This window comes from Frigoribacterium salinisoli (genome assembly GCF_054781095.1).
Genome location: NZ_BAAGVB010000006.1, coordinates 53,984 through 109,777 on the forward strand (window position 1 = coordinate 53,984; position 55,794 = coordinate 109,777).

48 protein-coding genes and 1 tRNA gene (2 of these 49 only partly in view) are annotated in these 55,794 nt (G+C 75.4%); 24 read left to right on the plus strand and 25 right to left on the minus strand.

Translation table 11 applies throughout. The features are described 5' to 3' along the window. Together ACYVHQ_RS12995 and ACYVHQ_RS13000 are read left to right on the plus strand one after the other, a co-directional pair. A protein-coding gene (locus ACYVHQ_RS12995; protein WP_460513703.1) for a glycosyltransferase crosses the window boundary here: on the plus strand, nucleotides 1-842 show its 3' portion. Its footprint begins 196 nt before the window's first position; 842 of the gene's 1,038 nt are visible here — the last part of the coding sequence; the start codon falls outside the window, past its left edge; the stop codon is at nucleotides 840-842. A 167-nt stretch (nucleotides 843-1,009) separates the two neighbouring features. Continuing rightward, the gene (locus ACYVHQ_RS13000) at nucleotides 1,010-2,395 is read left to right on the plus strand and encodes a glycosyltransferase family 2 protein (RefSeq protein ID WP_460513704.1); all 1,386 of its coding nucleotides are present in this window, start codon (nucleotides 1,010-1,012) and stop codon (nucleotides 2,393-2,395) included. A gap of 484 nt (nucleotides 2,396-2,879) precedes the next feature. On the opposite strand, the gene ACYVHQ_RS13005 is transcribed toward ACYVHQ_RS13000, so the two are convergent. Next, nucleotides 2,880-4,346 (minus strand): MFS transporter, encoded by a 1,467-nt coding sequence (locus ACYVHQ_RS13005; protein ID WP_460513706.1) that lies wholly within the window; start codon nucleotides 4,344-4,346, stop codon nucleotides 2,880-2,882. A 188-nt stretch (nucleotides 4,347-4,534) separates the two neighbouring features. On the opposite strand from ACYVHQ_RS13005, the gene ACYVHQ_RS13010 reads away from it, so the two are divergent. After that, complete coding sequence (locus tag ACYVHQ_RS13010) at nucleotides 4,535-5,860, plus strand: LLM class flavin-dependent oxidoreductase (RefSeq protein WP_460513903.1); 1,326 nt, start codon at nucleotides 4,535-4,537, stop codon at nucleotides 5,858-5,860. 300 nt (nucleotides 5,861-6,160) lie between these two features. Next, nucleotides 6,161-8,827, plus strand: a complete 2,667-nt coding sequence (locus ACYVHQ_RS13015) for a phosphoenolpyruvate carboxylase (RefSeq protein ID WP_460513708.1) — start codon at nucleotides 6,161-6,163, stop codon at nucleotides 8,825-8,827. A gap of 71 nt (nucleotides 8,828-8,898) precedes the next feature. Here ACYVHQ_RS13015 and ACYVHQ_RS13020 read toward each other — a convergent pair whose 3' ends face one another. After that, a complete protein-coding gene (locus tag ACYVHQ_RS13020) occupies nucleotides 8,899-9,870 on the minus strand; it encodes an epimerase (protein ID WP_460513711.1) in 972 nt (323 codons plus the stop codon). A 100-nt stretch (nucleotides 9,871-9,970) separates the two neighbouring features. Here ACYVHQ_RS13020 and ACYVHQ_RS13025 point away from each other — a divergent pair, with 100 nt between their 5' ends. Together ACYVHQ_RS13025 and ACYVHQ_RS13030 are read left to right on the plus strand one after the other, a co-directional pair. Continuing rightward, nucleotides 9,971-13,735 (plus strand): AAA family ATPase, encoded by a 3,765-nt coding sequence (locus ACYVHQ_RS13025; protein WP_460513713.1) that lies wholly within the window; start codon nucleotides 9,971-9,973, stop codon nucleotides 13,733-13,735. A 557-nt stretch (nucleotides 13,736-14,292) separates the two neighbouring features. Next, complete coding sequence (locus ACYVHQ_RS13030; RefSeq protein WP_460513715.1) at nucleotides 14,293-15,051, plus strand: alpha/beta hydrolase; 759 nt, start codon at nucleotides 14,293-14,295, stop codon at nucleotides 15,049-15,051. 13 nt (nucleotides 15,052-15,064) lie between these two features. Here the strand turns inward: ACYVHQ_RS13030 and mscL are convergent, their stop codons facing one another. From mscL to ACYVHQ_RS13045, 3 genes are all read right to left on the minus strand, one after another. After that, nucleotides 15,065-15,568: a large conductance mechanosensitive channel protein MscL gene (gene mscL, locus ACYVHQ_RS13035; RefSeq protein WP_460513717.1), complete on the minus strand. Its 504-nt coding sequence runs from the start codon at nucleotides 15,566-15,568 to the stop codon at nucleotides 15,065-15,067. 86 nt (nucleotides 15,569-15,654) lie between these two features. Beyond that, nucleotides 15,655-16,080, minus strand: a complete 426-nt coding sequence (locus ACYVHQ_RS13040; RefSeq protein ID WP_460513719.1) for an FmdB family zinc ribbon protein — start codon at nucleotides 16,078-16,080, stop codon at nucleotides 15,655-15,657. A gap of 59 nt (nucleotides 16,081-16,139) precedes the next feature. After that, nucleotides 16,140-16,718: a 5-formyltetrahydrofolate cyclo-ligase gene (locus ACYVHQ_RS13045; RefSeq protein ID WP_460513721.1), complete on the minus strand. Its 579-nt coding sequence runs from the start codon at nucleotides 16,716-16,718 to the stop codon at nucleotides 16,140-16,142. Nucleotides 16,719-16,783: 65 nt separating this feature from the next. On the opposite strand from ACYVHQ_RS13045, the gene galU reads away from it, so the two are divergent. The 7 genes from galU to ACYVHQ_RS13080 all read left to right on the plus strand — a co-directional run bounded on the left by galU (nucleotide 16,784) and on the right by ACYVHQ_RS13080 (nucleotide 23,527). Beyond that, nucleotides 16,784-17,692, plus strand: a complete 909-nt coding sequence (gene galU, locus ACYVHQ_RS13050) for a UTP--glucose-1-phosphate uridylyltransferase GalU (protein WP_460513723.1) — start codon at nucleotides 16,784-16,786, stop codon at nucleotides 17,690-17,692. A gap of 13 nt (nucleotides 17,693-17,705) precedes the next feature. Then, entirely contained in the window at nucleotides 17,706-18,353 is a 648-nt protein-coding gene (locus ACYVHQ_RS13055) for a GNAT family N-acetyltransferase (protein WP_460513725.1), read from the plus strand. A 64-nt stretch (nucleotides 18,354-18,417) separates the two neighbouring features. Continuing rightward, a complete protein-coding gene (locus ACYVHQ_RS13060; RefSeq protein ID WP_460513727.1) occupies nucleotides 18,418-19,557 on the plus strand; it encodes a hypothetical protein in 1,140 nt (379 codons plus the stop codon). A 66-nt stretch (nucleotides 19,558-19,623) separates the two neighbouring features. Then, nucleotides 19,624-19,699: transfer RNA gene (locus ACYVHQ_RS13065), tRNA-Ala, on the plus strand. A 124-nt stretch (nucleotides 19,700-19,823) separates the two neighbouring features. Continuing rightward, entirely contained in the window at nucleotides 19,824-21,032 is a 1,209-nt protein-coding gene (locus ACYVHQ_RS13070; protein ID WP_460513729.1) for a hypothetical protein, read from the plus strand. 129 nt (nucleotides 21,033-21,161) lie between these two features. Beyond that, entirely contained in the window at nucleotides 21,162-22,745 is a 1,584-nt protein-coding gene (locus ACYVHQ_RS13075) for a DUF7059 domain-containing protein (protein WP_460513731.1), read from the plus strand. A gap of 38 nt (nucleotides 22,746-22,783) precedes the next feature. Next, complete coding sequence (locus tag ACYVHQ_RS13080; RefSeq protein WP_460513733.1) at nucleotides 22,784-23,527, plus strand: hypothetical protein; 744 nt, start codon at nucleotides 22,784-22,786, stop codon at nucleotides 23,525-23,527. Nucleotides 23,528-23,629: 102 nt separating this feature from the next. On the opposite strand, the gene ACYVHQ_RS13085 is transcribed toward ACYVHQ_RS13080, so the two are convergent. Continuing rightward, nucleotides 23,630-24,538, minus strand: coding sequence for an NAD-dependent epimerase/dehydratase family protein (locus ACYVHQ_RS13085; RefSeq protein ID WP_460513735.1), 909 nt, complete (start codon nucleotides 24,536-24,538; stop codon nucleotides 23,630-23,632). A 125-nt stretch (nucleotides 24,539-24,663) separates the two neighbouring features. On the opposite strand from ACYVHQ_RS13085, the gene ACYVHQ_RS13090 reads away from it, so the two are divergent. Further along, entirely contained in the window at nucleotides 24,664-24,855 is a 192-nt protein-coding gene (locus ACYVHQ_RS13090) for a hypothetical protein (RefSeq protein ID WP_460513738.1), read from the plus strand. 65 nt (nucleotides 24,856-24,920) lie between these two features. On the opposite strand, the gene ACYVHQ_RS13095 is transcribed toward ACYVHQ_RS13090, so the two are convergent. From ACYVHQ_RS13095 to ACYVHQ_RS13110, 4 genes are all read right to left on the minus strand, one after another. Further along, entirely contained in the window at nucleotides 24,921-25,115 is a 195-nt protein-coding gene (locus ACYVHQ_RS13095) for a DUF2795 domain-containing protein (RefSeq protein ID WP_460513740.1), read from the minus strand. 107 nt (nucleotides 25,116-25,222) lie between these two features. Next, nucleotides 25,223-26,110: a glycosyltransferase family 2 protein gene (locus ACYVHQ_RS13100; RefSeq protein WP_460513742.1), complete on the minus strand. Its 888-nt coding sequence runs from the start codon at nucleotides 26,108-26,110 to the stop codon at nucleotides 25,223-25,225. Further along, nucleotides 26,107-27,711: a D-glycero-beta-D-manno-heptose 1-phosphate adenylyltransferase gene (gene rfaE2, locus ACYVHQ_RS13105; RefSeq protein ID WP_460513744.1), complete on the minus strand. Its 1,605-nt coding sequence runs from the start codon at nucleotides 27,709-27,711 to the stop codon at nucleotides 26,107-26,109. The genes ACYVHQ_RS13100 and rfaE2 overlap by 4 nt, the downstream gene beginning before the upstream one ends. A gap of 1 nt (nucleotide 27,712) precedes the next feature. Then, nucleotides 27,713-29,368: an aldehyde dehydrogenase family protein gene (locus tag ACYVHQ_RS13110; protein ID WP_460513746.1), complete on the minus strand. Its 1,656-nt coding sequence runs from the start codon at nucleotides 29,366-29,368 to the stop codon at nucleotides 27,713-27,715. Between the two features lie 207 nt (nucleotides 29,369-29,575). Here ACYVHQ_RS13110 and ACYVHQ_RS13115 point away from each other — a divergent pair, with 207 nt between their 5' ends. From ACYVHQ_RS13115 to ACYVHQ_RS13125, 3 genes are all read left to right on the plus strand, one after another. After that, entirely contained in the window at nucleotides 29,576-30,115 is a 540-nt protein-coding gene (locus tag ACYVHQ_RS13115) for a hypothetical protein (RefSeq protein WP_460513747.1), read from the plus strand. A gap of 326 nt (nucleotides 30,116-30,441) precedes the next feature. Beyond that, on the plus strand, nucleotides 30,442-31,728 hold the full coding sequence (locus tag ACYVHQ_RS13120) for an LPXTG cell wall anchor domain-containing protein (protein ID WP_460513749.1): 1,287 nt from the start codon (nucleotides 30,442-30,444) through the stop codon (nucleotides 31,726-31,728). A gap of 124 nt (nucleotides 31,729-31,852) precedes the next feature. Then, nucleotides 31,853-32,308: an SRPBCC family protein gene (locus ACYVHQ_RS13125; RefSeq protein WP_460513751.1), complete on the plus strand. Its 456-nt coding sequence runs from the start codon at nucleotides 31,853-31,855 to the stop codon at nucleotides 32,306-32,308. 135 nt (nucleotides 32,309-32,443) lie between these two features. Here the strand turns inward: ACYVHQ_RS13125 and ACYVHQ_RS13130 are convergent, their stop codons facing one another. After that, nucleotides 32,444-33,271, minus strand: a complete 828-nt coding sequence (locus tag ACYVHQ_RS13130) for a GDSL-type esterase/lipase family protein (RefSeq protein ID WP_460513753.1) — start codon at nucleotides 33,269-33,271, stop codon at nucleotides 32,444-32,446. A 276-nt stretch (nucleotides 33,272-33,547) separates the two neighbouring features. Here ACYVHQ_RS13130 and ACYVHQ_RS13135 point away from each other — a divergent pair, with 276 nt between their 5' ends. Both ACYVHQ_RS13135 and ACYVHQ_RS13140 read left to right on the plus strand, forming a co-directional pair. Next, a complete protein-coding gene (locus ACYVHQ_RS13135) occupies nucleotides 33,548-36,085 on the plus strand; it encodes a lamin tail domain-containing protein (RefSeq protein WP_460513755.1) in 2,538 nt (845 codons plus the stop codon). Nucleotides 36,086-36,279: 194 nt separating this feature from the next. Further along, nucleotides 36,280-37,284, plus strand: a complete 1,005-nt coding sequence (locus ACYVHQ_RS13140; protein ID WP_460513757.1) for an aldo/keto reductase family protein — start codon at nucleotides 36,280-36,282, stop codon at nucleotides 37,282-37,284. A gap of 42 nt (nucleotides 37,285-37,326) precedes the next feature. Here ACYVHQ_RS13140 and ACYVHQ_RS13145 read toward each other — a convergent pair whose 3' ends face one another. From ACYVHQ_RS13145 to ACYVHQ_RS13155, 3 genes are all read right to left on the minus strand, one after another. Then, entirely contained in the window at nucleotides 37,327-38,832 is a 1,506-nt protein-coding gene (locus tag ACYVHQ_RS13145; protein WP_460513759.1) for a cryptochrome/photolyase family protein, read from the minus strand. Between the two features lie 10 nt (nucleotides 38,833-38,842). Next, nucleotides 38,843-39,694: a formate/nitrite transporter family protein gene (locus ACYVHQ_RS13150; RefSeq protein WP_460513761.1), complete on the minus strand. Its 852-nt coding sequence runs from the start codon at nucleotides 39,692-39,694 to the stop codon at nucleotides 38,843-38,845. 137 nt (nucleotides 39,695-39,831) lie between these two features. Then, a complete protein-coding gene (locus ACYVHQ_RS13155; RefSeq protein WP_460513763.1) occupies nucleotides 39,832-41,223 on the minus strand; it encodes a protein kinase domain-containing protein in 1,392 nt (463 codons plus the stop codon). A gap of 187 nt (nucleotides 41,224-41,410) precedes the next feature. Here ACYVHQ_RS13155 and ACYVHQ_RS13160 point away from each other — a divergent pair, with 187 nt between their 5' ends. Then, nucleotides 41,411-41,617 carry a hypothetical protein gene (locus tag ACYVHQ_RS13160; RefSeq protein ID WP_460513764.1) on the plus strand — a complete coding sequence of 69 codons (207 nt, stop codon included), beginning with the start codon at nucleotides 41,411-41,413 and terminating at the stop codon, nucleotides 41,615-41,617. Nucleotides 41,618-41,723: 106 nt separating this feature from the next. On the opposite strand, the gene ACYVHQ_RS13165 is transcribed toward ACYVHQ_RS13160, so the two are convergent. The 3 genes from ACYVHQ_RS13165 to ACYVHQ_RS13175 are packed head-to-tail and all read right to left on the minus strand — an operon-like array spanning nucleotide 41,724 to nucleotide 45,617. Further along, entirely contained in the window at nucleotides 41,724-42,623 is a 900-nt protein-coding gene (locus tag ACYVHQ_RS13165) for an SDR family oxidoreductase (protein WP_460513766.1), read from the minus strand. 46 nt (nucleotides 42,624-42,669) lie between these two features. Then, nucleotides 42,670-44,214 carry a GMC family oxidoreductase gene (locus ACYVHQ_RS13170; protein ID WP_460513768.1) on the minus strand — a complete coding sequence of 515 codons (1,545 nt, stop codon included), beginning with the start codon at nucleotides 44,212-44,214 and terminating at the stop codon, nucleotides 42,670-42,672. Beyond that, nucleotides 44,211-45,617: an alpha/beta hydrolase gene (locus ACYVHQ_RS13175; RefSeq protein ID WP_460513770.1), complete on the minus strand. Its 1,407-nt coding sequence runs from the start codon at nucleotides 45,615-45,617 to the stop codon at nucleotides 44,211-44,213. The genes ACYVHQ_RS13170 and ACYVHQ_RS13175 overlap by 4 nt, the downstream gene beginning before the upstream one ends. A gap of 195 nt (nucleotides 45,618-45,812) precedes the next feature. On the opposite strand from ACYVHQ_RS13175, the gene ACYVHQ_RS13180 reads away from it, so the two are divergent. Beyond that, a complete protein-coding gene (locus tag ACYVHQ_RS13180) occupies nucleotides 45,813-46,217 on the plus strand; it encodes a PLDc N-terminal domain-containing protein (protein ID WP_460513773.1) in 405 nt (134 codons plus the stop codon). A 134-nt stretch (nucleotides 46,218-46,351) separates the two neighbouring features. Here ACYVHQ_RS13180 and ACYVHQ_RS13185 read toward each other — a convergent pair whose 3' ends face one another. Next, the gene (locus ACYVHQ_RS13185; RefSeq protein WP_460513906.1) at nucleotides 46,352-46,807 is read right to left on the minus strand and encodes an ASCH domain-containing protein; all 456 of its coding nucleotides are present in this window, start codon (nucleotides 46,805-46,807) and stop codon (nucleotides 46,352-46,354) included. A 223-nt stretch (nucleotides 46,808-47,030) separates the two neighbouring features. Between ACYVHQ_RS13185 and ACYVHQ_RS13190 the strand changes: the two genes are divergently transcribed. Further along, a complete protein-coding gene (locus ACYVHQ_RS13190; protein ID WP_460513775.1) occupies nucleotides 47,031-47,849 on the plus strand; it encodes a DNA-formamidopyrimidine glycosylase family protein in 819 nt (272 codons plus the stop codon). A gap of 115 nt (nucleotides 47,850-47,964) precedes the next feature. Here the strand turns inward: ACYVHQ_RS13190 and ACYVHQ_RS13195 are convergent, their stop codons facing one another. Beyond that, nucleotides 47,965-48,558, minus strand: coding sequence for a hypothetical protein (locus tag ACYVHQ_RS13195; RefSeq protein WP_460513777.1), 594 nt, complete (start codon nucleotides 48,556-48,558; stop codon nucleotides 47,965-47,967). 106 nt (nucleotides 48,559-48,664) lie between these two features. Here ACYVHQ_RS13195 and ACYVHQ_RS13200 point away from each other — a divergent pair, with 106 nt between their 5' ends. Beyond that, nucleotides 48,665-48,853 (plus strand): hypothetical protein, encoded by a 189-nt coding sequence (locus tag ACYVHQ_RS13200; RefSeq protein ID WP_460513779.1) that lies wholly within the window; start codon nucleotides 48,665-48,667, stop codon nucleotides 48,851-48,853. Between the two features lie 44 nt (nucleotides 48,854-48,897). Here the strand turns inward: ACYVHQ_RS13200 and ACYVHQ_RS13205 are convergent, their stop codons facing one another. Then, nucleotides 48,898-49,326, minus strand: a complete 429-nt coding sequence (locus ACYVHQ_RS13205; RefSeq protein ID WP_460513781.1) for a hypothetical protein — start codon at nucleotides 49,324-49,326, stop codon at nucleotides 48,898-48,900. A 124-nt stretch (nucleotides 49,327-49,450) separates the two neighbouring features. Here ACYVHQ_RS13205 and ACYVHQ_RS13210 point away from each other — a divergent pair, with 124 nt between their 5' ends. Next, nucleotides 49,451-50,614, plus strand: a complete 1,164-nt coding sequence (locus tag ACYVHQ_RS13210) for a glycosyltransferase family 9 protein (protein WP_460513783.1) — start codon at nucleotides 49,451-49,453, stop codon at nucleotides 50,612-50,614. Between the two features lie 230 nt (nucleotides 50,615-50,844). Here the strand turns inward: ACYVHQ_RS13210 and ACYVHQ_RS13215 are convergent, their stop codons facing one another. The 5 genes from ACYVHQ_RS13215 to ACYVHQ_RS13235 form a co-directional block, all read right to left on the minus strand. Continuing rightward, nucleotides 50,845-51,300, minus strand: a complete 456-nt coding sequence (locus ACYVHQ_RS13215) for a GNAT family N-acetyltransferase (protein WP_460513785.1) — start codon at nucleotides 51,298-51,300, stop codon at nucleotides 50,845-50,847. Nucleotides 51,301-51,574: 274 nt separating this feature from the next. Beyond that, the gene (locus ACYVHQ_RS13220) at nucleotides 51,575-52,276 is read right to left on the minus strand and encodes an SDR family oxidoreductase (protein ID WP_460513787.1); all 702 of its coding nucleotides are present in this window, start codon (nucleotides 52,274-52,276) and stop codon (nucleotides 51,575-51,577) included. 76 nt (nucleotides 52,277-52,352) lie between these two features. Beyond that, complete coding sequence (locus tag ACYVHQ_RS13225; protein WP_460513788.1) at nucleotides 52,353-53,849, minus strand: PfkB family carbohydrate kinase; 1,497 nt, start codon at nucleotides 53,847-53,849, stop codon at nucleotides 52,353-52,355. Then, complete coding sequence (locus tag ACYVHQ_RS13230) at nucleotides 53,846-54,571, minus strand: D-sedoheptulose-7-phosphate isomerase (protein ID WP_460513790.1); 726 nt, start codon at nucleotides 54,569-54,571, stop codon at nucleotides 53,846-53,848. The genes ACYVHQ_RS13225 and ACYVHQ_RS13230 overlap by 4 nt, the downstream gene beginning before the upstream one ends. Beyond that, nucleotides 54,568-55,794 carry the 3' portion of a glycosyltransferase gene (locus ACYVHQ_RS13235; RefSeq protein WP_460513792.1) on the minus strand. Its footprint extends 45 nt past the window's final position, so only the last 1,227 of its 1,272 coding nucleotides appear in the window; its start codon lies beyond the right edge, outside the window; it ends in the stop codon at nucleotides 54,568-54,570. The genes ACYVHQ_RS13230 and ACYVHQ_RS13235 overlap by 4 nt, the downstream gene beginning before the upstream one ends.

Sequence of the window (55,794 nt, forward strand, 5' to 3'; positions counted from 1 at the left end):
GGGCGTCGTCGCCCGAGGCCGCGGCCGAGCGGATCGTCGCCCTCGCCGACCGCGTGCCGCTCACGGTGACCCTGCACGACCTGCCCCAGCCGTCCGACGGCGAGCGCAACCTGCCCCGACGCAGCGCCTGCTACCGGGCCGTCGTCGAGGCCGCGCGGGGCGTCGTCGTCAACAGCGAGCACGAGGCGGCCCTGCTCGCCGAGCACACCGTCACCGGGCACGCGCCCCGGGTGGTGCCGCTGCCCGTCGACCTCGAGCCCGCCCCGGCCGTGCGGCCCGACCCCGACGGCACCGCCGCCGTCATCGGCTTCGTCTACCCGGGCAAGGGGCACGCCGAGCTCGTCGAGGCCGTCGCCACCCTCCGGCACCGGGGCGCGCCCGGACCCGCGGGGAGCCTCGGCGTCGTCGCCCTCGGGCGCGCCAGCGCCGGCCACGAGGCCGAGACGGACGCCCTCGCCGCCGAGGCCGCCGCCCGGGGCGTGGACCTCGCCGTCACCGGCTACCTCTCCGACGCCGTGCTGCTCGACCGCTGTCGCCGCGCCTCGGTGCCCGTCGCGGCGCACCGGCACGTGTCGGCGTCCGGCTCGGTGGCCACCTGGATCGCGGCCGGGCGCCGACCGCTCGTGCCCGACGCGCGGTACTCGCGCGAGATGGCGGCGCTGCGACCCGGCACGCTCACGCTGTTCGACGGCGACGACCCCGAGGCGCTCGCCGAGGCCGTCGCCCGCGCCGCGGCCGATCCCGCCTCCACCTGGCTCGGGCCCGACGCGGCGACCGCGCCCGGGCTCGCCGAGGTCGCCGAGGCCTACCTCGCTTGGTGGGCCACGGGGGAGGAGCGGTGACGGGCGCGACCCCGACGTCCGACGACGGGGGCGTGCCGCGGGCGGCCGGGATGCCCGCAGTGCCCGGTGTGCCCGCGGTGCCCGGCGTGCCCGCGGTGCCCGGTGTGCCCGCGGTGTCCGGTGTGCCCGCGGTGCCCGGTGTGCCCGCGGTGTCCGGTGTGCCCGCGGTGTCTGGTGCGCCCGCGGTGCCCGGCAACCGCTGGGACCTCCTCGACGGGCTGCGGCCCGACCCCCTGCCCACGGTGTCGGTCGTCGTCGCGCACTACCGGCAGCAGGCCGAGCTCGACCGCACGCTCGCGGCCCTCGCGCGGCAGGACCATCCCGCCGAACTGCTCGAGGTCGTCGTCGTGGACGACGGCTCGCCCGAGCCGCCGCGCGTGCCCGAGGGCGTCCGCCTCGTCGTGCAGGCCGACGAGGGGTTCCGGCTGTCGGCGGCGCGCAACCTCGGCGTGCGGTCCTCGACCGGGGCGGTCGTGTGCTTCCTCGACGCCGACACGGTGCCCGAGCCCGGGTACGTCTCGGCGATGGCCCGCCTGCCCGGTCTCGCTCCCGAGGCCGTCGTCGTCGGCACGCGACGGCACGCGGACTTCGCGGGCGTGCCCGTCGACGCCCCGGTCGAGGTGGCCGGTCCCGCGCACGAGCTCGCCGCGCCGGGCTGGCTCGACGACGCCTACCGCGGCAGCCGCGACCTGCTCGACGCCGACGACCGCTCGTACCGTCACGTCATCGGCGCCGTCGTGGCCTGTTCGCGGGAGCTGCTCGACCGGGTCGGCGGCTTCGACGAGTCGTTCACGACGTACGGCGGCGAGGACTGGGAGTGGGCCTGGCGCGCCTGGCGCGGCGGGGCGCTGCTCGCGCACGTGCCCACGGCCGTCGCCTGGCACGACGGTCCGGACTGGGCGGGGCGCGACGACGACGGCTCGCGGCAGCGGCGCAAGAACGACGAGACGCTCGCGCTGGCCCACCGGGTGCCGGTCGCGGGATCGCGGCCGCTCGGCCTGCTCGGTGCCGCCGCCGACGTGGTCGTCCGACTGGCCGGGGCGCCCTCGACGGGGACCGCCTGGCTCAGCGTCGACTCCGTCCTCGCGGCCCTCCCCACGGCCCGGGTCGTCGTCCCCGACGACCTGCTCGACGCGTTCGCGCCCGACCCGCGGGTGCTCGGTGCGTCGTCACCGGCCGCGACCGGTGCCACCGACGGCGCGCGGGTCGTCGTCGACCTGCCGCGGCCGGTGAGGGTGACCGACGCCTCCGGCCTGGCCGCGGTGGTCGCCGAGGTCGGCGTCGGCGAGCTGGGCACGGTCGAGGTCGGCCCGGTCGGGGTCGGCCCGGTCGAGGTCGGCCCGGTCGCGGTCGGCACGCCGAGCGGTCCCGGGCGGGGCACGAGCACGGGAGCCGCCGGCCACCTCGTCCGCGTCCGCTCGGCCCGGGCAGGGGCGCGCGCCCGGTGGCGCGGCACCGAGTCCGGCTTCGCCGTGCGCCGGGACGCCCCGACCTGGTGCGCACCGATCGACGACGAGCCCTCCCTCGCCGCCTACCTCGGCGGCTGGGGCTAGCCCGCCCTCGCCCCTGCCCGCGCGCCCTGTCGGGCGCCCCGCACCTCCTGCCTCCTGCCCCCTGCCCCGCACCTCCTGCCTCCTGCCTCCTGCCCCCTGCCCCCTGCCCCGCTGCCCCGCGCCATCGGACGAAAAGGCGACAGCTCGCGGCGGGCACGCCGGCTCTGGGGCACCGTCGGCGGCGTGTCGCTCGCGGACTGTCGCGTTCGGCGAGCCGGACGCGTCGGACGGGTCCGAGCAGCACCGGTCAGGTCGGTCCGAGCGCCCCGGCCCGACCCCGGCGACCCCCGCCTCTGAGCCTCTGCCGGACGCGACATCTCGGGGACGACACGCGGCGGCGCGAGGCCGGACGACGGTCGGCGAGGCCCTGCCCGTCGCCTTTTCCGAGGAAGGGTGGTCGGGTACGGAGAGCGGGGGAGCAGGGGCACGGGGAGGGGGCAGGAGGCAGGAGCTGGTCCGGGCAGGAGGCGCGCGCGGGTCCGGCTCAGGAGGCGCGGTCCGGTCCTACCGGGGCAGCACGGCGACGCTCGCGCCGCGCGTCGCTCGTGGGGTCGACCGCGAACAGCGCCGCCACCACCGAGAGCACCGCGTAGCCGCCCACGTAGGCGCAGATGATCCACGGTGAGCCGCCGCCCAGCTCGAGGAACACCGCGGCCAGGAGGGGCGTGAGGCCCACCGAGAAGATCGACCCCACCTGGTAGCCGAGCGACATGCCGCTGTAGCGCGCCCCGGTCGGGAACTGCTCGGCGAACCAGCCGGCCTGCGGCCCGTAGATCGAGTCGTGGAACACGTTCATGCCGATGCCGACGACCAGCGGCAGCAGCACGAGCGGCCCGGCGTCGAGGAACGCGAAGAACGGCCAGATGAGCACGCCGATGCCGATCGCCGACCCGATGGCCAACGGCCGTCGCCCGAGCTTGTCGCTGGCCCAGCCCCAGAGCGGCGTCGTGACCACGGAGACGGCCGAGACGACGAGGACGGCCCGGAGGCCCGCCTCCTGCCCCGCCTCGCCCCGTCCGCTCGCGAGGTACGTGAGCGAGTAGGTCGTGAGGATCGAGTACAGCGCCGGCTGCACGAGGCGCAGGCCCGCCGTGACGAGCACGGCGCGCTTGTGGAGGCGGAGCACGGTGAGCAACGGGAACCGCTCCACCTCGCCGCGCTCCTTCATCGCCCGGAACTCGGGGGCGTCCTCGACGCCGAGGCGGATCACGAGGCCCACGGCGACGATGACCGCGCTGAACAGGAACGGCACGCGCCAGGCCCAGTCGAGGAACGCCTCCGGTCCCGCGGCGGTGCGCACGAGGGTGAAGGCGCCGGTGGCGAGGAGCATGCCGCCGGCCGAGCCCATCTGGGTGAAGCTGCCGAACAGGCCCTTGCGCCCCGGCGGTGCGTGCTCGACGCCGAGCAGCGCCGAGCCGCCCCACTCGGCCCCCGCCGCCAGCCCCTGCACGAGGCGCAGCAGCACCAGGCCGGCGACGGCCCAGGTCCCCGCCGTGTCGTACGACGGGAGGACGCCGATGAGCGTCGAGGCGACGCCCATGAGCAGCAGCGACGCCACGAGCATCCGCTTGCGCCCCAGCCGGTCGCCGAGGTGCCCGGCCACGATGCCGCCCAGGGGCCGCGCGACGAAGCCGACGCCGTACGTCGCGAACGACGCGATGACCGCGACGCCGGGCGTCTGCTCGGGGAAGAACGTCGGTCCGAAGACCAGGGCCGCCGCCGTCGCGTAGAGGTAGAAGTCGTAGTACTCGACCGTGGTGCCGACGAACGAGGCCAGGGCGACCCGGCGACGGGTCGTGCCGACCGCCTCCTGCTCGGGGTCGCCGGCGAGGTCGACGGCTGGGCCGACGGCGGGGTCGCCGGCGGGGTCGACGGCGGGGCGGACCGTGGGGCCGTCGTGGGCGTCGGCGGCCGCGCGGCCGGTCGGCGGGCTGCTCGTCTCGGTGCTCATGCGGAGCAGGATGACCGGTCGTGCCGCCCCCGGTCGAGGGGGTGCGTCACCCGGCGCAACACGACGACGCACGCCGTCACGCGAGGGCAGGATGACAGGCGACCGTCCGCCCCGCCCCACCGACCGGAGGCCCCGTGACCCCGTCCGCCAGCCCCGCCCGCCCGCCGCTCCGCTTCGCCGCGTTCGTGATGAACACGGCCAGCCACATCCAGCACGGCCTGTGGCGCAGGCCCGACGCGGGCCAGCGCGACTTCGAGGACCTGCGGCTCTGGACGGACCTGGCCCGCACGCTGGAACGCGGGCGTTTCGACGCGATCTTCTTCGCCGATGTCGTCGGGCTCTACGGGCCCGCCCGTGGCGACTACGCCGTGAACGCCCGCGAGGGGCTGCAGTTCCCGAGCGCCGACCCGCTCGTGCTGCTCTCGGCGCTCGCGGCGACGACCGAGCACCTGGGCCTGGCGTTCACCAGCTCGGTGATCCAGTCGCACCCGTTCGACTTCGCGCGCAAGGTCTCCACCCTCGACCAGCTGTCAGGAGGCCGGGTCGCCTGGAACATCGTCACCAGCGCCCTCGACGGCGCGGCCCGCAACTTCGGTCACGACCGGCTCGAGGAGCACGACGAGCGCTACCGCTGGGCCGAGGAGTACCTCGAGGTCGTCACGAAGCTCTGGGAGGGGTCGTGGGACGACGGCGCCCTGCTCAAGGACCCGGAGCGCGGCTACGCGGACGCCTCGCGCATCCACCGCATCGACCACCACGGCCCGCGCTACGACGTGCAGGGGCCGCACCTCACGGCGCCGTCGCCGCAGCGCACGCCCGTGCTCTTCCAGGCCGGTTCGTCGCCCGCGGGGCGCCGGTTCGCCGCCCGGCACGCGGAGGGGCAGTTCATCCTCACGTCGAACGCGCAGGCCACGCGCGAGCTCATCGACGACACGCGTCGGCTGACGGTCGAGGCCGGGCGCCGCGCGGACGACCTGCAGTTCTGGCTGGGCCTCACCTTCGTCGTCGGCGACACCGAGGCGGAGGCGAAGCGGCAGGAGGCGGAGCTCGACGAGTGGCTGTCGGCCGACGCGTTCCTCGTGCACTCGAACCTCGGCTTCGACCCCGAGACGGGCGAGCCCCTCGACCCGGCGACGCCGCTCTCGCAGGTCGAGACGCACGCCGGGCAGTCGCACCTGCGCTGGGTGCAGGAGGCCGCGGGCGACCGCGAGCCGACGATCGCCGACCTCGCCACGCTGTCGGCCAAGCTGCGCGCCCGCGTCGTCGGCACGCCCGAGCAGATCGCCGACCGCCTGGCCGAGTGGCAGGAGGCCGGGGTGGACGGCATCAACGTCATGAACTGGACCCTGCCGGGCAGCTACGAGACCTTCGTCGACGAGGTCGTGCCCGTGCTGCAGGAGCGCGGCCTGGCGCAGCGCGAGTACCGCGAGGGCACGCTCCGCGAGAAGCTGTTCGGCCACCCGCAGCTCGACGAGCACCACCCCGGGCGCGCCTGGCGGGGGGCGTTCGCGTGACCGGCGCCACCTGACCCGGCCCTGCCCCGCCCCTGCGCCCTGCCGCGCGCCTCCTGCCCCTGGCCGTCCGCGCCTCCTGCCCTTGGCCGTCCGTCGGAAAAGGCGACGACTCGGGCGCGGCACGCCGCCCGCTACCACCGCACCGCGGCGTGCCACCGACCGCCGGTCGCCTTTTCCGCCAGGGAGCGGGCCGGAGGACGGGCAGGAGGCGCGGGCAGGAGGCGCCCGAGTCGCGCCGGACCCCCCGCCCGTGGTACCCAAGAGACGCCGACCCGGCCCCGCCGAGAGGACCCGATCCCCATGACCATCTCCGAAGGACAGCGCCGTGCCGACGGCGCGACGCGCGACGACGTCCGCGGCCTCGTCGCCGCCGACCTGCGCGGCGACGTCAGCTACCTCGGCAGCCTGCTCGGCCGGGTGCTGCGCGAGGCGGGCGGCGACGACCTGCTCCGCGACGTCGAGGCCCTGCGCGCCGCCGTGATCGCGAACTACGAGGGTGACGACGGCGGCTCCATCGCGGCCGCCCGTGAGGTCGTCGACTCGTTCGACCACGAGCGCGCCGAGGAGGTCGCCCGGGCGTTCACCTGCTACTTCCACCTCAGCAACCTCGCCGAGGAGCACCACCGCGTCCGCGTGCTGCGCTCGCGGGGCCGCGCCGAGGGCCGGGTGTCCGACTCGTTGTCGGCGACGCTCGCCCGCCTGACCGACGAGGTCGGCGCCGAGGAGGCCTCGCGGCGGCTGTCCGAGCTGCGCTTCCACCCGGTGCTCACCGCCCACCCCACCGAGGCGCGACGCCGGGCCGTGGCGTCGAGCATCCGCCGCATCGGCGACCTGCTCGACGAGCGCTACCAGCCGGGCAACGAGATCCTCGCCGTCGAGAACGAGCGCCGCCTGCTGGAGGAGGTCGACACGCTGTGGCGCACGTCGCCGATCCGCACGACGCGCCCGACGCCGCTCGACGAGGTCCGCACGGCGATGAACGTCTTCGACCAGACGCTCTTCGAGGTCGTGCCGCAGGTGTACCGCCTGCTCGACGACAGGCTGCTGGGCGACCGGGCCGGCCTCGAGCCGCCCGTGGCCCCCGCGTTCCTGCGACTGAGCAGCTGGATCGGCGGCGACCGCGACGGCAACCCGCACGTCACCGCGGAGGTGACGCGGCAGGCCGCCGACATCGCGGCGGAGCACGTGCTGCTCGGCCTGTACCGCGCCGCGAGCCGCATCGGCTCGACCCTCACGCTCGACGAGTCCGACACCCCCGCCGACGAGCACGTGCGCGCGCTCGCGGAGGCGCAGGCCCGACTGGCGCCCGAGGTGGCCTCGCAGATCGGCATCCGCTCGCCGAACGAGAGCCACCGGCGCGTGCTGCTCTTCGTGGCGACCCGCCTCGACGCCACCCGTCGCGACGAGTCGCCCCTGGCCTACGCGTCGCCCGACGAGCTGCTCGACGACCTGCGGACGGTCCAGCGGTCGCTGCGGGCGGCCGGCGCGCACCGCAGCGCGGCCGGCGAGCTGCAGTCGCTCATCTGGCAGGTCGAGACGTTCGGGTTCCACCTCGCCGAGCTCGAGGTGCGGCAGCACTCGCAGGTGCACCGCACGGCCCTCGAGGAGGTCCGGGCAGGAGGCGCGCTGAGCGAGCGCACCGAGGAGGTCCTCGAGGTCTTCCGCACCGTGGCCGCGCTGCAGCGCCGCTACGGCCAGCGCGCGGCGTCGCGCTACATCGTGTCGTTCACGCAGTCCGCCGAGGACCTCGCGAACGTGCGCGAGCTGGCGGTGGCCGCGCTCGGCTCGGAGGAGGCCGCCCCCGAGCTCGACGTGATCCCGCTGTTCGAGACCTTCGCCGACCTCGAGGCCAGCACGGAGATCCTCGACGAGGCGGTGCGCACCCCGTCGGTGCAGGCGCGCCTGGCACGTACCGGCCGTCGGCTCGAGGTCATGCTCGGCTACTCCGACTCGTCGAAGGACGTCGGCCCGGTGTCGGCCACCTTCGCGCTCTACGACGCGCAGGCGCGGATCGCGGCCTGGGCGGAGCGGGTCGGCGTCGAGCTGACGCTGTTCCACGGCCGGGGCGGCGCCCTGGGCCGGGGCGGCGGGCCGGCGAACGAGGCCGTCCTCGCGCAGCCCCCGGGGTCGGTGGACGGCCGGTTCAAGATCACCGAGCAGGGCGAGGTGATCAACGCCCAGTACGGCAACAAGACGATCGCGCTGCGGCACGTCGAGCAGATGGCAGCGGCCACCCTCTTCGCGTCGAGCCCGTCGAACGGCCGTGCCGTGGCCGAGGCGGCGGAACGCTTCGCCCCGCTCGCGCGCACCATGGACGCCGCGTCGCGCGAGGCCTTCTTCGGCCTGGTCAAGGCCGAGGGCTTCGCGCCCTGGTTCGCGACCGTGACCCCGATGGAGGAGATCGGACTGCTCGCGCTCGGCTCCCGTCCGGCCCGCCGCGGCCTGTCCGTCGAGTCGCTGGAGGACCTCAGGGCGATCCCGTGGGTCTTCGCCTGGACGCAGGCGCGCATCAACCTCGCGGGCTGGTACGGCCTCGGCTCGGCGCTCGCCGCGGTCGGCGACGTCGAGCAGCTCCGGGAGGCGTACGCGTCGTGGCCGCTGTTCCGCACCATGATCGGCAACGTCGAGATGTCGCTCGCGAAGACCGACGTCGCGATCGCCCGCGAGTACCTGGCGCTGGCCGACCGGACCGACCTCGCCGACCGGGTGCTCGACGAGATGGCGCTCACCCGCGAGTGGGTGCTGAAGGTCAGCGGTTCGGACGAGGTGCTCGAGGGTCGCCCCGTCCTCGCGCGCTCGGTGCGCCTCCGGAGCCCCTACGTCGACGCGCTCTCGCTGCTGCAGCTGCGCGCCCTGCGCAGCGTGCGTCGGGCGGGCGCCGTGTCGAAGGACCCGGCCGACGCCGACCACCGCCTCCTGCTGCTCAGCGTCAACGGGATCGCGGCCGGCCTGCAGAACACCGGCTGACCGCCCTGGTCGCAGGGGGCAGGAGGCGCGCACCGGCCCGGGTGCGCGCCTCCTGCCCCGTGGTGGGCGGCTCAGCGCCCGCGCCGCCGCCGCTCGGTCACGATCTGCTTCAGCGCCTCGTCGAGGTGCGGGTGCCGGAACTCGTAGCCGGCCGCGACGAGCTTCTCGGGCAGCACCCACCGGCTCTTGAGCACGAGCTCGGTCTCGGTGCGGAGCACCCAGGTGCCGAGCTCGAGCATCCAGCGCTGGGCCGGCAGCCCGATCGGCACGCCGAGCACACGGCGCAGGGTGCGCATGAGCGTGCGGTTGTCGCTCGGGTGCGGCGACACGACGTTGATCGGGCCCTCCAGCTCGGGGTGCTCCTCGACGAAGCGCACGACGCCGACGACGTCGTCGAGGTGGATCCAGCTGAACCTCTGTCGACCACCGCCGCGACCCTGCCGGTGGTCGGTGCCCGCGGCCCGGCGGGAGCGCGTGGTCGGCCACCAGCCGTCGGACTGCCGCCCGCCGAGCCCCAGCCGGGTGAGGGCGATCAGCGGCTCGAGCGCGCTGCCGTCGCCGAGCGCGATGGCGATGCGCAGCGACGCGCGACGCGTGCCGGGCAGGTCGCCCTCGAAGAACGCCGCCTCCCAGGCCCTGCCGACCCCGACCGAGAACCCCCGGCCGAGCTCGCCGTCGGACTCGGTCTGCGGGCGGTCCTCGGCGTGGCGGTAGATCGTCGCGGTCGACGCGTTGAGCCAGAGCGGCGGGGGAGCGGCGCAGGCCGCGACGGCCTCGCGCAGCTCGCGCGTCGTCTCGACCCGGGAGCGCAGGATCTCGGCGCGGTTCGCGGCCGTGTACCGGCAGTCGACGCTCTTGCCGGCGAGGTTGACGAGCAGGTCGGCGCCCTCGAGCAGCTCGACGAGGCGTGCGTGGTCGCCCCAGCGCGCGTCGGGTCCCGACCGGCCGATCAGGCTCACCCGGGCGCCGTCGGCGCGGTAGGCCTCGGCGATCGCCTGTCCGATGAAGCCGGAGGCCCCCGCGAGGACGACGTGTCTGCTCATGTCGCCGACCCTACTGCGCGGCCCCTCCGCACCCGGCGGAGCGCCCCCGCACCGGTCGCCCTCACGGAGTTCCTGGGCGACACGGCTTAAGGTGGGCACTGTGTGGCGCCCCGACAGACACGATGACCGGAACGACGAGCCCGAGACCTCCGTCCCGGCGTCCGGTGCGCCCTCGGCGCAGCGTCCGTCGCACGCGTCCCCGCACGGCCTGAGCGTGGGCGACCCGTCGCTGGCCATCGGCAACGCCGCCGAGCCCACCTGGCAGACGTGGCGCGGCGAGCTCTCCCGCGTGGGCGGCAGCTCCACGCTGCTGCACTTCGGCGACGACCCGCGGGCCCGCATCGAGCTGAGCACGACGCACCCCGGGGGCCTCGCGCAGTTCATCACGGGCAAGACGACCCTGCTGTCGAGCCTGATCCGCGACGACCTGGCCCTGCGCACGGCGCGCGTGGCCGCGGGCGAGATCGCGGCGAAGGGCCTCGAGCTGGCGACCGTGCGCGGCATCGACGCGGTCCACCTCGCCATCGGCATCGCCAGCTGGTCCTTCGCCGGCGAGTCCTTCAAGGGGCCGGTGCTGCTGCGCCCCCTCGCCATCCGGCGCCACGGCCGCGACTTCGAGGTGAAGCTGCGTGGCGGCCCGTACCTGAACCCGGCGCTCGTCGACGCCCTGCACGACCAGTTCGACATCTCGCTCGACGCCGACGCCTTCGTGGCGCTGACCACCCGTGAGGGCACGTTCTCGCCCAACCCCGTGATCGACCGCCTGCGGGGTCTGACGGCGCACCTCGAGTGGTTCACGGTGCAGCCGCGCCTCGTCGTGTCGACGTTCGCCGAGGTGTCGAGCGACCTCGAGCTCGACGCGCGCGAGCTCGGGCACCCCGTGCTCGACGCCCTCGCGGGCAACGACATGGCCCTGCGCCAGGTGCGCGAGGGCCACCGGCCCGCGGCGCCGACGCCGTCCGACGAGCGCAGCCCCGACGTCGACACCCTGCTGCTCGACGCCGACCCCGAGCAAGAGGCGGTCGTCGCCCAGATCGCCGCGGGCAACAGCCTCGTCGTCAAGACGCTGCCGGGCACGGGCGGCACGCAGACCATCGTCAACGCCCTGGGGCGGCTCGTCAGCCAGAACAAGCGCGTGCTCGTCGTGAGCGCCCGACGCGCGACGCTGCGCGGCATCGCCGAGCGGCTCGCCGACGTGCAGCTCGCCGGCGTCGCGGTCTCGCCGACGACGCTGCGCCGCGACGTGGTGCGGTCCATCAGCCGCAACGAGAAGGCCGTGCACCCGCAGATGGGCGAGGTCGACGACGCCCTCGTGCGCCTGCGCAAGGTGCTCGTCGACTACCGCACGGCCCTCAGTCGCGAGGACGCGGCCCTGGGCGTCTCGGTGCTCGACTGCCTGACCGAGCTCTCCCGTCTCGCGCTGCTGCCCGCCGCGCCGGCCACGACCGCGCGGCTCAGCCGGCGCAGCGTCGAGAGCATGGTCGACGGCCGCAGCCGGGTGGCCGAGACGATGGTCGACGCCGCCGACCTCGGCGAGTTCCGCTACGGACCGGGCGACTCGCCCTGGTACGGCGCCCGCTTCGACGACGACCTCAGTGCAGGAGGCGCGCACCAGCTCGCCAAGAACCTGCACCACCGCGACCTGCCGCGCCTGCTCGACCGGGCCGACGAGGTCATCGGCAGCACCCGCATGCGCCCCTACGAGAGCATCGCCGAGCTCGGCGTCTACCTGCGCCTGCTGCTCGACATCCGCGACACGCTCGACAAGTTCTCGGCGGTCGTCTTCGACCGGAGCGTCTCGGAGCTCATCGTCGCGACGGCCTCGCGGCGCGAGGCGCCCGAGATGTCCAGCGGCGACCGTCGCCGCCTGCGCAAGCTCGCGAAGGAGTACGTCCGCCCGGGCGTGCACATCGCCGACCTGCACGCCGCCCTGCAGCGGATCGACCAGCAGCGCGTGCTGTGGCAGCGCTACGTCTCCGCGGGCACGCCCCCCGAGGTGCCCACGGGCATCGCCGACCTGCACGTGCTGCACCAGCAGGTGGCGCAAGACCTGGAGCGCCTCGACGGGCCGCTCGGCCTGCGGGCGCAGGAGGGGCTCACCGAGATCGGCGTCGTCGAGCTCCGCCAGCGCCTCGAGGGCCTCGCGGCCGAGAGCGACGTGCTGCAGAACCTGCAGGAGCGCACCGAGCTGATGCAGACCCTGCGCGACCTCGAGCTGACGCCGCTGATCACCGACCTCGCCGAGCGCCACGTTCCGCGCGAGCAGGTCGCCGCCGAGCTCGAGCTCGCCTGGTGGCGCTCGGCGCTCGAGTCGCTGCTCGAGGCGGACCGTGCCCTCCTCGGCGCGAACACCGCCATGCTCGACCGCCTCGAGGCCGACTTCAAGCTCGTCGACGAGGCGCACGCCGCGGGCAGCGCCCAGCTGCTGGCCTGGCTGCTCGCCGAGAACTGGAAGATCGGCCTCGTCGACTGGCCCGACGAGGCGGACGCCCTCAAGCGCCTCCTGCGCCAGGACCACGTCACGGCTCGCCTGCTGCACGACGCGGCCCCGCACCTGTCGCGCTCCATCGCACCGGTGTGGCTGGCGTCGCCCTACGAGGTGCACCGCATCGCCGACACCGTGCCCTTCGACACCGTGATCCTCGTCGACGCCGGGGCCACGACGATCGCCGAGAACGTCGGCGCGATCCGCCGGGGCAAGCAGACCGTCGCCGTCGGCGACCCCGTCACGCAGACGCCCTCCGAGTTCGACATCGCCGTCACGCCGGGCAAGCGCCCGGCGCAGGCCGACGACGCGCAGCTCGACGCGCGCCACGCCGAGAGCGCGCTCGCGACGCTCTCGACCCTCCTGCCCACGCTGTCGCTCACCCGCAGCTACCGTGCCGGCGGCGAGGACCTCGCCGAGCTCGTCAACCGCCGCTTCTACGGCGGCCGCATCGAGTCGTTGCCCTGGGCGGGCAGCTTCCTCGGTCACGGCAGCCTCGCGCTCGACTACGTCTCGGACGGCACCGCCGTGCCCGACCCCGAGTCGGGAGCGGTCGAGAGCGTCGACGCCGAGGTCGACCGCGTCGTCGGCCTCGTGCTCGAGCACGCACGGCAGCGACCCACCGAGTCGCTCATGGTCATCACGGCCAGCGCGAAGCACGCGGTGCGCGTGCAGCAGGCCGTCCTCACCGCCGTCGCCGGGCACAAGGACCTCACCGAGTTCGTCGTCGCCGACCGCCCGGAGCCCTTCATGGTCGCGACCCTGGAGCAGTCCGTGGCCCAGAGCCGCGACCACGTCATCTTCTCGATCGGGTACGGCCGCACGCCGCACGGCCGCGTGCTGCGCGACTTCGGGCCGCTCGGGCAGCCCGGCGGCGAGCGGCTGCTCGCCGTCGCCATGACCCGTGCACGCCGCTCGATGGTGATCGTCACCTGCTTCCAGCCGAGCGACATCGACGGCGGCCGCATGGGCCACGGCACGGTCGCGCTCAGCGAGATCCTCGCCGAGGTGCAGGCGCGCACGACGGCCGAGCACGTGCCCGACGACTCCGACCCGATGCTCGTCGATCTGGCGCGCCGCCTCGAGGCCCGGGGGATCCCCGTCGCCCTGGGGCACCGCGGCAAGCTCGGGCTCGTCGCGGCGCACGACGGCGTCTGCGTCACCATCGAGACCGACACCACGCTGTCCCGCGCGACCCTGCGCGAGTCCCTGCGGGCCCGCCCCGAGATCCTGCGCCGCCTCGGCTGGCACTACGTGCGCGTGCACGCCTTCCAGCTGTTCACCGACCCCGACGCCGTGGCGACTCGCGTCGCCGACGTGCTCGGCTTCGACCGGAGGCCCGCGAGCGTCTCCGCGCGCGACCACGTCGCCCGGCGCTGATGGCGGGCGAGCCCGTGGCCGGAGGTCCGGCCTCCGACGCGTCCGGAGCTCCTGTCGACGGGGCGGCGGCACCGCAGCTCGTCGTGCGGCGAAGGGCGGGGCGGCGCGTCACGACGGACCCCGTGCCGGGGACGGACCCGACGCCGGCGCCCGAGCCCGAGCGGCACTCCTCCGCCGAGAACGACGCGCGCCTGCGCGAGGACGTCCCGCCCCACTGGGGCTGACGCCCGCCCGCCCGCGGCCCGGGCCTCCTGCGCGCCTCCTGCCCCCGGGCCCGACCCGGCCCAGCCCCCCTCGGCCCGGCCCAGCCCAGCCCCCCTCGGCCCAGCCCAGTCCAGCCCGGCCGTCGGGCGGAAAAGGCGACCACCGCGCTGCGACGCGCCGGCGAACGGGTCGCCCGTGCGGCGCGTCGCCCGCGCGTGGTCGCGTTCGGCGGCGGCGGCGACCACACGCGCGGTGGGCGGCGGCCGCACGCGCGGCGGGTCAGGAGGCGGCGTGCGATGCGCGGCGGGTCAGGAGGCGCGAGCCGCCCCGGTCCCGCGGCCTAGGCTGACGGGATGAGCAGCACCGCGCCCCGCCGTCGTCCCCTCCGTCGGGCGGGGCAGGTGCTCGTGGCGCTCGGCGTGGCGGTCGTGCTGCTGGTCGTCGCGTTCCTCGTGTACGCGCACGACGTGATGCCCGGCGATCGTGGGGCCGCGCTCGAGGTCTGGCGCGACGACGCCGTGAGCGTCCGGGACGCGGGGGACGCGATCGTCCTCATCCCGACGGGCACGCCCGACGGGGTCGGGCTCGTCTTCGTGCCCGGCGCGAAGGTCGACCCCTGGGCGTACCTCGCGACGTTCCGCGAGGTGGTGGCCGCGGGCACGACCGTCGTGATCACCGAGCCGACGCTGAACCTGGCGATCCTGGACCGCACCCCGCTGGACGCCTTCACCGGGCTCGCGCCCGAGGTCGCCACGTGGGCCGTGGGGGGCCACTCCCTGGGCGGCGTCCGGGCCTGCGCCCTGGCGGTGGACGACGACGTGAGCGGACTGCTGCTGCTCGGCTCGTACTGCCTCGAGGACCTCTCGTCCCGCGACCTGGACGTGCTCAGCCTCGCGGGCAGCGAGGACGGGCTGTCGACGCCCGACGACGTGGCCGCCCGCCGCGGCACCCTGCCGGCCGACGCCGAGCTCGTGGAGCTGCAGGGCGTCGCGCACGCGCAGTTCGGCGCCTACGGCGAGCAGCCCGGCGACGGCACGCCGACGGTGTCCGACGACGAGGCGCGCGCGCTCGTCGCGGCTCGCGTGCGGGACTGGGCCGCCGACCTGCGCTGACGCGCAGGTCGGGTCAGCGACTGCCGAGGGGGCCGTTCGCGCCACCGATCTCGTCACGCGCAGGAGCCGCGGCGTGCGCCCCGTGCCCGCTCGCGCCCGTCGTCGCCTCGGCCTGGGCGCGCAGGAGGTCGCGGATCTCGCTGAGCAGTTCGACGTCGGTCGGCGGGACCTCCGCGTCGGTCGTCTCGTCCTCCTGCTGGCGCGCGAAGGTGCGCTTGAGCAGCGCGTTGACCGGCAGGACCAGGCAGAAGTACACGACCGCGGCGATGACGACGAAGTTGAGGAGCGCCCCGAGGACGGCGCCGAAGCGCAGCTCGGCCTCGCCGCCGCTGATCGTGGGGATCGTGGCCACCAGGGCGTCGTCGAGCGTCGACGCGTTGAAGAGCGCACCGATCAGCGGGTTGAAGACGTTGGTCACGAGGCTCGTGACGATGGCGGTGAACGCGGCGCCGATGACGACGGCCACGGCCAGGTCGATGACGTTGCCGCGGAGGACGAACTCCTTGAAGCCCTTCACGGGTGCTCCTTCGGTCGAGGGGACGTGGACGTCCATCTGACCACGAGCCGCGGCGCTGCGTCCTCTCGGACGCCGCCAGCTGCGCACTAGGAGCTGGTGCCGCCCGACGACGAGCCGCCCGAGGAGGACCCGCCCGACGACGACCCGCCGGAGGAGGACCCGCCGGAGGAGGACCCGCCGGAGGAGGACCCGCCCGAGGTGCCCGACCCGCCGGACGACCCCGAGCCTCCTGACGTCGACGAGCCGGAGCTACCCGACGACCCCGAGCCGCCGTCGCCCGACGACGAGCCGCCCGACGACGAGCCCGGACCGGACGACGAGCCCGAGCCCGACCCCTTGCGGGAGTCGGTCCGGTAGAAGCCCGACCCGTTGAAGGTCACGCCGACGGGGCTGAAGACCTTGCGCAGGGTGCCGCCGCAGACGGGGCACACGGTGAGGCTGTCGTCGCTGAAGGACTGCACGATGTCGAAGGCGTGGTCGCACTGGGTGCAGCGGTAGGAGTACGTGGGCACGGTGGTCCTCGGGGGAGTGGCGGGCCGGGGCCGCCGGTCGCGACGCGCCGGGAGGGGCGTCAGAACCGGACGATGCCGGAGGGGGTGACGACGCCGTCGACGGGTTCGTCGTGCCGTTCGCGGGGCACGGCCTCCACGTACTCGGCGTCGAAGACCACAGCATAGACCGGGGGCCGCTTCTGCATGGAACCGAGGGTCTTGTCGAAGTAGCCGCGGCCCCAGCCCATGCGCATGCCGCCGTGGTCGACGCTCGCGGCGGGCACGACGATGAGGTCGACCTCGTCGAGGGCCATGGGGCTGAGCACGTCGCCGATGGGCTCCGGCATGTCGAACAGGCCCACCTTCTCGCTGCTGCCGTCGCCGACGGCCCAGTCGAGGAGGCCGTCCTCGCGCGAGATGGGGAACAGGAGGCGCAGGCCCTGCTCCGAGGCCCAGTCCAACCACGGTCGCGTGTTGGGCTCGTCGGCGGTCGAGAGGTACGCCGCGATCGTGCGCGCCTCGAGCGTGGTGGTGAGCTCGACGAGGTGCCGCGTGAGGGCCTCGGTGGTGTGCTCGCGCTCGGTGCTGCCGGTGTTGCGCCGCCGCTGTCGCAGCTCGGCGCGGAGGGCACGCTTCTCGTTGCCGACCTCGTCAGTCATGTCCCCGATGGTACGGGCAGGCATGTGGCCCGACGCGCGGCACGCTGCACGGATACGCTGACCGCATGGGCTTCCAGATCAGCAAAGCAGTCATCCCCGCGGCCGGGCTCGGCACCCGGTTCCTCCCCGCCACCAAGGCCATGCCGAAGGAGATGCTGCCGGTGGTCGACAAGCCGGCCATCCAGTACGTCGTGGAGGAGGCCGTGAGCGCGGGCCTCACCGACGTGCTGATGATCACCGGGCGCAACAAGAACGCGCTCGAGAACCACTTCGACCACGTCTCCGAGCTCGAGGAGACCCTGAAGAAGAAGGGCGACGTCGACAAGCTCGCCAAGGTGAACCAGTCCACCGACCTGGCGGACATGCACTACGTGCGCCAGGGCGACCCGCTGGGGCTCGGCCACGCCGTGCTGCGCGCCAAGATGCACGTGGGCCGCGAGCCGTTCGCGGTGCTGCTCGGCGACGACATCATCGACGCGCGCGACCCCCTGCTGAGCCGCATGATCGAGGTCCAGGAGTCGCGCAACGCGACCGTCGTCGCGCTCCTCGAGGTCGACCCCTCGCAGACCCACCTCTACGGCATCGCGACCGTCGAGGACACGGACGAGGCCGACGTGGTGAAGATCACGGGCCTCGTCGAGAAGCCGGCGCAGGGCGAGGCGCCCAGCAACCTGGCCATCATCGGCCGCTACGTGATCCGTCCCGAGGTCTTCGACGTCCTCGAGAAGCAGGAGCCCGGCAAGGGCGGCGAGATCCAGCTCACCGACGCGCTCATGAAGATGGCGAGCGCCGAGGAGTGGACCGGCGGCGTCTACGGCGTCGTGTTCCGCGGGCGTCGCTACGACACCGGTGACAAGCTCGACTACATCAAGGCGATCGTGCAGCTCGCATCGGATCGCGACGACCTGGGTGCCGAGCTGCGTCCGTGGCTCAAGGAGTTCACGGACGGCCTGGAGACGGCGCCCACCGACTGAACGGCAGGCTCCCGTGTCGACGATCCCCACGCTGACGGAGGGGCGGGTGCAGATCCGTGCCCTCCGTCTCCGGGACGCCCGTGACCTCGACGCCGCCCTCGCGGAGAACCGCTCCTGGTTGCGCCAGTGGGAGGCGACGAACCCGAGCGGTGCCGTGAGCTCCGACGTGCGCGCGAGCATCCGGTCGCTGCAGGCCAACGCGCGGGCCGGCGCCGGACTGCCCTTCGCGATCGAGCTCGACGGGCGCTTCGTCGGGCAGCTCAACGTCTCGGGGATGACCTACGGCTCGCTGGGATCGGCGACGATCGGCTACTGGGTGACGAGGTCGGCGGCGGGCCACGGCGCCACGCCGACCGCCGTCGCGCTCGCCACCGACCACTGCTTCACGCGGCTGGGCCTGCACCGCATGGAGATATGCATCCGGCCCGAGAACGGCCCGAGCCTGCGCGTCGTCGAGAAGCTCGGGTTCCGCTACGAGGGCCTCCGGCGGCGCTACATCCACATCGACGGCGCCTGGCGCGACCACTTCTGCTTCGCGCTCGTCGCGGAGGAGGTCCGCGAGGGCGTCCTGCACCGCTGGCGCCACGGCCTCGTGCCCGCCGGCCAGGGCGTGGTGCCGCCGGAGGCCCTCGCCGAGGCCGGCCGGGCCCTCCCGGTCTGACGGGCCCGGGACACGCCCGCGCGGCGTCCGGCGCGCGGACGCCGCCGCCTCCTACCTTGGAGCCATGAACGTGGAGTCGTGGGGCGGTGGCCTCGTCGTGCTGCTCGTCGCCGCGCTCTGGCTCGTCTACCTGGTGCCCACGTGGCACCGTCGGCGGCAGTACCTCGCGACCGAGCGCAACGCCGTCCGCCTGCAGCAGACGTTGCGCATCCTGGCGCAGACCGCCGAGGTGCCCGAGCAGGTCCGGATCGAGGCGAACGCCCGGTCGGTCGCCGACGCCCAGCGGGTGCTGGCGGCCGAAGAGGCGAAGCGGCAGGCGATCCGCCGGGCGCACGAGGCTGCCCGGCAGCGCGAGGTGACGCGCGAGCTCGCGGCGGCCCAGCCCGTGCTGCGCGCGGCCGACCGCGATCCCGTGCTCGCCGCGCGCCGCCTGCGTCGGTCGCGGCTGGTCGCCACCCTCGTGCTCGTCGCGAGCGCGGCGCTCGTCGTGCTGGGCCTGACGGACCTCGCGTCGACCTGGGTCGCCCTCGTGGCCGGCCTGCTCTTCGGTGCCGGCTCGGTCGCGGTGCTCGGCCAGCTCGCGGCCGTCTCCGCCGCTCGCGCACGGCGTCAGTCGGAGCAGCGGCAGGCCCCCGAGGCCCAGCCCTTCCGTGACTTCGCGGAGGGCGACGAGGCCGACGCAGGAGGCACGGGCGAGGTCGAGCAGGAGTCCCGCACCTGGACCCCGGTGCCGGTCCCGAAGCCCCTCTACCTCCGCCGCGGCCGGCAGGCCCCTGCCGCGGCCGCCGCACCGTCCGCCGAGGTGCCCCCGACGCCGGGTCCCGGTGGCGGGCGCCCCCACCTCACCGTCGTGCCGCCTCCCCGCGACCACGCCGCGGAGCTGCGCGAGGTCGCCGCTCGCGACCTCGCCGCCCTGCGCGAGGCGCAACGGTCCGCGCTGCGCGACGCCGCCCGGGCCGAGTCCGCGCTCGAGCAGGCCCGTCGTGCCGCCTCCGCCGGCACGGTGCAGCCCGCGTCGGCGTCCGCACCTGCTCCGACCCCCGCGCAGGAGGCGCCGCCCCGCCCCGCCCCGGAGGGCGCCGCCCCCGAGCACCAGGCCCCGCCCGCGGCGCCGAGCCGTTTCGCCCGCATGGGCCTCGTCGACGACCTCGGCGAGGCCGACTTCAGCGTCGACGAGGCTCTCCGTCGGCGTCGCGCCGTCTAGCGCGGCGGGGCACCCCGGTGGTGTCCGGAGGACCCGTCGAGTGGTGCTAAGCTCGACGAGCAACTTGGGGCTATGGCGCAGTTGGTAGCGCGTCTCGTTCGCAATGAGAAGGTCAGGGGTTCGAATCCCCTTAGCTCCACCACCCGAAGGGCCCGGTCGTCAGACCGGGCCCTTCGTCGTTCCCCGCGGGCCCTCCGTCGTCGGGTCGGCGGTGCCGGTCGGGTCACGCCGGGTGCGGGAGCGCGATGTACGGCATGCTCGGTGGCATGAGCGATCCGCAGCAGCCGGGGGAGGGCGCGCAGGCGCCGAAGGATCCCACCGCCACGCCACCGTCCACGACCGACCAGGGCCCGTCCGTCCCGCCGCCCGCGCCGTACCAGCGGCCCGCCGGCGACACCCCCTTCGCGGCGCCCCTGCCGCCGCAGGCCGGCTCGGAGGCCGACGACCCGACGCCCGGCGCCTACGCGCCGCCGAGCTACCAGCCCGGCCAGCCGAGCGGGTCGTCGCCCGTCCCGTCGTCCTCGCCGCAGCCTCCTGCCGGCTCCGTGCCCGAGGCGCCGCCGGCGCCCGGCTACGGCGCCTACCCCGCACCGGGGCAGGGCGCGCCCGCGTACGCCGCGGGCTACCCGGGCTCGGCGCAGATCGGAGGCCCCGGTCAGCCCGGGGGGCCCGGCTACCCGGGCGGCCCCGGACAGCCCGGCGGCTACCCCGGCCAGCCCGGCGGCTTCCCCGGCCCGCCGACGTCGGGCGGCGGACGCGCCAACGGCCTCGTGGTCGCGGCGGTCGTCGTCGGCGGCTTGGCGCTGCTGTTCTCGTGGGTGCCCGTGTTCGGCCTCCTGCTGGGCCTGGCCGGCCTCGCCCTGGGCATCGTGGCCGTCGTCCGCAAGGCCGGGTCGCGCGTGCTCGCCTGGGTCGGCACGGGGCTGTCGATCCTCGCGACCCTCATCGGGATCGTCGTGCTGCTCGTCACGAGCCTGTTCGTCGGCGAGGTGACCCGGCAGATCGACGACGGCTACCCGGAGGGCAGCGCCACGGCGCCCGCGGAGCCCACCACGCCCGATGACGCCTCGGACGGCTCCGCCGGCTCCGCCACGGGCGAGAACGCCGCCTTCGGCGACACCTGGCAGTACGACGACGGACTCACCGTGACGGTGTCGGCGCCCGAGCCCTACACGCCGAGCGAGTACGCCAGCGGCGCCGACCAGGCCGAGGCCGTCGTCTTCACGATCACGATCGAGAACGGCACCGAAGCGAACTTCGACCCGTCCCTGTCGATCCCCAACGTGTCGTCCGGCGGCACCGAGGCATCGCGCATCGTCGACTTCGAGGGCGCCACGGGCCTGCCGCCGTCGACCACGGTCCCCTCGGGCCAGTCGGTGTCGTGGCAGGCCGCCTTCTCGGTCGTCGACCCGGAGCAGATCGTCCTCGACGTCGCGCCGTCGTTCGACCACGACGCCGCCGTCTTCACGAGCTGACCCCCCGCACCGCGACGAGCCCCCGCCCTGCAGCAGGGCGGGGGCTCGTCGTCGTCGGCGGGAGGGGCGAGGGCCAGGCCTGCTCCGGCTGCCTCCTGCGCCCGGCCGGTCGTGCGGCAGGATGGTCCGGTGCCCCTGCGACTCGACGACGCCCTGCTCTCGCGCCTCCGCGCCGACCTCGCCGCCTCCGACTTCACGGTCGACCGGCTGAGCGCCCCCGACGCCTGGGGGCCCGCCGCCGGGGCCGCGCTGTTCCGGGGCGAGCGGGTGGCGGCGCGGCGCGCGCTCGAGCGGAGCGCCGCCGGCAGCGAGGCCGCGCGAGCCTCCGGCACCCTCGCCCTGCTCTTCGTGCTCGGCTACCCGCAGCCGCTCGGCGCGGTGGCGTCCGCGCTGCCGACGCTCGGGGTCGACGGCGCGCGCGAGCTCGGCCTCGTCGCGGTCGAGGGCGACGAGGTGCGCCCGCTCATGGACCTCCGGCCCTACGCGTTCGTCGACGCGGGCGGCGAGGCGTCGTGGTGGATCGTCAGCGACCTCGGCGAGCTCGCCGTCGGCGGTGCCCTGCGCGAGGACCACGTGCTGGGCGTCGGGGGCGCCTCGGCGACGCTCGCCGGGCTCATGGTGCCCCGGCCCGTCGACCGCGCGCTCGACCTCGGCACCGGCTGCGGCATCCAGGCGTTGCACCTCGCGCGGCACGCCCGCCACGTGGTGGCGACCGACATCTCGCAGCGGGCCCTCGACATCGCCGCCTTCAACGCCGCGCTCAACCTCGTCGACGGCGTCGAGTTCCGGCTCGGGAGCCTCTTCGAGCCGGTCGCGGGCGAGGTGTTCGACCACATCGTCTCGAACCCGCCCTTCGTCATCACGCCGCGCGCCGAGGGCGTCCCCGAGTACGAGTACCGCGACGGCGGGATGGTCGGCGACGAGCTCGTCGCCACGGTCGTCGCCGCCGCGGTCGAGCACCTCGTGCCGGGAGGCGTCGCGCAGCTGCTGGGGAACTGGGAGACCGGCGGGGCGACGGACGCGGCAGGAGGCGCGCCCGGCCCGTCGCGCAAGGGCGCGTACTCGGTCCCCGAGTGGGCGGCCCGCGGCAGCGTCGCCGTCGACGCCTGGGTCGTCGAGCGGGAGCTGCAGGACCCGGCCGCGTACGCCGAGACGTGGATCCGCGACGGGGGCACCCGGCCCGGCACGCCCGACTTCGAACGGCTCACGGAGGCGTGGCTCGACGACTTCGAGCGCCGCGGCGTCACCGAGGTCGGCTTCGGCTACGTCACCCTGCGCCGCCCGGTCGACGCGGCGGCCGTGCCGGTGGTGCGGGTCGAGCGCCTGCAGTCGGGGCTCGGCCGCGACGACGCCGGCCTCGGCGCCCACGTCCTGCAGACGCTCGACGCCGTGGACGCCCTGCGCGGGGCGACCGACGACGACGTGCTGGCCACGCACTGGACGGTCGCGGGCGACGTCACCGAGGAGCGGCACTTCTGGCCCGGGCAGGACGACCCGACCGTCATCCGCCTGCAGCAGGGCGGCGGCTTCGCGCGGACGGTCGAGTCGGGCACCGCGCTCTCGGCCCTGGTGGGCGCCAGCGCCGGCGAGCTCAGCGCCGCCGCGATCGTCGCGGCCCTCGCGCAGCTGCTGCAGGCCGACGAGGCCGACCTGCGGGCGGAGCTGGCCCCGCGCGTCCGCGAGCTCGTCACGGTCGGAGTGCTGCGCCGCTGACCCGGGACGCGAGGGCCGCGCCCCGCTAGGGTCGGGGAATGTCCCAGGGGAACGGCAGGGCGGCCGCGACGGCGACCGCGGTGGTGGTGGCGGCGTTGCTCGCCGGGTGCGCGCAGGAGGCGGGCCCCGACCCGGAGGCCCGGCCCACGGTGACCGAGACGGTGACGGCGTCGCCTCGGCCGGGCGGTCAGGGCGACACCGACACCGACGACGGCGCGGAGGCCGGGCGCGACGCCGTCGACCGGATCGTCGTCGACGGCGAGGGCCTGGAGCTCTGGGCCGGCGAGGAGCTGAGCGACGAGGTCTCGTTCGTCGAGGACGACCTCGAGGCCGCGGTCGCCGTCCTCGCCGCCGTGCTCGCCGGGGACGGCGAGCCCGCCGGCGTGGTCGGCGATCGCCCGTGCGTGGCCGACCAGACCCGGTACGGCTGGGAGGAGGCGATGTTCTTGGGGACGTCGGCGCAGGCCACCGACGAGGGGTCCCTGACGTTCGTGGCCGTCGGTCCCACGGTCCGGGGCCTCGACGGTGACGTGCGCGTGGAGACGCCGGAGGGCGTCGCCGTCGGCGACGTCGTGCAGCCCCTGGTCGACGCCGCGACGGCGATCGACCCGACGCTGGTCGAGGTCGCGTCCTCCGACCAGACGTCGACGCGGGTGATCTACGACCTGGTGCGCGACGACACCGACGAGGTGGGCTCGTACCACTACGGCGCGGAGGCCCTCGCGATCGACGACGTCGTCACGACCCTCGAGTCGCCGCGGTACCTGCAGGACCGCTGCTGAGCCCCGAGGCCCCAGGGACCCGCGTGGACCCCAGCTCATGAGCTGGGGTCCACGCGGGTCCCTGGGGTGCGGCGGCCCTGGGCGGGCTCCGGCGGACCGAGGTCAGGCCTTGCCGACGCGGTCGCCCCACTCGCGCCACGAGTACTCGGGCACGAAGCCGAGCAGGTCGCGGGCCTTGTCGCTCGTCATGAGCGGCTCGTTCGCCTCGACGGCGGCGCGGCGCTCCACGGTCGGGAAGAACTGGTCGGCGAGCACGGCCGAGGGCGTGTTCATCACGGTGTCGGACGCCGCGACGATGAACGCCTCGAAGCCGACGAGGTCGCTCTCGAGCGCCTTGCGCACCGCCTGGGCCCCGTCGCGCGCGTCGATGTACGAGAAGAGGTTGAACTTGCGCTGCTCGGGGTCGTCGTCGAAGGGGAACGCCTCGTAGTCGCCGTCGTCCATGACGTTCGAGAACCGCAGGCCGATGAGCTTCGCCTGGCGGTCCCAGCGGGTGAAGTGACGGGCCATCTCCTCCTCCACGGCCTTGCCGAGGGAGTAGGTCGACTCGGGACGCACCGCGTACTCCTCGTCGAGCGGCAGGTAGGGCGGGTCGATGTCGAAGGGCAGGCCCAGGAGGGTCTCGCTCGACGCCCAGACGACGTTGCGGATCTTGGCGGCGTGCGCCGCCGCGAAGACGTTGTAGGTCGAGGGCACGTTGTTGGCGAAGAGCGCCGCGTTCGGCACCAGCCCCGGCGCGGGGATCGCGGCGAGGTGCACGACGGCGTCGAAGCGGTCGTGCAGCTCGTCGACGTCGCCCGAGAGCACCTGGACGACCTGGCCGTAGTCGGTGAGGTCGACGAGCACGCTGCGCACGCCCGGCACGGGGTCGGGGCTCGGCACGCGGTCGAGGAGCACGACGTCCCAGTCGTGCTCGGCGAGGTGGCGCACGACGGCGCGGCCCAGCTTGCCGCTGCCGCCGGTGACGGCCACGCGACGGCGGGCGGGGGCGTTCTCGTGGGTGGACGTCATCGTCTTCTCCTTCCGCCGGACCGGCCGGCGTGCGGCCTCGGCCGCGTGCGTCAGGGGTGCGTGCCGACTCCGGCACCCCTCCTGTCTACCGGACGACGGCCGGTGCCGCGCGTACCGTGCACCCCATGAGCGATCCGCAGAAGGACCCGGCCCAGCACGACGTCGACGAGCACCAGGACCCCGCGGCGGTGCACGGCGACAGCCCAGAGACGGTCGAGCCGCACGGCACGTCGGCCGCCGACGACGCCGCCCGGAAGGGAGCCGTCGACCAGCTCGACGACCTCATGGGCGGCCACGCTCCCGGCGCGGTCACCTGACCGGCCCCGGACGCGCAGGAGGCGCGGTGCGGGTCGTCCCCGCGCCGCGCCTCCCGCGTTCCCGGCTACTCCTGCGAGAGGCCCTTGCTCACGTCGGTGGGGGCGTCGAACGAGTCGCCCTCCAGGCCCTGGAGCGCGTCGAGCACGTCGTCGGGCGCGCCCTGGTCCTTCGCGTTCGCGACGAGGTCGTCCTTGCTCACGGGGTAGTCGAGGCCGCTGAGGTACTTCTGGATCTGGATGGGGTTCGGGGTGTCAGCCATGCCGTGTCTCCTTCGATCTGCTGCGCGGCGCCCGGACGGGCACCCCTCGTGCCTACACCCGGGCAGGGGGCGGTCCGCCCAGCGCGCGGGGGACAGGGCGGCCGACCTCACCGGGCCGTCGTGCGGTCCAGGTCGACGACGTCCGTCGCCTCGACGTCGCGTCGCGTCACCGTCGTCGGCGCCTCGAGGTGCACCGCGCCGCTGGGCACGATCCCGGCACCGCCGACGCGCTCCATGACGCGCCACTGCGCGGCGACGTCCTCGCCCGCGTGGTCGACGGGCAGCTGGTCCCAGAAGGCGAAGCCCCCGGCCTCGACGAGCGCGTCGCGCCGGTAGAGGACGCAGCCGCCCACCCAGGCGACCCGGTAGGCCCGCCAGTCGTCGTCGTCGAGGTCCAGCTCGGCGGCCTGGTGCGCGAGGTTGGCGGCGTTGTGCAGCTGCCAGCGGTCGAAGCCCTCGCTCCCGCGGCGCAGCCGCTCGGGCGTCACGGGACCGTGCCACAGCTCGAACGGCTCGCGCTGGTGCGGCCGGTCGTCGTCGAGGTACGACAGGCCCTGCACGGCGCTGCCGACGAAGCCGCAGCCGAGCGTCGTGAGCGCGTCGTGCATCCGTGCCAGGCTGCCCGGCTCGAGCCACACGTCGTCGTCGAGGAACAGCACGGTCGGCGCCGCCGCCCGGTCGAGCAACGACTGGCGGTGCTCCGCCAGGCCCCGCCGCGGGTGGTGGGTCACGGTCGTCACCGCGCGGCCCTGGGCGCGCAGCACGCGCACCATGGCCTGCGCCGCCGGGGCCGCCCAGTCCGGCTCGGCCTTCGACTGGTCGCTGACGACCACCGAGAAGGGCGGGTCGTCCTGGGCGGCGAGCCCCGCGAGGGTCACCGCCAGCTCGGCGGGACGGTCGGCGGTCGGGACGAGCACGTCGACCAGCGGCGCGGGCGGCGTCGGGGCGGGGCGGTGGCCCCACCGCGCCGACCCGCGGCGGCTGCGTCCCGTCACGGGGTCGCCCCACGGATCCGGTCGACGACGGCCGTGGTCGACTTGTCGGCCACGTAGTCGAGGATCCGGACCTGGCCCCCCGCGGCGACGACCGCCGCGGTCTCCTCGAGCATCTGCGGCGTGTAGTCGCCGCCCTTCGCGTACACGTCGGGCCGGAGGCGCTCGATGAGCGGCGTCGCGGTGTCGGTGCCGAACGAGGTGACGTAGTCGACGCAGCTCAGGGCGCGGAGCACGCCGGCCCGGTCGTCGAGCGGGTTCACCGGTCGGCCCGGCCCCTTGAGGCGGGCGGTCGACGCGTCGTCGTTGAGCGCGACGACGAGGACGTCGCCGAGCTCCTTCGCCTGCGTGAGCGAGCGCGTGTGGCCCCGGTGCAGCACGTCGAAGCAGCCGTTCGTGAGGACGATGCGCCGGCCTGCGGCACGCTCCTCGTCGAGGAGGCGCACGAGGTCGTCGAGCGCGTGCAGGGTGTCCGCCGTGCGGTCGAGGTGCCCGACGAGGTCGTCCGTCGAGCAGACCGAGGTGCCGAAGCGCTGCACGACGACGTCGGCCGCGGCCTGGGCCAGGTCGAGGCTCGTCGACAACGGCAGCCCGCAGGCCCGCCCGAGCGTCAGGGCGGCCACGAAGGAGTCGCCCGCGCCCGAGGCGCGCCGCTCGCTCGCGGGACGTGCCCAGGTGCGGTGGCGGACGGCAGGAGGCGCGGGGTGCCCGGGCAGGTCGGCACCGGCGGGCGCGGCGGGCGCGGCGGGCGTGGTCGCGCCTCCTGGCCCCTCGCTGCCGTCCGGGCCGACCGGCTCGGCCGCGAGCAGGACGCTGCCGTCGCGGTCGAGCGTGACCACGGCGGCGCGCGCGCCGGACCGGACGAGCACGTCGTCGGCCGCGTCGGCGACGCGCGCCACGCGCTGGTCGCCCGTGAGCTGGTCGCCGAGGGCCACCCCGACGAGCGCGGACGTCTCACCCGCGTTGGGCGTGACGAGGTCGGGCGCGAGCCGGGCCCACGGCGCGAGGTCGTGGGCGTCGACGACGACGAGGGGCGGGCGGGGCGCAGCGGTGAGGGCGTCGAGGACCACGCCCGTGAGCGTGCCCGAGCCGTAGTCGCAGACGAGCAGGGCGTCGGCCCCGGCCGTCTGGGTCGCCGCGCCCTCGGCCAGGGCCGCGAGCGACGGACCGGGCGCGTCGCCCTCGGCGAGGTCGTCGAGGCGCAGCAGCACGGTGTCGTCGACCATGACCCGGTTCTTCGCGACCGTGGCCCGGCCGCGCACCCGCACGACGCCCGACGTGTCGACCCCGTGCGCCGCGAGCAGCTCGGTGAGCCGTCGCCCGGCGTCGTCGTCGCCGACGACGCCGGCGATCCGCACGCGTGCGCCCAGGGCCGCGAGGTTCACGGCCGTGTTGGCGGCGCCCCCCGGGACGAAGCGGCGCGTGCGGACCTCGACGACGGGGGCCGGCGCCTCGCGCGTCATCCGCTCGGTCGTGCCCGACCACCAGCCGTCGAGCATGAGGTCGCCGACGACGCTCACCACGGGTGCGGCGTCGCGCAGGTCGCGCACGACCTCGGGGGAGAGGCCGGCGCGCTCCGCGAAGGGCGAGGGGTCGACCGGCACGTCAGCCCTCCGCGGGGTCGGAGGGGTGCACCCGGGGGACGTCGCCGCCGGTGGTCGTGCCCTCGTCGTCCTCGTCGCCGCCCTCGGCCGGCTCCTCGGGGTGCGGGGTGCGACCGCTGTCGCCCCCGTCGGCGTCGGCGTCGGCGTCGGGCAGGGAGCCCGCGGTGCCGGTGCCGGTGCCGGCGGTGGCGTCGGGCGCCGTGGTCGTGACGGTGTCGGTGCCGCCGGGGGCGAGGTGCGCCGTCGGGAGGCCCGACGCGGGCGTCTGCGGCAGGCCGACGTGCACGACCTTCGTGAGCGTCATCTCGTCGAGCAGCTCGGGGCCGTAGCCGAAGCCGGCCCCGGAGTCGCGGCGCGGCTGGGCGGCACCGCCGGGGGCGCCGCCGAAGACCGCGTTGATCTTGACGGTGCCGACGTCCAGGTCGGCGGCCGCGCGGTTCGCGTGCTCGATGCTCGCGGTGAGCACCGTCGCGGCCAGGCCGTAACGGTCGGCGCGCGCCAGGCGCAGGCCCTCGTCGAAGCTGTCGACGACCTGCACGGGCGCGACCGGTCCGAAGGTCTCCTCCTGCATGATCGTCATGCCGGGGCGGCACCCGGTGAGCACGGTCGCGGGGTACCACGAGCCGGCCCCGTCGGGGACCGAGCCGCCGACGACCGCGGTGGCACCGTCCTCGATCGCGGCGCGCACCTGCGCGTCGACCTCGTCGCGCAGCCGACCGTCGACGAGCGGCCCGATCAGGCGCTGCTCGTTGCGGGTCGTGGCCTCGGCCGCGAGCGCCTCGACGAACGCGGGCGCGATCGCCCGGTGCACGAAGACGCGCTCGACGCTCGTGCAGATCTGGCCCGCGTTGGCGAACGAGCCGAGGGCGGCCTGCGCGGCGGCCCAGGCCGGGTCGACGTCGGCGTCGACGACGAGCGCGTCGTTGCCGCCGTTCTCACGGACCACGTGGGCGCCCGTGAGGGCGGCGACGCGGGCGATCTTGCGTCCCGTGCTCGTCGAGCCGACGTGCGCCACCACGTCGACGTCGGGGTGCTCCGTGAGGACCGCGCCGACCGCGCCGCCGCCGGAGACCGTCACGAGCACGTCGGCGGGCAGCACCGACGAGAGGACCTCGCCGAGCAGGGCCCCGACGTGCGGGCTGCGCTCGCTCGGCTTGTGCACGACGACGTTGCCGGTGGCGAGGGCCGCGCCGAGCAGGCCGCAGGCCACGGCGACGGGGTCGTTCCACGGCGTGACGGCCGCGACGACGCCGCGGGGCTGAGAGATCGTGTAGTCGCTGGCGTAGCGACCGCCGACCAGGCTGTGGCCGCGGTGCACGGGGCCCAGCTCGGCGTACTGGCGGAGCGTGCCGGCGCCGGCCATCACGCCGCCGAAGGAGTCGTCGTAGGGCTTGCCGGTCTCGCGCTCGTTGAGCGCCGCCAGCTCGGCGGCACGCTCGCGGAGGGCGTCGGCGGCCTGGTGCAGCAGCTCTCCGCGCGCGGCGGCGTCGGTGCGCGCCCAGCCGTCGAGGGCGGCCCGAGCACGGCGGACGGCCTGGGCGACCTCGTCGCGGTCGGCCTCGACCACCTCCCCGACGACGGAGCCGTCCCGGGGGTCGAGGATCGTGAGCGTGCCGCTTCCGCGGACGTCGGGGGCGCTGGGGGCGAGGGTGGTCATCGGGGCCGTCCTTCCGTGTCGTCGTGCGTCCCCTACCCAGGTTCGGTCGGCTCATGCACGTGGCGGCCGACGGGGGCGGAGCCGGCAGGAGGCGCGTCGGGGGACGTCGTCCCGGCTCCTGGCAGGCGGCCCAGCACCCCCGGCCTAGCGTTCGGGGTCACCCGACGGCAGCGACCCATCGGCCACGACCACCACGAGGAGAACCCCATGTCCCAGCGCAACACCATCGTCCGCAGCCTCCACGACCTCGGCGTCGCGTCGTGGTTCGGCGGCACCCTCATGGGCGCCTTCGGCCTCAACGGCGGCACCGCCGCCGCCAAGGACCCGCAGGAGCGCCTCCGCTTGTCGTCCGTCGGCTGGGCCAAGTGGGCTCCCGTGCAGTGGGTCGGCATCGTCGCCCACGGCATCGGTGGCATCGGCCTCATCCTCGGCAACAAGAGCCGCCTCGCGGGTCAGCCCGCCTCGCGGACCAACACCGTCGTCAAGTCGGTCGTCACCGCGGCGGCGCTCGGTGCGACCGTCTGGGCCGGCGTCGAGGGTGCCGTCATCGCCAAGCACAGCGACGAGGGCACGAAGGGCGTCACCGAGCCCGACGCCACGAGCTCGAAGGCCCTCGCGGCCGCGCAGCGCAAGCAGAAGGTGCTGCAGTTCACGATCCCCGTGCTCACCGGCGTCCTCATCGTCATGGGCGCCCAGCAGGGCGAGCAGCAGCGTCCGCTGGCCGGCCTCCTCGGCTGGCGCCGCTGACCCCCGGCGACGCCGCGAGCCTCCGTGCAGGAGGCGCGTAGCCTCGCCCCCGGCAGGTCCCCGTCCTGCCGGCCCGTGACGGACGTCGCGGACCCGGGCCCCGACTCGTTTCCCTGAGCCGGGGCCCTTCCCCGTGCCGGATCGGCGTCACCGGTCGGACCGGACCGTCGGTGTACCCCGTCGACGTCGGCCGCGGGGGACGATCAGGACACGATCAGGTCACGGCGGCTCGGAGCGGACGCCCTGCCCCTCCTGGGCACCCGGGCCACCCCCTACGTTCTCCTCAGCGCACCCGCCCGAGGTGCCCGACGTTCCTGGGGGAACACATGCTCATCTCCCGCACCCGCGCGTGCACGGCCCTCCCGGCCGTCGCGCTCGCCGCCGCCCTCGCCCTCGCCCCGGTCTCGGCCCACGCCGCCGAGGTGCCGTCCGCCGAGGCCGTCCCCGCACCGGTCGAGGCCACGAGCGCCCCGGTCGACGCGACGGGCGCACCCGTCGACGGCGAGGTCGCCGACGACCTCCTGCCGACCCCCGGCGAGGACGGTGCCGGCACCGGCGTCGAGGCCGAGCCGACGACCCCTCCCGTCGTCGGGGCGCCCGCGCCCGCCGTCGTGACGCCCGCGCCCGCCGCCCCCACGACTCCTGCCGTCCCCGCCGCCCCCGGCGCGGTGACGCCGAAGGCGGTCGTGGTCGACGAACTGCCCGCGGAGGAGCCCGCCGTCTCGGCCGGTTCCACGGTGCTGCACCCGGGCGGGCTGGACTCCGTCTACGCGGGGGGCTTCACGGCCGGCGACGCGGTCACCCTCGACGTGACGGGGGAGGGCGTCGACGAGGACCTCGTCTTCACCGCCACGCCCTGGACCGAGGGTCCGCTCGTCTTCGACGAGGACGGCTGGACCGGCTTCGACCTGGCCGTCCCCGTCGAGGTGCCGCTCGGCACGGTCCTCACGGTGAGCGTCGCCGACCAGTCCGGTCGACAGGCGTCCGCCGACTTCGTCACCGCCGCGCCCCTGGCCGCCCCGGCGCTCGTCGTGCCCGACGGCGGCACGGAGGGCGTCGTCGCCCTCCCCGGCAGCGGGGCCGAGGCCGGCAACGCCGTCGTCGTGACCGTGGGCGCCGTCGAGGACGACTCGATCGTCTGGTCGTCCGGCTCGGTCGGTGCCGTCTTCGCTCCGGCCGACGCCCGCGCCGTCGAGGACGGTGCGGACGAGATCCCGTGGACCACCGAGCCGCAGCGCCTCGACGAGGAGTTCGGCGTCGCCCAGGCGATCGTCCCGGTCGCCGCGGACGGCACCTTCGAGACCGAGTTCGACCTGCCCGCGGGCGAGTACTTCGCCGTCGCCAGCCAGATCGACCTCGAGACGGGCGACGCCTCGGAGGCGGTCGACCCCCAGCTCTTCGCACTGGTCGCCGCGGCCCCGGCGGTCGTGCCCGTTCCCGAGCCCACCCAGGGACCCGCCGCGACGGTCGTCGTCAGCCTGGGCCAGGCACCCCGTGCCGCGCGGCTCGCCCACACCGGCCAGGAGTCGACCGGCTGGGCAGCGCTCGCGGCCGGCCTCGTGCTCGCCGGCGCCGGCCTGCTCACCGCCGCGCGGCTCCGTCGCCGCAGCTGAGCGCCGCCTGACCATTCGCTGCAGAGGGCGGCGACCCCGCGGTCATCGTCCTACCGTGCACGTCACGCCGTCCGGTCCCCGACCGGGCCGCGGCACGACCACCACGAGCACGAGGAGTCAGCACATGGCACAGGCAATCGAGACCGTCGACGTCAACGTCCCCCTGAGCGTCGCGTACGACCAGTGGACCCAGTTCGAGGAGTTCCCCAAGTTCCTCGACGAGGTCGAGTCCATCACGCAGACCACCCCCACCCTCACGGTGTGGAAGGTCAAGGTCGGACCGGTCGAGAAGACCTTCGAGGCGGAGATCACCGAGCAGCACCCCGACGAGCGCGTGGCCTGGACCAGCACCGGTGGCGAGGTCGACCACGGCGGCGTGGTCACCTTCCACAAGCTGAGCGACGACGAGACCCGCGTCACGGTCCAGATCGACTGGAAGCCCGAGGGGTTCCTCGAGAAGCTCGGCGGCAGCCTCGGCGCCGACAACCACGCCATCAAGAAGGACCTCGCGAACTTCAAGGAGTACATCGAGTCGAAGGGCCGGGCCGACGGCGCCTGGCGCGGCGACGTGCAGGCCTAGTCCGCACCGCTCCTGCAGCACCGACGCGGCGCCCGCCGTGCCCACGACCTCCTGGTCGGGGCGCGACGGGCGCCGCGTCCGTGCCGGCGTGCGCAGGAGGCGCGGGGCCGCGTCGAGGACGCCGCCCGGAGCGCGTCAGGCCGCGAGGACCATCGCGGCACCGTCGGCCCGGGGAGGGGCCCCCGTCGGGGTGGGGACGTCGTGCCGGGTCGGGCTCGTGGGGTCCGGCTCGTGCGTGGGCGCGGGCACGAGGGCGGTGACCACCGCGTGCGCCCAGATGCGGTGCAGCGCCCGGTACGAGAAGCGGTCGCGCACGTAGAGCCCGTGCAGCCTCTGCTGCGGGAAGGGCACGAACACGACGCCCTCGTGCCGCTCGGCGACGCGGCGGAGGGCGTCGTCGAGCCGACGCATGCGCAGGCCGAACAGCCGGACCGCGAGCGGCGGGATCGGCTGGAACCGCGTCATCGGCGGCAGGCCGGCGAGCACCACCCGGCACCCGGTCGAGGCACGGGAGCGCACGAGGTCGACGACCCGGTCGACGGTGGCCTCGAAGGTGCGGGCGGGCGTCGCGAGCAGCACGTCGGGGATGCCCAGGGCCACGACGACGGCCTCCGCCCCCGCGGAGGCGCCGTCGAGGTCGGGGTGCGCCGCGGCCTGCGCGGCGCTGAGCACCGGGCGGGCGACGGTGCGCCAGGTGCAGCCCCGGCCCGTGGCGCGCGACCACGCCTGGCCGACCTGGGCCGGGAACGCCATGCCGTGCAGGAGGACGCCGAGACCCGAGGCGGCGAGCTCGCCGACGACGAGCAGACGGCCGGGGTCGGGTCCGGCCAGGGCCTCGACGGGGGTGTCCCGGGGGAGCGGGGTGCGGGCGATCTGGCGGCCCAGCAGGGCCAGGTGCACGCGGAGGTACGGTCTCACGAGGGGGAGCGCGGCCCGCGCGAGGCGGTGGAGGGTGGGGTGCATGTGTCGTTCCTGCGGGGGTGGCCGTCCGTGGCGGGCCGGGGAGCGGCGGCGGGTGCGCCGCGTCACCACTGTGCATGCAGACGCATCGGTCTCGGGAATCGAGGGCACCGGGCGTGCGTGAAGCGGACAGACGGAGAGGTCTGCCCGGCGTGGGCGTCGTGCCCGACGGGGGACGGGCCTCCTGCCCCACCTGCGCGACACGTGGCGTTCACCTGCCGGTCGCCCGGGTCCGCCACCGTGCGCAGGTCACGTCCCCCCCCCGTCGATCGGATGACCATGCGCACCCCCCTCCACCGACCCGCGGCCCTCGTGCTCGCCGGCGCCGTCGCGACGGGCGGCCTGCTCGCGGGCGGCGCCGCCCCGGCGCTCGCCGCCGAGCCCGCCTCCGCGCTGCGCATCAACGAGGTCGAGTCCCAGGGGGGCACGCCCGGCGACTGGATCGAGCTCGTGAACGCCGGTGACGCACCCGTCGACGCCTCGGGGCTCCGGGTCGCCGACGACGACGACACGCGCACGTACGCGGTACCGGCCGGCACGGTCGTCGCCCCCGGCGCGCACCTCGTCCTCGAGCAGGCCGACCTCGGCTTCGGCCTCGGCGGCGAGGACGCCGCGCGGCTGTTCTCCGCCGACGGCACCACCCTGCTCGACTCCTACGCCTGGACGCAGCACGCCGCGACCACCTACGGGCGCGTGCCCGACGCCACCGGCGCGTTCGCGGTCACCGCGGCACCGACCAAGGGCGCCGCGAACGCCGCCGCGCCCGAGGAGCCGCCCGTCGAGGAGCCGCCCGTCGTCGCACCGGTGCCCTCGGCGCTCGTCGTCAACGAGGTCGAGTCGAACGGCGACGACACCGACTGGGTCGAGCTGCTCAACACGGGCGGCACCGCGATCGACGTCTCGGGTTGGACCTTCCGCGACGACGACGACTCGCACGGCTACGTCCTCCCCGCCGGCAGCGTCGTCGAGCCCGGGGCCCTCCTCGTCGTCGACCAGGCGCAGGGCGTCCGCCCCGGCTTCTCCTTCGGCCTCGGCCAGCCCGACCAGGCGCGCCTGTTCGACACGACCGGAGCGCTCCGTGCCTCCTACGGCTGGACCACGCACTCCGCGGTCACCTACGGCCGCTGCCCCGACGGCACCGGTGAGCTCGTCACCACGACCACCTCGACCAAGGGCGCGGCGAACGACTGCTCCTCGCCCGTGCGGATCAACGAGGTGGAGTCGCAGGGCGGCACGCCCGGCGACTGGGTCGAGCTGACCAACGTCGGCGGCAGCGCCGTGGACCTCGGCGGCCTCGTCGTCACCGACTCGGACCCCGACCACCGCTCGGTCCTGCCCGCCGGCACGCTGCTCGAGCCCGGCGCCTTCGCGGTCGTCGAGGAGGCCCAGCTCGGCTTCGGGCTCGGGGGCGACGACGCCGTCCGCGTGCTCACCGCCGACGGCGTGCTCGTCGACGAGCACCGATGGACCGGGCACGCCCCCACCACCTACGGGCGTGGCCCCGACGGCACCGGCGAGTTCGCCGTCACGAGCGCGCCGACCAAGGGCACGGCCAACGCCTTCGCCGGTGTCGTGACGGCCCAGCCCTGGCCCGGCGGCCCCGACGAGGTCCCCGTCGACGAGCCCGACACGTTCACCGGCGACCTGTCCGGTCTCGACGTCGAGCCGTCCGGCACGTCGGCACCCGGCACGCTCTGGGCCGTGCAGAACGGCGACGGGCTGCTCTACCGCCTCGAGGCGGACGCGGCGGGCGGGTACGCACCGGCTGCCGACTCCGGCTGGTCCCAGGGCAAGGTCCTCCGCTACCCGGACGGCACCGGCGTCGTCGACGCCGAGGGCGTCACGGTCGCGGGCGACGACTCGGCCGGTGGCGTCTACGTCTCGAGCGAGCGCGACAACGCCGTGAGCGGCGTCTCGCGCCCCTCGGTGCTCCGCTACGACGTGAGCGGCAGCGACACGACGCTCGTCGCCCAGCAGGAGTGGGCCCTCGCCGGGGACTTCCCGGGCCTGGGCGCCAACCAGGGGCTCGAGGGCGTCACCTGGGTGCCCGACTCCTGGCTCGTCCAGCAGGGCTTCGTCGACCAGCGCACGGGTGCCGACTACGCCCCGACGAGCTACCCGGGGCACGGTGACGGCCTCTTCGTCGTCGGCGTCGAGGGCACCGCCAGCGCCTACGTCTACGCCCTGTCGACCGACGGCTCGGCCGTGCGGGTCGCGACCCTCGAGACCCCCTTCGCGCTCGTCGCCGACGTGCAGTTCGACGCCGACCTCGACGCGCTCTGGGTCGTCTGCGACGAGGCCTGCTCGGGCCGCACCGCGACCTACGGCATCGACGAGACCGGGGCGTTCGCGCTCGAGGCCCTCTACGAGGCCCCCGCCGCCGCCGACCCCGCGCTCGCCAACGAGGGCTTCGCGATCGAGTCCGCCGCCACCTGCGAAGACGGAGTGCGCCGCACCTTCTACGCGGACGACGCCGACACCGACGGCTCCTCCCTCCGCGCCGGGACCTTCCCCTGCGCCGCCGAGGCGCCGGGCGAGCCCGAGCAGCCGGGCGACCCCGAGGTCCCGGGCGAGCCCGGGCTGCCCGGTGACCCGGGGGCTCCGGCCCTGCCCGGCGCGCCCGGTCAGCCCGGTGCGCAGCAGCCCGTCGCCCCCGGTGCCGTCCCCGCGGCGGGCGGGCGACCCGCCCCCGTGGCGACCAGCGCCTCCGGCTCGCTCGCCTGGACGGGAGCCGACCCGCGGCTCGGTGCCGCAGCCGGTGCCGTCCTCCTGCTCGCCGGCCTCGGGGCCGTCGCCCTGCGCCGCCGCCGCGCCTAGCCGGAGCCGCCCCGACGGGCGGGTGCGTCGACCCCGGTCGATCGCACCCGCCCGTCGTCGTCGCACCCGCCCGGGGCGCGCCTGCCTCGAGGGGGACCGTGCGGGGGACGGGCTCCCCGGAGGCCCGGCCCGGGGGCGGGAGTAACGTCCCCCGGGGTGGGCACAGGCGCCCGCCAGGACTAGGAGCACTTCCCATGGAACACCGCTACCTCGGCGACTCCGGCCTCAAGATCTCGGAGCTCACCTACGGCAACTGGCTCACGCACGGGTCCCAGGTCGAGAACGACACGGCGACCGCCTGCGTGCGGGCCGCCCTCGACGTCGGCATCTCGACGTTCGACACCGCCGACGTCTACGCCAACACCCAGGCCGAGGTCGTCCTCGGCGAGGCGCTGAAGGGCGAGCGGCGCGAGTCGCTCGAGATCTTCACGAAGGTCTACGGTCCGACCGGGCCCAAGGGGCACAACGACACCGGCCTCTCGCGCAAGCACGTCCGCGAGTCCGCCCACGCCTCGCTGCGTCGCCTGCAGACCGACCACATCGACCTGTACCAGGCGCACCGCTACGACGTCGAGACGCCGCTCGAGGAGACGATGCAGGCCTTCGCCGACCTCGTCCGCGAGGGCAAGGTCCTCTACGTCGGCGTCTCGGAGTGGAACGCCCAGCAGCTGCGCGACGGCGCCGCGCTCGCGAAGGAGCTCGGCTTCCAGCTCATCTCGAACCAGCCCGAGTACTCGCTGCTCTGGCGGGTCATCGAGGAGGAGGTCGTGCCCGCCTCGAAGGAGCTCGGCATCTCGCAGATCGTCTGGTCGCCCATCGCGCAGGGCGTCCTCACCGGCAAGTACAAGAAGGGCCAGGAGCTGCCGGCCGGCTCGCGCGCGACCGACCAGAAGGGCGGGGCAGGCATGATCGAGCGCTGGATGCGCGACGACGTGCTCGACGCCGTCGCCCAGCTCGAGCCGATCGCCCAGGACCTCGGCCTCACGCAGGCGCAGCTCTCGCTCGCCTGGGTGCTCTCGAACGAGAACGTCGCCTCGGCGATCATCGGTGCCTCGCGCCCCGAGCAGGTCGTGTCGAACGCCGAGGCCTCGGGCGTGACGCTCGCGCGCGACGTGCTCGACCGGATCGAGGGCATCTTCTCCGGGCTCGCCGAGACCGACCCGTCCAAGACGCAGATGCCGGCGGGTCGCGAGGCCTGATCCCGCCCGGGCGCGAGCCCTGGCCCGAGCGCCCCGGCCCCCTCAAGGGCCGGGGCGCTCGTGCTCCTGCTGCACGACGTCGTCGAGGTCGCCGAGGCGTGCCAGGCCCCCGAGCGCGTTGCGCATGCGCGGGTTGTGCCGGAGGACCGGCTCGGTCCGTGCGAGGAACGCCCAGTACCCCGCGGTGTACGGGCAGGCGTCGTCGCCGAGGCGCTTCGTGGGGTCGAACGGGCAGCGCGCGCAGTAGTCGCTCATCGTGTCGATGTAGCGCCCGCCCGAGGCGTAGGGCTTCGTGGCGACGATGCCGCCGTCGGCGTGCTGCGACATGCCCACGATGTTCGCGGGCATGACCCAGTCGGTGCCGTCGACGAAGACGTCGGTGAACCACTCCGTCAGCTCGGCGGGGCGGTAGCCGCGCTGCAACGCCCAGTTGCCCAGGACCATCAGCCGGGGGATGTGGTGCACCCAGCCGTGGTCGTGCACCTGGCCCAGCACGTCGCCCAGGCAGGCCGCGCGCATGTCGGTGACGTCGAGGCGGAGCCACCACGCGGGCAGCGGCGTCGTCGCCCCGAGCGCGTCGTGGTCGGTCGCGTAGGTCGGACCGAGGTGCCAGTAGAGGTGCCAGACGTAGTCCCGCCAGCCCACCACCTGGCGGACGAACCCCTCGACGCTCTGCAGCGGCGCGCCTCCTGACCCGAACTCGTGCACGACGCGCTCGACGACGTGCCGCGGATCGAGCACGCCGAGGTTCATCGGCACGCTGAGCATCGAGTGCGCCATGGTCCAGTCCCCGGCGAGCATGGCGTCCTCGTAGGGGCCGAAGTCGCCGAGCCGGGCCTCGAGGAAGTCGTCGAGGGCGCGCTCGGCCTCGTCCGGGGTCACCGCGAAGCGCCGCCGGTCGTCGGCACCGACGAACCGCACGCGGCCCGTCGCCTCCCACGCGTCGAGGTCGGTCCGGACCTCGGCGTCGACGTCGTCCGGCTCGGGCCACCACGGGTCGGGCAGGCCGAGGGTGACGGCGCCCTTCGGGGGTCGCTCACGGTTGCTCTCGTCGGTGCTGAAGCGGCCGCCCACCGGGGCGGGGCCCTCCATGAGGAGGCCCTCGCGCCTCCGCACCCATTCGTAGAAGTCGCCCATCAGCAGTCGGCCGCGGCGCTGCTCGACCCAGCCCGCGAAGTCGGCCTCGCTCGTGACGAAGCCCCGGCTGGGCAGCACCCGGACGCCCGCCTCGCGCACCTGCTGCCGGAGGGGCCTGCTGGGCGGGTCGACGACCTCGAGGTCGTCGCGGCCCTCGATCGCCTCGCGGAGGGTCGCGACCCGCACGTGCGTCGCCCGGTCGCCGGCCCGCCGCACCGCGTGCCGCAGCGCGCTGAGCCACACGTGCGCCTTGGTGCGGTGGAAGGGGCGCGCGGTGAACCACTCCTCCGCCTCGACGACGAGCAGGGGCCCGCCGTCGTCGAAGGCCGGCCCGTACTGCCCGGGCAGCAGCAGGCGCACGCGCGTCGGGCGCGTGCCGCGGCCCGTCGGGGCCCCTTCCGTGTCGTCCACGCCGCGGACGCTACCCGCGACCACCGTCACGCTCCGGTCCCGCGCCCTGGGGTCGGGCGCGGCGGCGCTCCTCGAGCAGCGCCTTCGAGCGCAGGAGGCGCAGGGCCGTCACGAGGACCAGCCCGCCGAGCACGTTGAACAGCAACGTGTACCCGAACCAGCCCAGCCAGTCGAGGTACCCGATGTCGGCGCCCGACTGGATCGCCCCGAAGACCAGGAGCGAGTCGAGGATCGAGTGGAAGAGCTGCAGCCCGGCGAGGAGGAACCCGCCCACGACGGCCGCCACGATCTTGGCGGGGTCGGAGTCGGTGCCCTGCTGCATGCGGGTCATGAGCGTGATCGTGCTGCCGCCGAGCACCGCGAGCGCGACGCTCTGCAGGTCGAAGGGCGCGTCGACGAAGTGCCGCGCGCTCTCCTCGAGCGTCGCGTGCCACTCGGGGAACGCCTGCACGACGAGCCACATGATCACCCACCCGCCGAGCAGGTTCGCGACCAGGGTGCCGATCCACAGCTTCGCGAGGTGGCCGACGTGGCCCTCCCGGGCGACGACGGCCGCGACGGGCATGAGGAAGTTCTCGGTGAACAGCTCGGAGTGCGCCAGGAGGAGCGCGATCAGCCCGGCGCTGAAGGCGAGCCCGGCGAGCAGGTGCGAGTCCGTCGCGACGAGCACCGCCAGCATGGCGATGACGCCGATGCCGACCTCGAGCCCGCCGAAGAAGCCCGTGACGAGGATCGTCCGCAGGTCGCGGTGCAGGCGCTCGGCGCCCTCCTCCACGGTCGCGTCGAACGACTCCTGGACCTCGTCCTCGACGGGGGCGTCGGTGTCGCCGATCTCTCGTCGGCGGCGTTCCTCGTCGTCCATGGGGGCTCCTCCTGCCTCGGGCCGGGCACGCCCGGGGCGGCGTGCACCGGGAGCGGTGACGCCGCCCCCCCGCACGGTAGGCCCCGACGGGCCGGGCCGCGCGACGGGTCCGGGAGGGCGTTCGTCGCCGCGAGCCCTCAGGCCTGCTGCGAGGGCACCCCGCCCGTGGCGGTGCCGCCGAGGTCGTCGGGCACGGCGGCGATCTGCGCGACGACGAGGGCGGCGAGGTCGCCCAGGTTCTGCAGGTCGTCGGCGGTGACCTGGCGGGGCTTCCGGTCGACGACCGAGAGGGTGCCGATCGTGACGCCGTCGTCGCGCGTGAGGGGCACGCCGGCGTAGAAGCGCAGGCCGAGCGAGCCCGTGACGAGCGGGCTGTCCTTGACCCGGGGGTCGGCGGAGGCGTCCTCGATGACGATCGGCTCGGCCGCGGTGGCCATCGAGGGCGACAGGTCGACGCGGTCGTCGAGGTGCGCGAGCGTGTCGTCGAAGTGCTTGACGAACCAGGTCTGGCCGTGGTCCGCGGCGCTCATGATGGCGATGGGGGCCTGCAGGAGGCGCGCGGCCATGGTCGCGGCCCGCTCGAGCGCCTGGTCGGTGGCCGTGGTGATGGACACCGTGTCGGGACCGGTCTCGTCGACCTGGCCCGTGCCTCCCGTGGGGTCGAAGGGCTCCTCGTCGCGGTGCCGCGAGCTCTCGGCGATGACCACCTGGCGGAGGACGCTCACGAGGTCCTCGCCGACCGGGCGGTCCGCGGGCTCGCGGGAGGTCATGGCGCGCAGGGCCTCGCGCCAGTGCTCGGGCAGCGGCTCGGGCAGGGCGGGGTCACGGGTGAGGCGGGCCACGGCCGACTCGACGAGCGAGCCCGGGAACTCCCGCCGACGGGTGAAGCACTGCAGCAGCACGAGGCCGAGCGCGTAGACGTCGCTCGCGGGACCGATGTCGCCGCCGCGCGCCTGCTCGGGGCTCAGGTAGGCGGCGGTGCCGGTCGTCACGCCCTCCGCGGTGAGCCGCTCGGACTCGTCCGCGAGCGCGATGCCGAAGTCGGTGAGCCGGGCGTGGGCGCGCGAGGCCGCGTCGCCGTAGTCCACGAGCAGGATGTTCGACGGCTTGATGTCGCGGTGCACGATGCCGCGCTCGTGGATGTACTCGAGCGCCTCGGCCATGTCGTAGCCGATCTCGGCGATGTGCCGCGACGCGATCGGACCGCCCGTGAGGCGCTCCTCGAGGTCCTGGCCGGTGATGAGCGGCATCACGAGGTAGCGCTGCCGACCGCCGTCGCCGTCGACGAAGCCGGCGTCGAGCAGTCCCACGAGCCCGTGGTGGTCGAGCGTGGCGAGGACGGCCAGCTCGGCGTCCTGTCGCGCGCGGTCCGCGACCCCGGGGCGGAACACCTTCACGGCGACCTGGCGCCCGAGCGACTCGTCGACGGCGCTGAAGACGCTCGACATGCCGCCCCGACCGACGACCTCGCCGAGCCGGTAGCGCCCACCGAGCAGCCTGCCCGTGGCGTTGCCGACGTTCTCCGCCACGCTGACCTCGTTCCCTCCCCGCCATCCTGCCAGGCAGGAGGCGTGAAGGGGCGGTCCGCTCGGGGCTCGACGTCACGTGTCGCTTCTGGTACCGCCCGGCGACCCGGCGGCGTCGTTCACGGACCCGGGTGCTGGCAGTCCGCCCCGTGCGGTTGCCCGCCGGGCGCCGACGCGGGAGGATCGAGCCGTGGAGCTCATCGTCATCGCCCTCATGGTCCTCGGCTGCGCCGTCGTCGTCGCCGGCATCCTCTTCGCCCTCGTGGCGCCGTTCGTCGCGGCCCGGCGCGAGGCGGCGATCCGCGAGCGCGACGGCCTCACCAAGCACGACGTGGGCAACTACCGCGGCCCGGGCCGCACCCGCACGCAGCTGACCCGCGACGGCTCGCACCCCTGACCTGCGCGGGCGGGCCGCTCGCCCTCCCGGCACGGGCCTCCTGACGCACCGCGCCCCCGGCCGCAGCTCGCGCTGCGACCGGGGGCGCGCCTCGTCGCGGGGGCGACTACGGCGTGTTCATGCCGCCGTTGACGTTGAGCGTCTCGCCGGCCACGAAGCTCGACTCGGCGCTGGCCAGGAAGACGTAGGCCGGGGCCTGCTCGGCGGGCTGGGCGGCGCGACCCATGGGCGACTCGCTCGACCCGAACTCGGGCAGCGTCTCGGGGTCGACGCCGCGCGTGACCTGCAGCACCGACCAGGTCGGGCCGGGGGCGACCACGTTCACGCGGATGCCCCGCTCGACGAGCTGCGTCGCGAGGCCCTTCGAGAAGTTGTTGATCGCGCCCTTGGTGGTGGCGTAGTCGAGCCGGTCGGGAGCCGGCGTGTACGCCTCGAGCGACGCCGTGTTGATGATGGTCGACCCCGGGCCGAGGTGCGGCAGCGCCGCCTTGATGATCCAGAAGGCCGCGTAGACGTTCGTCTTGAAGGTCGCGTCGAACTGCTCGTCGGTGATGTCCTCGATCTTCTGCTGCCAGATCTGTCGACCGGCGACGTTGACCAGGGCGTCGAGGCCGCCGAGGCCCTCCACGGCGCGGGCCACGAGCTCGCGGCAGAAGGCCGCGTCGGTGAGGTCGCCGGGGATCGCCACGGCCGTGCGTCCCGCGGCCTCGATCACCTCGACGACGTGGCGGGCGTCGTCCTCCTCCTCGGGCAGGTAGGTGATCGCCACGTCGGCGCCCTCACGGGCGTAGGCGATGGCGACGGCGGCACCGATGCCCGAGTCGCCGCCCGTGATGAGCGCCTTGCGCCCCTCGAGGCGGCCCGAGCCCCGGTAGGTGTCCTCGCCCAGGTCGGGGACCGGCTCCATGCGGGACTGCAGGCCCGGCTCGGGCTGCTGTTGCACCTGGGGGCTGATGACGGGGTAACGGGTGCGGGGGTCGTCGAAGGTGTACTGGTCGCGGGTCATGCACCCCTCCTACGCCCGCGGGCTGGGCGTCCGGTCAAGACGTGCGTCACGCGGCCAGGAACCTCTCGGCCGTGCGCAGCGACAGCGCCATGATCGTGAGCGCGGGGTTCGCCGTGACGGCGCTCGGGAACACGCTGTTGTCGCAGATCCAGAGGTTCGGCACGTCGTGGCTGCGTCCGTCGGCGTCGACGACGCTCGTCGCCGGGTCGTCGCCCATGCGCGCCGTGCCGATGGTGTGCGCCGTGCGCGACAGGACCATCGACGACCGCGCTCCCGCCGCCTCGACGATGCGCTCCATCACGGCGGTCGCGTGCCGGTCGAGGGCCTTCTCGTTCGGCCCCGGGGTGAACGAGGCGGTGGCCTTGGGCACCCCGAAGTCGTCGAGCTCGTCGCTCAGGGTGAGCAGGTTGCGCTCGTCGGGCAGGCACTCGGCGTTGATGCCGACGCCGGCCATGTACCGGTAGTCGTCCATGGCGGCGACGAGGTCGCGCCCCCAGAGCCCGCCCCCTCGGGCCACGGTCGTCGCCCAGGTCTGCGGCATGGCACCGAGGTCCTGGATCAGGTACCCGCCCACGAAGTCGGCGTCGGCCGGCCGGACGAAGTCCTCCGTGATGATCGACGACGGGTAACCGCGGTAGCCGCGCATCTCCTCGTCGAAGCGACCCCACACCTGGGTGGCGCCGTGCACCATGAAGTTGCGGCCGACCTGGTCGCTGCTGTTGGCGACGCCCGTGTGCAGCAGCAGGCGCGGCGTCTCGACGCCCCCTGCCGCGAGCACGAGCTGCGCGCAGCGCTGGCGCCGCTCGACGCCGTCGCGCAGGTAGACGACCGCCTCGACCCGGCCGCGGGCGTCGAGGTCGATGCCGACGACGCGCGAGCGCGGGCGGATCTCGGCCCCGTGCGCCACGGCCTTCGGCAGGTAGGTGTTGTCCGTGCCGACCTTGGCACCGTTGCGGCAGCCCTGGTGGCAGCTGCCGGCGTTCGCGCAGGCGTGCCGGAGGCCGTGGTGCTCCTGCTCGCGGTCCCGCGTCACGAGCGCCACGGGCGCGTCGGTCGCCCGGATGCCGAGCGCCTCGCAGCCGCGCAGCATCATGCGACTCGAGGCGTTGCGGGCAGGAGGCGGGTACGCGTAGGAGCGCGCAGGGTCCCAGGGGTAGGTGGCCGGTCCGGAGACCCCGACGAAGCGCTCGACGCGCTCGACGTAGGCGGTGAGCTCGGCGGGGTCGAGCGGCCAGTCGACGCCCTGCCCGGTGAGCGACCGCAGCTTCAGGTCGCGGGCGTCGGGCCGGGGAGCGTACGCGCCCCAGTGCAGCATGCTGCCGCCGACGCCCATGCCGCTGTTGTTCTGGCCGAAGGCCGTGGGCGCGCCGCCCCCGCTGAGGCGCTCCTCCATCCAGTTGATCGCGACCGCGTCCGACTCGTCGGGGGTGTGCTCGTCGGGGTCGAAGTTCTCGCCCGCCTCGAGCGCGACGACCCGGAGCCCGTGGCCCGCGAGCTCGGCGAGGATCGGTGCCCCGCCGGCTCCGGTGCCGATCACGACGGCGTCGACCACCTCGGTGTCGTCGTAGGTGCGCATGTCGGTGAGCTTCATCGGGAGACCTCCTCGGCCGGTGCGGGCAGGGTGCGGAGCCGGGGTGGCATCGAGGGTTCCCAGCCCTCTCGTTCGTCGGGGCCGACCTTCAGCCAGCCCTCGAAGCGGGTCAGGTCGCCCCCGGTGGCGAAGCCGTCGAAGCCGATGCGCTCCATGGTCGCGGGGTGCGCGAGCCAGAGGCGGACGAGGTCGACCCGGCAGTCCTCGAACCAGGTGGCGAACTGCTCGCCCGTGAGCGTCGCGGCGGCGTGCCGACCGGGCGGGGCCTCGTAGCTGCCCTCGGCGACCGTGCGCAGCACCGCGTCGCGGCCGTCGTCGTCGAGGGACCCGAGGTCGACGAGCGCGTCGAGCGCGAGACGGTACGCCTCGACGTCGGTCGGCATGCCGTCCGTCCGCCAGCCGTCGCCGCGACCGTCGGCCAGCTGCGCGTCGACGCGAGCGGCGAGGTCGATCGCGGGACCGTCCTGCGGCACGACGCGGTCGGCGACGAGGCGCAGCGTGGCCAGTCGCGCCGCGCCGAGCGCGCGCGGCTCGCGGTCGGGGTCGTCGGCCACGGCCCGCCGCGCGAGCGTGCCGCGCATCACGGAGGGGGTGCGGCCCGAGGCGATCACGCGGCCGAAGTCGGTCGGCACCACCGGACCGAGGTCGGCGCGCTCGCGCCAGAAGGTGGCGATCGCCTCGGCGACCTCGTGCGGCCGCTCGAGCGGCAGGAGGTGGCCGGCGCCGGGCAGCACGTGCACGGTGGCGCGCGGGTACGCGCGACCGTTCAGCTCGCGCTGCGCCGGCTCGCCCAGGTCGCCGTCGGCGCCGCCGGCGACGATCAGCGCCGGGAGGTCGAGCACGCCGACGTCGTGCGAGCGGTCCTCGCGGCTGCCCCGGGTCAGCCAGGCCGACCAGGCGTCGGGGGAGGTGCGGCGCAGGCCGTCGAGCGCGATCGCGTCCGCGGCCGGTGGCAGCGGCGCTCCCACGTTGGCGTCCACGAACTCCCGTGCGGCGGCGTCGTCGAGCGGGCCGTCGGCGACCCACGAGAGCATGCCCTCGCGGCGCTCGTCGTCCATCGGCTCCGGGCTCGGCGGCGACGCGGCCAGCAGCACGACGCCCGCGAGGCCGAAGAGCGGCGCGGTGCCGGACAGCGTCCGTGCGGCGACGAGCGAGGCGACCTTGCCGCCCATGCTGTGGCCGACCAGCGCCCAGCGGGTCGACCCGTGCCTCCTGATGGCGCGCTCGACGGAGGCGACCATGTCGTCGACGGACAGGCCGGTGGCGCCGGCGGCGTCGCCGAAGCCGGGCAGGTCGAGCGCGACCACGTCGAAGGAGCCGGCGAGCTCGTCCGCGATCGCGTCGTACTCGCGGGCGCTCGACCCGAGGGCGTGCAGGCAGAACAGGGTGGGCAGATCGGTCATGGGACTCCTCGGAGGTCGCGGTCGGCGGGCAGCGCACGACAGCTCCTCGACGCTACGGACGACCTCCGACACCGGTCACGAACTCTCGACCAGTCCTCAGCGGACGGTGCGTCGAACGGCCATCGACGGGGGCCGTCCCGACGCTCGCCCGGACGGGGCATGGCGAGCGCCCGCCGTCCGCCCTAGGATCTGGCCGTGTTCTTCGTCCTCACGGTCGTCCCTTTCGTGCTGAGCCTCGCCGCCCTCGTCGACATCGTCCCGCGCGACGACTCGCGGGTGCAGCACCTGCCCAAGCTCGTCTGGGTGCTCCTCGTCGTGCTGCTGCCCGTGCTCGGCAGCGTGCTCTGGTTCGCCGTCGGGCGTGAGCACGAGGCACGGGAGCCCCGCGCGCCGCGCCTCGGCCGGGCGGCACGCGCCCGCGCCACCGACGACGGCCGGCTGCACGCGTCGGCCGCGCAGGCCATCGACCGGCGGGTGCGCAGCACCGAGCAGCAGCTCGCCGACCTCGAGGCCGAGGAGGCGCACTACGAGCGGCTCGCCCGCCTGCGGGCGCTCGAGGCCGAGGTCGAGGCCCGTCGCCGCCGGGACCGCTCCGCCTGACGCCGTCCGGCTGCTCGGACGCCCCGGGCGTCCGGGGCGTCCGAGCCCCGAGCGGGCGTCGCGCGGCCCGCGGTCGCGCGGCCCGCGGTCGCGCGGCCCGCGGTCGCGCGTGACGCGCAGGGCGCGGGCGTCGGTCAGTCGGCGAGCTCGGGCGGCCAGACGACGCTGAAGCGCTCGAAGACGACGTCGTCGTCCTCCGAGAAGGCGTCGCCCCGGGCCGCGCAGGTGCGCGTGAAGTAGCGGCGGTGCTCGCGGAGCCAGGTGTCGCGCATCCGGTCGTCCTCGCCCTCGTCGAACGCGAACGCGTCGTCGACGCTCTCGAGCGGGCCCACGCGCAGCTCGGTGCTGCGCAGCACGACGCGCGGCACCCCGCGGCCGTCGCAGGCGATCCAGTGCGACCCCACGCGAGGGGGCAGGTCTCCCTCGGCGAGGAACGACGACACCAGTTCGGCCGTCGCCCTCTTCTGCCCGGTGAGCACGAGGGCGAGGAGCTGGTCGGCGAGCTGCTCGGAGTCGCCGAAGCCCTCGACCGTGTGGTCGCCCCCGGCCGCGGCCGACTGCGGGTGGGCGTCGGCGTAGCCCCGCCACATCGCGGCGGCGGCGTCGAGGTCGGGTGGGGCGACGGGGGTGCGGTCGGTCACGGGACCAGCATGGCAGGGCCGGCGCGGGAGGCGCGAGCAGCGCAGCCTGCGAGGACCACGGGCGGGTCCGTCGCCGACGGGCGTCCGCGCACGCCCGGGAACGACGCACCCGTCCGTCCGGCCGTGGGCAGGAGGCGCACCCCGTGTCGGGGGCGGCGGCTAGCGTCGGACCGTGCCCGAGGGAGACAGCGTCCATCGCCTGGCCGTCCGCCTGCGCGCGGCCCTGGACGGCCACGAGGTCGCCGAGGGCGAGCTGCGCGGGGGCGGTGCCGCGGGCACCCGCCTGGCGGGATGGCGCGTGCTCGGGCACGACACGTACGGCAAGCACCTGCTCACCCGGTTCGACGCCGACGGCTCGCACCTCACCCTCCACTCCCACCTGCTGATGCAGGGGTCGTGGACGGTCACCGGCCCGGGTCGGCGGATCCCCGCGCGGCTCGCGCCCGACGTCCGGGTCCGGCTGCGCACCGACGAGGGATCGACGGCCTGGGGCCTCGACGTGCCCGTGCTCGACCTGCTCGACACCCGCGACGAGCACCGGGTCGTGGGGCACCTCGGGCCGGACCCGCTGCGCGACGACTGGGACGCGAGCGAGGCCACCCGCCGCCTCCTGACGGCGGGCGACCGCCCGCTCGTGGCCGCGCTGCTCGACCAGCGGCTGATCGCCGGGCTGGGCAACCTGTGGGTGAACGAGGTCGCGTACCTGCGCGGGCTCTGGCCGTGGACCCCCGTCGCCCGGGTGCCCGACCTCGACGGCCTCGTCGCGACCGCCGCCCGCTGCCTGCAGGCCTCCGCGACCGTGCCGGGGCTGTACCAGACGACGACGGGCGTCACCCGGCGGGGCGAGCGGCACTGGGTCGCGGGCCGCGCCGGCCGCCCCTGCCTGCGCTGCGGCACGCGCGTGCGGGTGCGCGACGAGGTCCGGGGCGACCCCGAGCAGCGGCGCACCTGGTGGTGCCCCACCTGCCAGCCCGAGGCCCGGGCCGGGTGACCCCGGCGGCGGCGCTGCCGCTGCCGCTGCACGGGCCGGTGCGTCGTCCCCGGGCGACCGTGCACGCCCACCGACGACGGACCCGCCCGCCCGGCGCGCGCTCCGGGTGCCGGCGTCAGGCGGCAGGGCGGGGGAGCAGCCCCTCCGCGTGCAGGGCGTCGAACAGCTCGTCGGCCACGAGGTGCGGCTCGGGAGTGAGGACCGTGATCGCGTCGCCGCCGTCGACCTCGATCGACACCCAGCGCCCGCCCCGGCGCCGGCGTCGGCCGTCGACGGGTGTGACGCGCACGGCGGTGAGCGCGGTGATCGGCCAGGACTCCTCGTGCAGGCCCCGCAGGCGCGCGACGGTGCCCGGCACGAATCGGAGACGGTCCCCGGTCAGCACGAAGGTGCCCTCGTAGCCCGCGCCGCCGGTCGGCAGCACTCGCGCCGCGAGCACGCCCCAACGCCGGTGCCCGCCACCGACGTCGACACGGCGCCAGGCATCGATGCTGCGGTGCTGTGCGACCAGCACGACCAGGAACGCGAGCCACGCGGCACACTGCAACAGCTGTGCCGTGCGGGGGCGCTCGCCGTCGAGCGCCGCGCTCACGAGCAGGGCGACCTGGAGCGCGGCGACGAGCGAGTAGAGCACGAGCACCGTGCGCAGGGTGCCACGACGTGCCTTCTCGGAGCGCAGGCGGGGCGGGTCCAGCTGAGCGCTCGTCATGTCGCCGACGTTACGGGAGACCGCTCCGTCCTCGTGCGCCGCGGGGGCGACGGGCGTTGACTGGCGGACGCGGCAGCTGCCGCACCGACCACGCCGAGGAGGCACCGTGACCGACCCCACGCCCCGCGAAGCCGACGCCCGCGACACCGAGGTCGTCGCCCCCGACGGCACGATCGACCCGCAGGTCGTCGCCGACCTCGAGTCCGACCCCGCCCTCGGTGGGCCGGACGACGACGCCCCGACAGATGACGAGGCGACCGCCGACGACCACGGGCCGACGCTCGACGAGGGCTGACGCTCGACGAGGGCTGACGCGCTGGGGCGTCGTGCGCGTCCGGATCAGGGCGCGGGTGGCCCCGCAGGAGGCGAGGCGTCGCCCCCGCCCCGCACCTCGCGTCGCCGCCGCCGACGTCGACCCTCGACGTACGCCCAGATCCCGAGGCCCAGGGCGGCACCGCCCGCGATGCTCGCGGCGAGGGCCCAGCCCCAGCCTCCGGTGGACGCGCCGACCAGCCAGAGCACGCCCGCCACGAGGAGCGTGCCGACGGCGGCGAGGAACCGCAGGTCCCAGGACGGCTCGACGTCCTCCGGTCCGGCCTGAACGTCCACGCGGGGCCACACGACGATGAGCAGCGTCGCGATCGGCCCGAGCAGGACCGAGACGAGGAACCACACGAGCCGCGAGCGGCCCTTCTGCTCGGCGAGGCCCGCGTTCACGAGGGCGAGCGCGAACCAGGGCCAACCGTCGAGCTCCCACGAGACGTCCATCGCGCGAGCGTACCGGTGTCCGGCGGCGTGGAGGAAGGGGCCCGGTCCGCGACGAGCAGGAGGGCCCGCACGCCTCGGGCCCGTGCACCGTTTGACGGGCGACGGCGCGGGGCAGGGAGCATCCATGACCGGCCAGACGATCCCGGGGCTGCCCGCCCTCTCCGACCGCTTCGACGACGTCCGGCGCATCGCCGTCCTGCGGGGCGGCGGCCTCGGCGACCTCGTGTTCGCCTTCCCCGCCCTCGCGGCGCTCGCCGCGGCCTACCCCGACGCCGAGATCACCCTGCTCGGCTCACCGTCGCACGTGGCCCTGCTCGGCGGTCGGCCGGGACCGGTCGACGCCGTCGAGGTGCTGCCCGTCGTGCCCGGGGTGGGCGACTCCTCCGGCACCGAGGTCGACGACGCGGCGACCGAGGCCTTCGTGGCGCGGATGCGCGAGCGGCGCTTCGACCTCGCCGTGCAGGTGCACGGCGGCGGGCGGAACTCGAACCCCTTCCTGCTGCGGCTCGGGGCGCGGCACACGATCGGCACGCGCACGCCCGACGCGGAGGCGCTCGAGCGCACGATCCCCTACGTCTACTACCAGCACGAGGTGCTGCGCGCCCTCGAGGTCGTCGCGCTGGCCGGTGCCGCGTCGACGGACGCCCCCGTGCTCGTGCCCACCGACGCCGAGCGCGCTCGCGGTCGCGAGCTGCTGGGTCGCGACGTCGGCGGGCCCGACGACGACGACGGCGCCGGCCGCCCGGTCGTCGTGATCCACCCCGGTGCGACCGACCCGCGTCGCCGATGGCCCGCCGAGCGCTTCGGCGAGCTGGCCGCCCGACTCGTCGCGCAGGAGGTCCGGGTCGTCGTCGTCGGCGACGCCAGCGACGTCGAGGCGGCCGGGACGATCCTCGAGGTGGCGGGGCGGGCCTGCGGCCGGGCGGACGCCGTGACCTCGCTCGCCGGCCGCGCGAGCCTGTCGGAGCTGGTCGGCGTGCTCGCCGAGGCCGACCTCGTCGTCGCGGACGACAGCGGTCCGCGGCACCTGGCCGAGGCGCTGGGCACGGCCACGAGCGCGGTCTTCTGGTTCGGCAACGTCATCAACGCGGGCGCGCTCGGGCGCACCCGGCACCGCATCGCCATGTCGTACCGGACCACCTGCCCGGTCTGCGGCGTCGACATCACCCAGGTCGGCTGGACCTCGGAGCGCTGCGAGCACGACGACAGCGTCGTCGCCGACGTCACCCTCGACGAGGTGTGGCAGAACACGAGCGAGCTGCTCGCGTCGCTGACGCCCCGCGCCTGACCCGAGGTCGGGACTCGTCCGCGGCGCGGTGGTCCCACGGTCGAGCGGGAGGGCGTCCACGGTCGGCGGACCAGCAGGCACCGTGGACGCCGTTCCTGGACAGCGTCACCGGGACGGCGTCCACGAGCCGTCGGTCCGGTCGCGGGGGACCGACCGTTCGTGGACGGCGTCAGGGCCAGGTCGAGGACCAGCGGATCCGCCCCGGCTCGGGGCGTCGGCGCGTCGGGGCGTCAGAGCGTCCGCGCGTAGCAGAGCGAGGTCGGTTCGCCGACGTAGGGGCCGAACGGCTCGATGGGCACGTAGCCCTCGCGCTCGTAGAAGCGCTGCGCCGCGTGCTGCTCGGTGCCCGTCTCGAGGAGGAGGCGCGCCACGCCGCGGGCCCGCGCCTCCTGCTCGAGCGCCTGCAGCAGCGCGACCGCGGTGCCGGACCCGCGCTCGCCGGGTGCCACGTACATGCGCTTGATCTCGGCGCCGCCGCCGGGCAGCAGGCGCAGTCCGCCGCAGCCGATCGCGGTCCCGTCGGCGTCGCGCGCCACGAGGAACACGGGCACGCTGTCGGCGGTCGGCTTCTCGCCCGGCTCGGTGTCGGCGCCGTAGAGGGCGTCGATCTCGACGCGCTGGGCCGCGCGGAGGCGCACGGCGTCGGGGGAGTCGAAGGGTTCGGTGGTGACGGTCGGGGCGCTCACGGGACCATCCTGGCGGACGGGGGCGGGCCTCCGGCAGCCCCTTGCGCTCGTCGGCCAGCGTCCGGTGCCGCGGCCGGGCCACCCCCGGTGCGCACGAGGCGACGACTCGCGGACGCCACGCCGCCGACCAGGGGGCCGAGGCGGCGTGTCGGCGGCGAGCTGTCGCCTTTTCGGAGGAGGGCAGGAGGAGAGCAGGAGGTGCGCAGGAGGAGCGCGGGAGGAAAGCAGGAGGTGCGGGGCGGCGGGCGCCGTGCCGACCGCCCCGCTCAGCCGATCAGGGCCAGGAGTCCTCCTCGGGGTGGGTGACGACGAGCTCGCGGATCTCGCTGGTCGGCGGCATGCCGAGCACGAAGAGCACGGCGTCGGCGACGTCGCGGGGGTCCTGCAGGCGGGAGTCGTCCTGCGGCTTGTACTGCTCGTCGCGGGCGTCGAAGAAGCGCGTCTTCATGCCCGAGGGGATCAACGTGGTGACGCCGACGACGCCCTTGAGCTCGGCGGCGAGGGAGCGGGTGAAGCCGACGACGCCGAACTTCGAGGCGCAGTAGGCGGTGGCGTCGCCGACGGCCTTGATGCCGAGCGACGAGGCGACGGTGACGACCTTGCCGTGCGACTCCTTGAGGTACGGCAGGGCGGCGCGGACCGTGGAGACGGTGCCGAACAGGTTGACGCCGACGATCGCCTCCCAGTCGTCGATGCTGAGGGCGTCGAGCGGGGCGGGCTTGTCGATGCCGGCGGCGGTGACGACGGCGTCGAGTCCGCCGAGCTCCTCCGCGACCTCGCGGACGGCCGCGTCGACGGCGTGCGAGTCGGAGACGTCGACCTGGCGCGCGTGGCCCTCGACGCCGTCGACGTGGAGGTCGAGGACGATCGGCGTGCCGCCGGCGAGCTGCACGGCGTGCGCGATCGCGGCGCCGAGGCCGCTCGCGCCGCCGGTGACGATCACGCGTCCGGGGTTCGTGGGGTCTGTCGCGGTCATGGGTGTCCTTTCGTGGGGGTGGGGTGCAGGAGGCGCGGGGCGCGCCGACGAGGACGACGTGCGTCGTCCGCACGGGTCAGCCGACGCGCTCCAGCGCGGAGGCCAGGCGGGTCGTCGACCGACCGGGGTGGTAGGGCACCGTGAGGGTGCGGCCGCCCCAGCCGGCGACGAGGCCGGCCTCGGGCAGGGTGTCGGCGGAGTAGTCCCCGCCCTTCACCCAGACGTCGGGCCGCACGCGCGAGAGCACGTCGTGCGGGGTGTCCTCGTCGAAGACGATGACGGCGTCGACGCACTCGAGCGCGAGCAGCAGGTCGACGCGGTCCTCCTGCGCCATGATCGGTCGCTCGGGGCCCTTGAGCCGCGTCACCGAGTCGTCGGAGTTGAGGCAGACGACGAGGCAGTCGCCGAGGGCGCGGGCCGCGGCGAGCGTGCGGGCGTGCCCGGCGTGCAGCAGGTCGAAGCAGCCGCCCGTGGCGACGACCGTGCCGCCGGCCTCGCGCGTCCGGCGGGCGACGTCGAGGGCGTCGCTCCCGGGCAGGCGGATCGGCTCGGGCAGCTCGTCGGCGTCGGGCTCGGTGCCGGTGGGAGCCGACCCCGCCGCGCCGGCGTCGGCACGGGTGTCGGTGCCGACGGCCGGTGCGGCGTCGTCGAGCGCCTCCGCGTCGTCCGTCGCGCGCAGCCGGTCGAGCGGCAGCGAGGCGACCCCGCCGTCGGCGAGGAACCGCGCGGCCCGCTCGACGGCCTCGGCCACGGCGTCGGGGGCGGAGGCCCCGCGGGCGAGCGCGACGGCCAGCGCCGAGGCGAGCCGGTCGCCCGCGCCGCAGGGGTCGAGCACCTCGACGACCGGGGCGGGCAGGTGCAGCGGGTCCTCGCCGGTGGCGGCGCCCGCGAGGGCGAGGACCGCCCCCGACCCGCCGAGGGTGACGGCGACGGCCTCGACGGCCCACGTCTCGCGGAGCGCGTGACCGGCCTCCCAGGCGTCGTCGACGCCCGAGACGGCGCTGCCGTGCAGCCCGGACGCCTCGCCCTGGTTGGGGGTGACGACGGCGCAGCCGGCCACGGGGGCGCTGCCCTTGGGGTGCGGGTCCCAGACGACGGGGACGCGGGCGGCGACCTCGGTGAGCACGGCGCGCAGCCGGTCGTCGGCGGTGAGGCCACGACCGTAGTCGGCGACGACCACGGCGTCGGCGCGGCGCACCGCGTCGAGCATGTCCTCGGTGACGCCGGGGGCCGGGGCGGGACCGCAGGACTCGTCCACGCGGGCGACCGCGTGGTCGCCGATCCGCAGCCGGGTCTTCGTCGGGGTGCCGGCGTGCAGCGGGCCCGCGACGACGTCGACGCCGTGGATCGCGGCGCGCAGCTCGGCGGCGCCGGCGTCGTCGCCGAGGGCGGTGACGAGCACGACTGGCTCGCCGTCCAGGACGAGCATCGCGGCGACCAGGCCCGCGCCTCCTGCCCGCGTGCTGCGGGTGGTGACGTCGACGACGGGCACGGGGGCGTCCGGGCTGAGCCGGGTGGAGGTGCCGCTGACGTCGACGTCGAGCAGGGCGTCGCCCACCACGACGACGGTCACGAGCGGGCTCCCCGGTCGGGGCCGGTCACGCCGCGGCGGGCGATCTCGCCGTCGAAGACGAGGCAGAGCGAGTGCACGGCGACGAGCTGCGCCTCCTGCACGTTCGAGGACGGCCCGGGCAGGGCGATCGCGTCGTCGCAGGCGTCGGTGAGCGGGTTCGGCCCGGTGCCGGTGAGCGCCCACGTGGTGACGCCGATCTCGCGCGCGGCGTGCGCGGCGGCCACGAGGTTGGGGCTGGTGCCGCTGGTGGAGAGCAGCACCAGCACGTCGCCGGTCCGGCCGTGGCCCCGCACCTGGCGCGCGAAGACCTGCTCGTAGCCGTAGTCGTTGCCGATGGCGGTGACGGCGCTCGACTCGGCGTGCAGCGAGATCGCCGAGAACGACGCACGGTCGTCGGCGAAGCGTCCGACGAACTCGCTCGTGAGGTGCTGCGCCTCGGCGGCCGAGCCGCCGTTGCCCGCGGCGAGCAGGCGGGCGCCGCCGCTGAGCCGGTCGGCGAGCTCGACGCCCCAGGCCTCGAGGTGCTCGGCCTCGGCGTCGAGGGCGAGCAGCACCGGGGCGAGGTCGGCGAGGTGCTCGCGCAGCACGGCGGCGTGGCCGACGGCGGGCGCGACGGCCGACGCGGGTGCGGCGGGCGGCGCAGGAGGCGCGACGACGGCGGGCGCTGCGGTCGCGCCCGGCGCGGCCACCGCGACGGGCCTGGTGCGGATGTCGGTGCTCATCGTCCTGCTCCTTCGGCGGTGGCGGGCTGGCGGGGTGCTCCTACGGCGCGGCCGACGGTCGAGCGGTAGCTCGTCGCGGTGCCCGCGGCGATCCGGTCCCACGAGTAGCGGCTCTCGGCGCGCAGGCGCCCCTGGCGGCCGTACTCCCGGGCCTGCTCGGGGTGCTCGAGCAGCGTGACGACCGCGTCGGCGATGGCCTCGGGGTCGCGGGGCGGCACGAGCCGGCCGGTGACCCCGTCGACGACGGTGTCGATGAGGCCGCCGACGCTCGCGGCGACGACGGGCACGCCGCAGGCCATGGCCTCGAGCGGCACGATGCCGAACGGCTCGTACCAGGGAGCGCAGACGAACGCGTCCAGCGACCGCAGCACGGTCGGGAGCTCGTCCTGGGCCACCTGGCCGCGGAACCCGACCCGGTCGGCGACGCCCTCGGCGACGGCCAGCGCGTGCAGCTGGCGGTAGGTCTCGTCGGCGGGGAGGTCCTCCCGGCGCGGCCCGCCGACGACGAGCAGCTCCGCGTCGTGACCGGCGGCGACGACCCTGGCGAGGGCGCTGATCGCGTTGCCGTGGCCCTTGCGGGCGACCAGGCGGCCCACGGTGGCGATGCGCACCGGGCGGCCGCGCGCCTCCTGCGGGCCCTCGGGGGTGAACAGCCGGGAGTCGACGCCGCACGGCGCGACGTCGATCCGGTCGGCGTCGACGCCGATGCCGCGCAGCTCGAAGACCTCGTCGGAGCAGGTGGCGATGACCGTGTCGACCGAGCGGCCGACCCACGGCTCGAGCGTCGCACGCTCGGCCGGGCTCGTGTCGAGGTGGCCCTGGTGACGACGCTTGACGTGGCCGAGCGCGTGGAAGGTCTGCACGACGGGCACCGGGAGGCCCCCGCCGGCCTCGCGGACCGAGCTCCGCCGCGCGGCGTCGAGCGCGGCCACGCCGGACATCCAGAAGTGCGCGTGGACGACGTCGGGCCGGTCGTCGAGCCAGGCCCGCTCGAGGCCGTCCGCGAGGGCGGGCACGAACGGCAGCAGCTCGTCCTTCGACACGTGGTCGGCAGGCCCGGCCGTGAGGTGGACGACCTCCACGCCCGACGGCATGCGCACGACGTCGGGGAGGCTCGCGTCGTCGCGCCGGGTGAAGACGGTGACCCGGTGGCCGCGCCGCACGAGGGCGGCGCTCAGCTCGGCGACGTGCACGTTCTGGCCGCCGGCGTCGACGCCGCCGAG

Excerpts from the sequence above, each read along its gene's own strand:
- ACYVHQ_RS13005 (WP_460513706.1), bottom strand. The coding sequence starts at position 4,346 with ATGAGCACCGAGACGAGCAGCCCGCCGACCGGCCGCGCGGCCGCCGAC.
- ACYVHQ_RS13010 (WP_460513903.1), top strand. The coding sequence starts at position 4,535 with ATGAACACGGCCAGCCACATCCAGCACGGCCTGTGGCGCAGGCCCGAC.
- ACYVHQ_RS13015 (WP_460513708.1), top strand. The coding sequence starts at position 6,161 with ATGACCATCTCCGAAGGACAGCGCCGTGCCGACGGCGCGACGCGCGAC.
- ACYVHQ_RS13020 (WP_460513711.1), bottom strand. The coding sequence starts at position 9,870 with ATGAGCAGACACGTCGTCCTCGCGGGGGCCTCCGGCTTCATCGGACAG.
- ACYVHQ_RS13030 (WP_460513715.1), top strand. The coding sequence starts at position 14,293 with ATGAGCAGCACCGCGCCCCGCCGTCGTCCCCTCCGTCGGGCGGGGCAG.
- ACYVHQ_RS13045 (WP_460513721.1), bottom strand. The coding sequence starts at position 16,718 with ATGACTGACGAGGTCGGCAACGAGAAGCGTGCCCTCCGCGCCGAGCTG.
- galU (WP_460513723.1), top strand. The coding sequence starts at position 16,784 with ATGGGCTTCCAGATCAGCAAAGCAGTCATCCCCGCGGCCGGGCTCGGC.
- ACYVHQ_RS13060 (WP_460513727.1), top strand. The coding sequence starts at position 18,418 with ATGAACGTGGAGTCGTGGGGCGGTGGCCTCGTCGTGCTGCTCGTCGCC.
- ACYVHQ_RS13070 (WP_460513729.1), top strand. The coding sequence starts at position 19,824 with ATGAGCGATCCGCAGCAGCCGGGGGAGGGCGCGCAGGCGCCGAAGGAT.
- ACYVHQ_RS13080 (WP_460513733.1), top strand. The coding sequence starts at position 22,784 with ATGTCCCAGGGGAACGGCAGGGCGGCCGCGACGGCGACCGCGGTGGTG.
- ACYVHQ_RS13085 (WP_460513735.1), bottom strand. The coding sequence starts at position 24,538 with ATGACGTCCACCCACGAGAACGCCCCCGCCCGCCGTCGCGTGGCCGTC.
- ACYVHQ_RS13090 (WP_460513738.1), top strand. The coding sequence starts at position 24,664 with ATGAGCGATCCGCAGAAGGACCCGGCCCAGCACGACGTCGACGAGCAC.
- ACYVHQ_RS13095 (WP_460513740.1), bottom strand. The coding sequence starts at position 25,115 with ATGGCTGACACCCCGAACCCCATCCAGATCCAGAAGTACCTCAGCGGC.
- ACYVHQ_RS13110 (WP_460513746.1), bottom strand. The coding sequence starts at position 29,368 with ATGACCACCCTCGCCCCCAGCGCCCCCGACGTCCGCGGAAGCGGCACG.
- ACYVHQ_RS13115 (WP_460513747.1), top strand. The coding sequence starts at position 29,576 with ATGTCCCAGCGCAACACCATCGTCCGCAGCCTCCACGACCTCGGCGTC.
- ACYVHQ_RS13120 (WP_460513749.1), top strand. The coding sequence starts at position 30,442 with ATGCTCATCTCCCGCACCCGCGCGTGCACGGCCCTCCCGGCCGTCGCG.
- ACYVHQ_RS13125 (WP_460513751.1), top strand. The coding sequence starts at position 31,853 with ATGGCACAGGCAATCGAGACCGTCGACGTCAACGTCCCCCTGAGCGTC.
- ACYVHQ_RS13130 (WP_460513753.1), bottom strand. The coding sequence starts at position 33,271 with ATGCACCCCACCCTCCACCGCCTCGCGCGGGCCGCGCTCCCCCTCGTG.
- ACYVHQ_RS13135 (WP_460513755.1), top strand. The coding sequence starts at position 33,548 with ATGCGCACCCCCCTCCACCGACCCGCGGCCCTCGTGCTCGCCGGCGCC.
- ACYVHQ_RS13140 (WP_460513757.1), top strand. The coding sequence starts at position 36,280 with ATGGAACACCGCTACCTCGGCGACTCCGGCCTCAAGATCTCGGAGCTC.
- ACYVHQ_RS13150 (WP_460513761.1), bottom strand. The coding sequence starts at position 39,694 with ATGGACGACGAGGAACGCCGCCGACGAGAGATCGGCGACACCGACGCC.
- ACYVHQ_RS13165 (WP_460513766.1), bottom strand. The coding sequence starts at position 42,623 with ATGACCCGCGACCAGTACACCTTCGACGACCCCCGCACCCGTTACCCC.
- ACYVHQ_RS13170 (WP_460513768.1), bottom strand. The coding sequence starts at position 44,214 with ATGAAGCTCACCGACATGCGCACCTACGACGACACCGAGGTGGTCGAC.
- ACYVHQ_RS13175 (WP_460513770.1), bottom strand. The coding sequence starts at position 45,617 with ATGACCGATCTGCCCACCCTGTTCTGCCTGCACGCCCTCGGGTCGAGC.
- ACYVHQ_RS13185 (WP_460513906.1), bottom strand. The coding sequence starts at position 46,807 with ATGTGGCGGGGCTACGCCGACGCCCACCCGCAGTCGGCCGCGGCCGGG.
- ACYVHQ_RS13195 (WP_460513777.1), bottom strand. The coding sequence starts at position 48,558 with ATGACGAGCGCTCAGCTGGACCCGCCCCGCCTGCGCTCCGAGAAGGCA.
- ACYVHQ_RS13205 (WP_460513781.1), bottom strand. The coding sequence starts at position 49,326 with ATGGACGTCTCGTGGGAGCTCGACGGTTGGCCCTGGTTCGCGCTCGCC.
- ACYVHQ_RS13210 (WP_460513783.1), top strand. The coding sequence starts at position 49,451 with ATGACCGGCCAGACGATCCCGGGGCTGCCCGCCCTCTCCGACCGCTTC.
- ACYVHQ_RS13220 (WP_460513787.1), bottom strand. The coding sequence starts at position 52,276 with ATGACCGCGACAGACCCCACGAACCCCGGACGCGTGATCGTCACCGGC.
- ACYVHQ_RS13230 (WP_460513790.1), bottom strand. The coding sequence starts at position 54,571 with ATGAGCACCGACATCCGCACCAGGCCCGTCGCGGTGGCCGCGCCGGGC.